This is a genomic window from Salinicola acroporae, assembly GCF_003206615.1.
Classification (GTDB): domain Bacteria; phylum Pseudomonadota; class Gammaproteobacteria; order Pseudomonadales; family Halomonadaceae; genus Salinicola; species Salinicola acroporae.
The window spans coordinates 1-47773 of the sequence record NZ_PZJW01000016.1; the positions used below are offsets into that span (position 1 = coordinate 1).

Here is a 47773-nt window from a genome sequence, read left to right on the forward strand (position 1 = left end):
TCGTTGAACTTGCTCATTGAATCAGCCCGATTTCCTTGGACAGCGCCTGGATATCCTGGATCTGCTGCTTGACGAAGGCCTGGAACTCATCCGCCTTGGGGTGGAACGGCATCAGACCATTGCTCTTCATGACCTTCTTCCACTGGTCGCTGGCGTAGAGCTTGTCGACGGCATCGACCCAGTACTGCTTGGCGTCTTCATCGATGTCGGCCGGCATGTAGAAGCCGCGCCAGTTGGGCCCGACCGCGTCGATACCCTGCTCCTTGGCGGTGGGGATATCGGCCAGGTCGCCCGGCAGGCGTTCGTCGGAGAGTACCGCCAGCACGCGCAGGTCGCCGGACTTCAGGAAGCCTTGAGTCTCGGTGACATCACCGGTGAAGGCGTCGACGTGACCGCCGATGACCTGGGTCATCGCTTCGCCGCCGTTGTTGTAGGAGAGATAGGGAATCCGCGGCAGGTTCTCGACCCCGGCCGCCTTGGCCGCGATCAGCACCTTGAGGTGATCCCAACCGCCATTGGCGCTGCCGCCGGCGAACTTGACCGCCCGCGGGTCCTGCTTCATCGCGTCCATCAACTCGTTGAGGTTGTGGTAAGGCGAATCCTTGGAGACCGCGATAACGCCGTAGTCCGCGCCTACCGCGCCGATCCAGTTGACCATGTCGGCGTTCATGCCCGGAAACTGGTTCTGGGCTAGCCGCGTGGTGGTGGCGGTAGAGGCGGCCACCAGCAGTTGGTCGTCGCCCTTGCGCTTGCTCACGGTGTGCGCGAAGGCGACACCGCCGCCGGCGCCAGCCATGTTGATCGTCTGGACGCTGGCCGGGACCAGCTCGAGCTCCTCGAGCACGTTACCTACGCTACGGCAGGTGAAGTCCCAGCCGCCGCCCGGATCGGAGGGCGCGATACACTCGACCTTGCCGGAAGGCTCGAACGCCATGGCGCTGCTGGCGGTCAAGGCCAGCGTCGCGGCGGCCACCCACTTGATTGTCTTGGTTGCAAACATGCTTGCTTCTCCTCGCTGATGGAGCGGAGTTATTCGTGGCTGACGCCAACCTTACAGTTTCGTAAGGTAGAACCTTGTTCCCGTCAGCGGAAATTAGGGTGAAGCCTTGTAACGGTCAACGGCCAAGCGGTAAAAGCCAACTAAAGTTCAATGCCCGGCGAATCGATTCGTTTACAATCGCCCGACCCGAGTCACGCGCCTCCCCTTCTTCACCGGCTGGAGTTCTCCATGGCACCGAAGTTGATGCTGATAGAGGATGACCCTCTGCTCGCCAGCACGCTCACCGCAACGCTGGCGGTGGACAATCAACGTATCGAACGGATAGGCGATGGCGGCGAAGCCCTTGCCCGGTTGTCGATCGATCACGACTACGATCTCATTCTCCTGGATCTCAACCTGCCGACGCGCAGCGGCCTCGACGTGCTGGCGGCACTGCGCTCGCGCGATCGGCAGACCCCGGTACTGATCCTGACCGCGAGAGCCGCCATCGAGGATCGCGTCAGGGGCCTCGACCTGGGCGCGGACGACTATCTGGCCAAGCCGTTCGCGCTCGATGAGCTGGAAGCGCGGGTCCGCGCCCTGTTGCGCCGCCGCCATCACGACCAGAGCGAATCGATCTCGCTGGGCTCGCTGCGACTCGACCGCCATCGCCAGCACTTCACGCTGGGGGAGGCCGCCCTGCCGCTGCCGCCGCGGGAACATCGCCTGCTGGCTTGCCTGATCCGCTATGCGGGGGAGCCGGTGGACAAGACGCGCCTGCTCGAGGAGGCTTTCGCCGGGGAGCCGGTAGGAGATAACGCCATCGAGGTGTATGTCCACCGTCTGCGTCGGCGTCTCGCCAACTCTGACGTTACCCTGCGCACGGTCCGGGGCATCGGCTATCTGCTGGAGGCCGAGTGACCCTGTTGCGACGCTGGCGGTTGTCACATCTCAGCCTCTATCGGCGGCTGATGATCTGGCTGTTCTGCCCATTGGCCATGCTGGTGGCGATCATGCTGCTTCAAGCCTGGTTCGCGTCTCGCGAGGCCGCCGACCGTGCCTTCGACCGGCTGCTCGACGCCGCCTCGCTCTCCATCGCCGAGCAGGTTCGCTGGCAGCAGAGCCGGTTGTGGATGGACCTGCCGCCTTCGGCACTGGAGATGCTCGCCACCGACGCCGAGGAGCGAGTGTTCTATGCGCTCTACGATGCCCAGGGCCATTTCGTCACCGGCAATCGGTCGCTCCCCTCGCTACCGCCTGCCGGAGTCGGCCAGATGAGCTACGGCGACGTGCTCTCCCGCGGCATGCCACTACGCCTGGGCGTGTTGCGCTCCCGGCTGGAGGGGTGGGATCGCAGCGATCGGTTCGAGGTCAGGGTGGCCCAGAGCCGTGAGGGGCGACAGGCACTGGCCAACCAGCTGTTCCTCGCGAGTCTCGTCAATATCGTGATCATCGCCGTGCTGGCCATGGGGGTCGTGCTGCTGTCGGCACGCTTCGCGCTGGAGCCACTGACCCGGCTGCGACGCGCCATTCGCCAGCGCGATCCTCGTACACTCGCCCCGCTCGAGCTGGCGCTGCCCCGGGAACTGGCGGAGCTGCGCCAAGCATTGAACGAACTATTGGCGCGAATGCGTCGCGTCCGGGCCAATCAGGAGCGCTTCATCGGCGATGCCTCTCACCAGTTGCGCACGCCACTGGCGGGACTTTCCGCGCGCGCGGAGCTGGCCATTCGACAATCGGAGCCGGCGGCGTGGCGGGAAGCGCTCGTCACCATGCATGGTACCGCCACCAAGACGGCGCGACTGGCCGGCCAACTGCTGTCGATGACCCGTCTCAACAACCCCGAGGCGGCGCCGGCCAGGCGTTCGGTCGATCTCGCCGCGCTGGCGCAGCGCTGTGTCAGGGAGTCCTTCGCGCGCCATCACCGTCATGGCATCGATCTCGGGGTCGAAGTGCCCGATCATCCCGTCATGGTGCCGGCGACCGACTGGCAACTGGAAGAAGCGCTGAACAACCTGATCGAGAACGCTGCGCTCTACGGCGCCCGCCAGATCACGGTAAAAGTGACCGACGCCCCGACGCGCCTGATCGTCACCGACGATGGCCCCGGTATCCCCGAGTCCCAGCGCCTACTGGTACTGCGCCCCTTCCACCGTGGCCAGGAAACGGGCGATGGCACCGGCCTGGGCCTGGCGATCGTCGACAGCATCGCGCGCGCCCACGATACTCGCCTGCTCCTGCAAACCGCCAACCCCGATCATCCCGAGCGTCCTGGCTTATGCGTCGTCCTGATTTTTCCCACCGACAACTGAAACTCCCGCGCGGCGTCCAACGCCTCGGCGTCGTATGGCTGGCATTGACGCTTGCGCTGACGGCCCAAGCACAGGCGAGGACCTTGCACTTCGCCGCGGATACCGAGCCGTCTCGCGCCCTGACCATCTACGGGGTGCTCGATGCGCCGCAGGTCCGGCCGCTACTCGCCGACTTCCATCGCCGCCACCCCGATATCACGATCGACTATCACAACCTGGAGACACTGGCGCTGCACGCCCGCGTCCTTCAGGAACGCGACGCTCCGCGCGCCGACGTAATCATGTCGCCCGCGATGCCCTGGCAATACCAGCTCGCCAACGAAGGGCTATCGAGCACGGTCGACTCTCCCGCCGCGGCCGACTGGCCGAGCTGGGCACGCTGGCGCCAGGAACTGTTCGGCTTCACGTTCGAACCGATCGTCATGGTCTACCGGCGGGACCTGGCACGACACATGACGCCACCGGAAAGTCACGCCGATCTGCTGAGCCTGCTACGGCAGCGCCCCCGGATGCTCGACCAGCGCGTGGTTACCTATGATCCGCGGCGAAGCGGCGCGGGCTATACCTACGCCATCGAGGACGCCAGGATCTCCGCCCGCTACTGGGATCTGGTCGAGGCGCTGGGCAACAGCCACAGTGCTCTGGAAACCACCACTGCCGCCATGCTCGAGGGACTCAGCCAGGGACGCTACTGGATCGGCTACAACCTGATCGGCTCCTACGTGCAGGACTATGTGGCCGAACATCCCGAGCTGGTGATGGTCGTGCCCCAGGACTACGCCCTGGTACTGCAGCGTCTGGTCATGATGTCGCGGGATGCGCCTCATCCCGACACCGCTCGGCGCTTCATCGACTATCTGCTGAGCGCATCGGCGCAACGCCTGCTCGCCACCCAGACGACGCTGGGTGCCGTGCACCCGTCCGTCGATGGTGCCGGCACCGCGGCCGACCTGCGCGACCGATTGGGTGAGGCGATCCGACCGGTTCAGATCGGTCCAGGCCTGCTGGCGACACTGGACACGCTCAAGCGCCAGACGCTGCTGGAACAGTGGCAGCAGGCCTTCGACAACCGGCCGACCCACGCCGACGGCCCTCTTGCCGACCCCTCTCCTCTTCCCGACGCTGCAACGGAGTGAGCCGCTCATGACCCGACTCGATCAACTGGTGACCGCCCACGTCCGTTCCCGTACCCGGGCCCAGCGCCTGATTCGCCAGGGTTACGTCAGCGTCAACGACGGCGGCGCATGGCGGGTGGCGCTGAAGCCGGGAGAGAAGCTGCCGGATACCGTGGACCTGCGGATTGCCGAGGCACCGGAGGAGCGCTATGTATCGCGAGCCGGCCTGAAACTGGAGGCTCTGCTGGAAGCGCTGGCGCGCCGCCTCGACGGCCTCACCGTGCTCGACATTGGCCAATCCACCGGTGGGTTCAGCGACTGCGCGCTGCGCTACGGCGCCGAGCGGGTGATCGGGATCGAGGTGGGGCACGACCAATTGGATGCCTCGCTGCGCCAAGACAACAGGATCACCTGCCTGGAGGGCGTCAATGCGCGCCGGCTGCCCTTCACCGAGCTGGAGAGGCTCGCCCCGGACGGCATCGATGTCGTGGTGATGGACGTCTCGTTCATCTCGCAGACCCTGATCCTGCCGGAGATCGCCCAGATGCTCCCCGCCGGCGGGGAGCTCTACTCACTGGTCAAGCCGCAGTTCGAGGTAGGCCCCGGCAAGGTCGACCCCAGGGGCATCATGCGCGACGCCACCCTCTACGCGACGGTGGCCGATACTCTCCAGCAAGCCTGCCAGTCACACGGCCTGGTGGTCGATCATTGGCAGGAGAGCCCAATCCTGGGCGGCGACGGCAACCACGAGTTCCTGCTTCACGCCCTGCGCCGCTGACCGCCTGTCAGCGCCCGCCGTCACCGCCGTCGCTGCCGCCATCCGGGCCGGCACCGCCAACGTCGCCGTCATCCAGATGGCCGTCATCGCCACTGCGGGACTGGCGGGAACGGGGCGCGCCGACAACGGCTCCGGCCGAGGAAGCGCTGCCCCCCAGCGGCGCTCCCTCCCCATCCGTGCTCTGGACCCGTGCGGACTGCCCGTTCTCGTCGTGCAGCCACACGTCCATCTGGTTGAACGCCACGCGAATGCCGTGCTGCTTGAACAGCAGGTCCAGCCGGCGATTGATCTCGTCGCTGGCGTAGAGTCGATCCAGCAGATCGTTGACGAAGATTCGCAGCTCGAAGTTGAACGAGGTCGGCCCGTAGCTGATGCAGAACACCTGCGGCTCGGGATCCCGCAGGACACGGCGGTTCTCGTCCGCCGCCTGGCGCAACAGGCGATGCACCTCGTCGAGGTCCGATCCGTGCGCCACGCCATAGGTCAGCACCACCCGGGTGACGTTGTCCGACAGCGACCAGTTGATCAACTGGTCGGTGACGAAGGTCTTGTTGGGGATGATGATCTCCTTGCGGTCGAAATCGGTCACCGTGGTGGCACGGATACGAATTCGGCTGACGGAGCCGTGGAGCTGGCCTAGCGTGATGGTGTCGCCGATCCGCATCGGACGCTCGAACAGGATGATCAGCCCCGAGATGAAGTTGGCGAAGATCTCCTGGAGACCGAAACCGAGCCCCACACCGAGCGCCGCCACCAGCCACTGCAGCTTGTCCCAGGAGACCCCGAGCGTGCCGAGCGAGATCACCACGCCGGTCCCGACGATGGTGTAGGAGAGCAGCGACGAGATCGCGTAGGCACTTCCCTGCTTCAGCGTCAGCCGGGAGAGCACCATGACCTCCAGCAGCCCAGGCAGGTTGCGTGCCAGCATCATGGTCAACGCCACCACGACCAGCGCGATGATCACATCCGCCACGGTGATCGGATCCAGCGTCACCGCGTCGCCCTGCCCCCGCTCGATCTCCCATACGCTGACCTGGTCGAGATAGGAGAAGACCTCGAGCAGATCCGACCAGATCAGGTAGAAGGCAAAGGTGAAGCCGATGAACAGAATCAGTTTCGAGAGCCGCAGCGACTGCTGGTTGACCTGCTCCATGTCCAGCGGCGGCTCCTCGACCACCTCGAGCCCGCCCTCGGCACCCTCTTGTATCTGCGCTCGCCGCCGGGCGACCGCACGGCGGTAGGCCAGCCGGCGCTGCGCCACCGCCAGCCCCCGCACCACCGTTGCCTCGACCAGGATCCACAGGCCAAAGATATAGAGTGAATTGATGAAGCGACCGATCAGACGCAGGGCGGCATATTCGTAACCCATGACGATCAGGCCACCGAGCACCAGCGGCACCATCGCCAGCGCCAATCCCAGCAGCAGTCGGAACAACTTGAGGCCGAAATAGGGCACGTGGGCCAGGATCAACCGCACCAGAATCCAGCTCATCGCCAGCAAGCCGGCCAACAGCGACAACAGGAACAGCGGGCGGCTGGAGAGTTCGGCCTGGCTGCCGGGGGACGTCCCGCTGATCAGGATGACCGGAATCAGTGAGATCCCGAGCCAGAACAGCAGTCGCCGCAGGCGCGCCACGTAACCCGCCGACCAGTGGAAATGACGTGTCGCCACGCCGTCGGATACCAGCAGCCTGCGCGCCCAGCCCAGCACGCCCCAGGCCAAGGCGAGCTGCAGCAGGGAAGCTCCCAAACGCCCGGCGAAATCATCGCTACCGAGTCTCAACAGGCCACCCACGGCCGCCAGGATCAGAGGCCCGTGGGCGGCCAGCAGCGCGTTGTAGAGGATTGCCCGGGGCGTATGCATCTGGGTATCACGCTTGAGCCGGCCAATCTGCTCATGCAGGTTGAGCAGCCGGACCTTGATGCGACGCCTCAGCATCAGCAGCACCCCCACCAGCAGCAGCAATGGCACCACGGCCAAGGCCCGGACGTCCGGAACCTGCCAGAAGCTCGCCAGCGCCGGCCGCCACTCACCGCCGCGCACCTGTCTCGCCAGAATGCCGGGGGCATCACGCCACCAGCCGAAGGTCAGCGCGCGCGCGCTGGCAACCCAGAACAGCTGCTCCTCGATCACGCCGCGGATCGATGTCGACAGCCCCGCCAGCTGCTCCTGGTTGAGCTGGAGATCGATGGCCACGGTCAACAGGTTGCCGTACTCCCGATCCAGTTGCTCGAGCACTTCGCTGCGTGACTGGAACAGCTTCACCAGCGAGTCGACCAGCGATGGAGTCACCTCGATATCGGTGTCGGCCAGACTTTTTTCGGCCAGTTCGCGGGGGTGACGCAGCGCATCCCGTTGATCGACCAGATCGAACTGGCTCAGGCGAGTCGCGGCGATCTCCTCCTGCAGGCCGCCCAGTGCATCGATGTCAGGCAAGGCTCGACGCTGCTCGTTGAGAATGCGCGACAGCAGTGGGCTGCCGCGAATCGCCTCGATCTGCTCGTTGAGCGTGCGCTTGACCTGACGCACGCGATCGAGCTGGGAACGGGTATCGATGGCCTGCCGAATCAATTCGTTGGTTCGATCGGTCACCTCAAGGAGCCGGTCACTGAGCTCGCGGTTGGTCTTTTGAATCTCGCGAAGCACGGGGTGCGCCGCGATCGCCTTGGCATCCTCCTCGCTGATATCCGCGACCGCCTTCTCCGACTCGGCACGGCGCTGACGATCGAGCGCTGCCTGCAGCGCATCCAGGCGCGCCTCCTCGATGGCGACTTGTCGTCGAAGCAGGTCCCGCCTCTGCACATCGAGTTCGCGAAGCACCGTGTTGTTGGCCAGCTCCTGCCGATGGTATTCGGCTTGCAGATCGGCCAAGGCCAGTTGCAACCGATAGCGTGCCTCGGCGGGATCAAGGACCTGGGCATCCTCGTCATCGGAGGTCTGAAGCTGGGTCCGCGCCTGCTCGGCATCGTTCATCGCGCTGGCGATGGCCGACTGCGCGCGCTCGGGCAGTGTCTCCGCGCTAATCAGCCGGGCGTTGATCGATGCCAACTGGCTCTGCAAAGCCTCGAGTTGATTCAGCGACTCGGTGGTCTTCTGCCCCAGAACCTCCACGGAGAACTGGTCGAGGGCGTCGGCCTCGGGCGCCTTCCGGTCGCTCAGCCCGGCAAGCTGGCGCTCGAGTTCACGGGTGCGCTGAGGGGCCTGTCGGGCCGAGGTCTCGAGCGACGCCAGCTCCTTGCGCAGGGCCTTCAATGACGTCAGTGTCTGCTGGGCCATACGCAGATCGGTCAAGTCCGACTGCTGCGCTTCGCTGGGTGCGTCGATCTTCTCGAGCTTCTGCTGCTGCGCCTGGAGTTCGTCTTCGGTGGGAAGACTGCCCTGCTGTTGGGCGAACGCGACGACGCTTGTCATGAGTATGCACAATACGAGTGCAAGGAACGTGCTACGCTCGACCCCTTTAATCAGGCTGGCACAAATCGGGGCGGCCTTTGCCGACAGCAATGCCGCCGGCCTGAACGGTGCTCGTACAGAAAAGCCTGGTTGCCCAGGATACTTACCCGCGACCGGGTCATCCGACATGCTGACTCCTCGTCAACTCCGTTCATACGGTCACCACCGCTTCACAGCGGTGCGATCCCCTATCGATAGCGGAGTTTACCGTCAGCGCGCGCGGGTTTCGAGGCGTTGCTTGGCGCGCCTCCCGAGTTTGAATTAAGTCGGCGACATGCTAGAAATCGTCACTACCCGAAAAGAAGCCTGATTTTCCTCAGCCGGATCGTGCTTCTACCCCATTGGATCATCTTGACAGGACAGTCTTATGACGCCCACTCGTTCGCTGCGCCATACCGGCATTCTTCTCCTCGGGATGGTGACTTCGTCCTTGGCAGTGGCTCAGGATTCAAGTACCAACAGCGACCCGGTCCAACAAGCGAACGAACAGGCGGAAGTGCGCCGGAGTCTCGAGGCGGAGACGGCCGAGAACCCGTTGGCGGTCACTACCTATCGTCGCAACTACATCCTGCCCTGGACCTACAACAGCAACCCGGACGAATCCGACTTCCGGGAGATCACCTCGGAGGGCAGCGTCGACAAGTCCGAGATCAAGTTCCAGTTGAGCTTCAAGGTAAAACTGCTCGACGACATCTTCGGCGACAACGGCGACCTTTATTTCGCCTATACCCAGCGAAGCTGGTGGCAGGCCTACAACTCCGAGGCCTCCGCGCCCTTCCGCGAGACCAACTACGAACCCGAGGGCTTCGTCAGTTTCGATAACCGCTGGACGGTGCTGGGGTGGACCAACACCATCAATCGTGTCGGCTTCGCGCACCAATCCAATGGGCGCTCGGATCCGTTGTCCCGCAGCTGGAACCGAATCTACGCCGAGTCGATATTCCAACGCGGCGACTGGGCCTTCAGCGTCGCCCCGCACTGGCGTATTCCGGAAAACGCTGAAGACGACGACAACCCAGACCTGGAAAATTACATCGGCTACGGGGACTTGACCCTGGTGCGTGCGTTCGGGGATCAGGAAGTCTCGGTGATGGTTCGTGGCAACCCGGGCAAGGCGCACTATGGGGGGCAGCTCGACTACTCCTTCCCGCTGTTCGGCAAGGTGCGCGGTTATCTGCAGTACTACAAGGGATACGGGGAGAGCCTGATCGACTATAACCACGACGTACAACGCTTCGGCCTTGGCTTCAGCATCAACACCTTTTTGGCCGGGATTCCCGGTACGCGTTGATGCCGACAGATTGCCAATCTATGCTGAAGCCTGTCTGTTTCACCCATGCCACTCGACTGTCAAAGGATGACAACCATGACCATGCAACCTATCGGCGGCAACGGCCCCGAGCGTGAACGCGAAGCCTCTACCGAACAACTCAAGGAAGATCTGCGCAATCTGTCTCACACGGTCGAGGAGCTGATTCACGCGACGGCGGACGACTCCCGCAACAATATCTCCGAACTGCGTGAACGCGCTCAGCAACGTCTGCATGCCACTCGCGAGCGCCTGGAAGCTCGCGGAGAGGCGCTCTACTCCAGCGCCAAGGGGCAGGTCGACGCCACTGACCGCTACGTGCACGAAAATCCCTGGACCAGCATCGGCATCGGCGCTGCAGCGGGCGTGGTTCTGGGACTGCTGCTGGGACGTCGCTGATGGCAGGGCCGGCCGAAAACGTGATTTCCGCCGCCAGGCGACTGATCGCCAACCTCGTCGCCACCGGCCAGACACGACTTCGCCTGGCGGTGGTCGAGTGGGAAGCGGAGCGCGACCGGATGCTGACGCTTCTGCTGCTGGCCGGCGCGGGTCTGATTGTGCTGTCGTTCGCGATCGGGATGCTGCTGCTATTGGTTGTGGTGGTCTACTGGGAAGAGCATCGCCTGCAGGCGATAGGCATCTGCTCGGCGGCGCTATTCATCCTGGCAGGCATCTTGATCTTCTCCGCCAAGCGGGTCGCCAAGCAGCGCAAGTTGATGGCCGCGACGCTGCATCACCTCGATCGCGACCGCCAGGCCCTGGGGCACTCTCATGACTGAACGTTCGCGACAACGGCAACTGGACGAGCTGGAGGACGAGATCCTCCAGCAACGCCTGGACATGACCGCCGCCATGCGGGAGTGGCGCGATGCCACGGCGCCGGTCGACAATGCCTGGGAAAAGCTGGTGAGTTGGCGCGTTCCGTTGATGGCGGCCGGGGGATTGCTGGCGATGCGCAGTGCGCGCAAACCACGGTCGACCGGGCGACTGTTCAGGCGGGCGCTGACCGGATTCATGATGTACAACCGCGGCCGGGCACTTTACCGGGCGACCCGCGGGAGAAACCGCTAGCGACCCATTGCGCGGTTTCTGTCAGCCTAACCGGATGGCCACTGCACTCAGTGGCCATCTTTCGTTCGGGCTCAAACCGCCTGGCCACAGGCCACGCCGGACGACCAGGCCCACTGGAAGTTGAAACCACCCAACTGGCCGGTGACGTCCAGCACTTCACCGATGAAATAGAGCTGGGGGACCATGTCGACGGCAAAGGTCTTCGACGACACCGCCGCCGTGTCGACGCCACCCATGGTGACCTCCGCAGTGCGCCACCCCTCCGTGCCCGCCGGCTTGAACTGCCACGCCCCGAGCCCGCTCGCCACGGCTTCGATATCGGCGTTGGAAAGTTCGGCCAGCGGCCGGTCCTGCCACCCTTGCCATTCGATCAGCGCCTGGGAGAGACGCTTGGGCAGCAGTTCACCCAGCCAGTTGCCCAGCCGCCGCCGAGGCAGGCGTCGACGAAGGTCGGCCAAGGTCTCCGCGACCGCAATCGAAGGCAGCCAGTCGATTGCCACCGGCATGCCGGGCTGCCAGTGGCTCGAGGCCTGGAGCATTGCCGGCCCGGACAGACCCCGATGGGTGAACAGCAACGGTTCACGGTAGGCACCGTCGCCGCAACTGGCCACCACGGGGCAGGAGAGCCCGGAGAGCGAGGCCAGCGACGCCTTCCATTGCGACGTCACCGTGAATGGCACCAGGGCCGCCCGCGTCTCGGTCACGGCCAGCCCGAACTGGCGTGCGAGATCGTAGCCGAAACCGCTGGCGCCGAGGGTCGGGACGGAGAGGCCTCCGGTGGCAACGACCACGGCCCCCGCTGTCGTCCTGCGGCCATCTATCTCCACCTGCATCCCCTCGCCCTGGCGCTCGACCCTGCCTACCTTGGTGGAGAGCGAGACTTCCACGCCCGCCCACTCGCACTCGGTCAGCAGCAGGGAGACGATCTCCTTCGCCGACTGCGCACAGAACAGCTGGCCAGGCGCCTTCTCCACGTACTCGACGCCGTGACGCTCGACCAGTTCGACGAAATGGTGCGGCGTGTAGCGTTTCAGCGCCGAAATCGAGAAGTGCGGGTTGCGCGAGAAGAAATGTGCCGGCGTGGTGGCGAGGTTGGTGAAATTGCAGCGCCCACCGCCGGACATCAGAATCTTCTTTCCCGCCTTGCTGGCATGATCGACGACTCGCACGCGAAGGCCGCGGTAACCCGCGGTCAGCGCACACATCAGCCCCGCCGCGCCAGCGCCGATAACGATCACGTCGTAGGTTTTCATCTCCACACCGCACTTGCCTCGCTGAATGGGCAGGCATTCTAACAGAGGCGTTTTTCGAGATGCCCTTTTCATTCGCCGGGGGTTCAGGTACTAACGAGTGGCGCGTACTCGCCCGCCCAACGCAACGCTGACAAGATATCCGCTAATCATGACAACGAATTCGGCAGCTCGTGAGCGCTTCACGCTCGGACGCGAAACCCGCTTACCGCCCCTGCTGGCACTGGCCCTCTGCGCGCTAGCGACATGGCTGCCGGGCCCGGCCCCCGCGAGCGCCCAGGAGACGCCGCCAGTCGCCGTGATCGGCGCCACGGTCATGGCGTCGACCTGGCAGGACCCCGTGGAGGCGCTGGGGACCTTGAGAGCCGACGAGAGCGTCACCCTCTCTTCCACGCTCACCGGCACCGTCAGCGCGCTCAACTTCGAGGACGGCAACGAGGTGGCGGCCAACCAATGGCTGGTGCAGCTCGATGACGCTCAGGCTCAGGCCGAGCTACGCGCCGCCCAGGCGCTACTCGGGCAGCGCCAGAGTGCGCTCAACCGGGCCCAGCAGCTCCAGGATCGCAACCTGGGAGTACGCGCCACGCTCGAGGACAATGCCGCACTGGTCAAGCAGAGCGAGGCCGAGATCGATGCCATCCGCGCGCGACTCGCCGATCACCGCCTGCAGGCCCCCTTCGCGGGCACGGTGGGGTTGCGCGAGATCAGCGTGGGCGCCCTGGTCACCCCCGGCACCGAGCTAGTCACGCTCGACAAGCTGGACACCATGAAGCTCGATTTCACCGTCCCGGCGACGCTGCTGTCGGTGCTCCATCCCGGCTTGACACTGAGCGCCACGACACCGAGCTATCCGGATCAGGTCTTCCGCGCCGAGGTCGCGACCCTCGGGACGCGCATCGATCCCATTTCGCGCAGTCTGGTGGTCCGCGCCAATCTGCCCAATCCCGACGGCCGGCTGCTGCCGGGCATGCTGATGGAAGTACAGTTGAACCAGCCCGCGCGCGAGGCGTTGACGATCCCGGAAAGCGCGCTGGTTCCGGATGGCGAACGCCAGACGGTCTGGCTGATCGAGCCGGGTCAGCCGCCCCATGTGACACGCAGGGAAGTCGCAACCGGCGAACGCCGACAGGGAGAGGTCGAGATCATCGCGGGGCTCGATGGCGGGCAGCGAATCGTGACCCACGGCACGCTCAAGGTACGCGAGGGGGATCCGGTCGAGCTGGTCGCGGAAAATGTCGGCGAAGGTGACATCAAGGATGTGCTGGAGCGTCAGCGTCGCGCCATCGAATCCCGGGCGAGCGACTGATGCGAATTTCCGACCTATCGATTCGCCGCCCGGTTTTCGCGACGGTTGTCTCGCTACTGCTGATTGCCTTCGGCCTGCTGGCCATGGAGCGCCTGCCGCTGCAGGAGTATCCGGCGATCGACCCGCCCATCGTCAGCATCGAGACCAACTATCCCGGTGCCTCCGCCAGCGTGGTCGAGACCCGGATCACCCAACTGCTGGAGGACCGCATCGCCGGCATCGAGGGCATCGTCTCGATCGAGTCCAGCAGCGCCGACGGCGAATCGGAGATCGACGTCGAATTCTCGCTGGATCGTGACATCGATGGTGCCGCCAACGATATCCGTGACCGCATCTCGTCGGTGGCCGACAACCTGCCCGATCAGGCCGAACCCCCGGAGATCGAGAAGAGCGACAGCAGCGACGACGTCATCATCTGGCTGTCGCTCTCCGGTGAGGGCTATACCATCCCGGAACTCACCGATTACGCCAATCGCTATCTCGTCGACCGCTTCTCGACCCAGAACGGCGTTGCTCGGGTACGCCTGAGCGGCGGCAAGGAGTATGCGATGCGGGTCTGGCTCGATCGCAACGCCCTGGCCGCGCGACAGCTGACGGTCGATGATGTCGCCAATGCGCTCGAGAACGAAAACGTCGAGCTGCCGGCCGGCTTTCTCGAGTCCCGCGACCGCCAGTTCACGCTGCGCATTCCGCGCAGTTTCACTACCGCCGCCGACTTCCAGAACCTGGTGATCGCGCGAGGAGATGACGGTTACCTGGTGCGGCTGGCCGACGTCGCCCGGGTGGAGGTCGGCTCGGTCGAGGAGCGTTCGCTCTATCGCGGCAACGAAGTCCCCATGGTCGGCCTGAGCATGATCAAGCAGTCGACCGCCAGCGTGCTGGAGGTCGCCAACGGCGCCAAGGCGGAAATGGCCCGACTGCAGCCGACGCTGCCGGACGGCATGCAGCTGTCGCTCAACTTCGATTCGTCGGTATTCGTGTCAGGTGCCCTGCACGAGGTCGCAGCCACCTTGTTCATCGCCATGGGGTTGGTGGTGGTGGTGATCTTTCTCTTTCTGGGCAACGTGCGCACGACCCTGGTGCCGGCGGTGACGGTGCCGATATCGCTGATCGGCACCTTCATCTTCCTGGCCCTGTTCGGCTTTACCCTGAATCTGCTGACCTTGCTGGCGCTGGTCCTGGCGATCGGCCTGGTCGTCGACGACGCGATCGTGGTCATCGAGAACGTCCATCGGCGCATGGTGGTCCATCGCGAGACGCCCCTGGTGGCAGCCTATCGCGGTACGCGTCAGATCGGCTTTGCGGTGATCGCCACCACCCTGGTGCTGATCACGGTATTCATTCCATTGAGCCTGCTGCAGGGAGATATCGGACGCCTGTTCTCGGAGTTCGCCCTGACCCTCGCCGCTGCCGTCGGGCTCTCCTGCCTGGTCGCGCTGTCGCTGGCGCCGATGCTGTGCTCGAAGCTGCTCGACCCGCGTATGCACGAAAGCCGCATCAGCCGCGGCGTGCACTGGCTTCTGGACCATTCACAGACGATCTATCGGCGCTGGCTGCGCCGGGCGCTACGTTTTCGCTGGCTCATGGTCGGCCTGTTTGCCCTCGTCCTGGCCCTCACCGCCTGGCTGTTCCAGCAGTTGCCCAACGAGTACACCCCCCGGGAAGACCGTGGCGCCTTTTTCGTGCTGATCGAGGGGCCGCCCGGCGCGACCTTCCATTACATGCAGGATTACTATGACGAGATAGAGACCCGTTTGATGTCCCTGGTCGACGCCGGCGATATCAACCAGGTGTCGATTCGCGGCCCGCGCGGCTTCGGCAATGTCGAGAACTTCAACGACGGCATGGCCATCATCACGCTCAACGACTGGGGCGACCGGCGTTCGGCGTGGGACATCATGGCCGATGTCAGGCAGCGCCTTGACGACCTTCCCGGCGTCACCGCCACGCCGGTCATGCGCCAGGGCTTCGGCGGCAGAGTCGAGAAACCGATCCAGTTCGTGATCGGCGGCAGTACCTACGAGCAGTTGGTCGACTGGCGCGACCGCCTACTCAAGCGTATCCGCGAGGACGGTAACGTCGGGCTTGAGGCGGTGGACAGCGACTACAAGGAGACCCAGCCACAGCTCCGCATCCGGATCGACTACAACCGCGCAGCCGCCCTGGGCGTGACCGTCAGCACCATCGGCAATACCCTCGAGACGTTGTTCGGCGGCCGCAACGTCACCACCTACGTCGACAACGGGGAGGAATACGACGTCATTCTCGAGGGGGAGCGCGAGCGCCAGCGAGCGCCGAATACGCTGGACAACGTGCAGGTCCGTTCAGCGGTCAGCGGCGAGCTGATTCCATTGGCGAGCCTGGTCTCCATCTCCGAGTTCGCGGGTGCCAGCGAACTCAATCGATTCAATCGGATGCGCGCCATCACGCTGGAAGCCAACCTCCAGAGCGGGACCGCCATGGGTGACGCGCTAGCCTACCTCCAGCGGATCGCCGCCGAGGAGCTGCCCAGCGAGGCGGTCATCGACTACAAGGGCCCCTCGCGCGATTACCAGGAGGCCAGTGGCGCCACCTCCTTTCTGCTCCTGCTGGGCATCGTCGTAGTGTTCCTGGTCCTGGCGGCCCAGTTCGAGAGCTTCATCCATCCTCTGGTCATCATGTTCACGGTGCCGCTGGCGATCAGCGGTGCTCTGCTTGGCCTCTGGGCCAGCGGCCAATCCCTCAACATCTATAGCCAGGTCGGGCTGGTCGTACTGGTGGGCTTGGCGGCCAAGAACGGCATTCTGATCGTCGAGTTCGCCAACCAACTGCGCGACGAGGGAACGCCGTTCTCGGATGCGCTGGTCGAGGCAGCCGTGACAAGGCTGCGACCGATACTGATGACCACCGTCACCACCATGGCTGGCGCGATACCGTTGATTCTGGCCTTCGGCCCGGGCGCCGAATCGCGCATCGTCATTGGCACCGTGATTTTCTGTGGGGTCGCTGTCGCCACGCTGTTGACGCTGTTCGTCGTCCCGGTCGCCTATGACATGCTCGCGCGGCGGACCGGCTCACCCGGCGATGTCGGTCAGCGACTGGAGCGAGAGCTGAATCTCGACGCGCCGAGGCAGGAAAGGTCCTAGCGAGTCATGGAAATGCAACTACACTTCTGTAGCGACGCCCATGCCCGACATGATGCTGTCGCGTGAAGCATAGGGAGGCCGTTTCACCGAACCGGAGGATGAACATGAGCCTGTTCCATCGTGACGACAAGGAAGGCGAGGCCAGCCGTATCGATGAAGATATGGCAGCGGCCGCCGAGCGTGCGCCTCGCCTGGGGAACGATCCGATCCGGGAGGAACCCGCACTGGCATCGCGGGGCGACCCTCTCGAGGAGAGCATTGACGAGCCGTCCCCCCACGCTGCCGCCTATTTTCCCCGGCACAGCTGGGCAGATCGCTCGCGCCAGCGTCTGGACGAGCAGATCAACGACACCTGCCAGAGTTGCGACGACTTCGTCCAGCGCAAACCCTGGCAGAGCGTCAGCATCGCGGCGCTGGGTGGCGCCCTGCTGACGCTGATATTGAGCCGGCGTTGACAGCTCGAACCGGCAGGACGAACGTCCTGTCCTGAACCCCCATCATCGACCAACGATTAAGGATGATCCATGAGCCGCAACTATCGGGAAGAGAGCCGGAACTATTACCGGGACGCCAAGCGCCGAGGTCGCCAAGGCCTGGAACGCGCGAGGCATCGGGCAGACGATGTCAGCCACGAGTTGGCAGAGCATGCAGAAGAAGCCTGGCGTGAGACCGACGATTACATTCATCGCAATGCCTGGAGCAGCATTGGCGTCGCCGCGCTGGCCGGGTTTGCCATCGGATTCTTCGTCGGCCGCCGCTGAACGGCAGCGTGATCGTGACGGCCCTGCCAGAGCTGGTGGGGCCGTTTCTCGTTTGGGGCGCTGGATCCGGTCACTCGGCTTGACTGGATAGCGTCTCGCGCAGACGACGCAGCGAGTGTGCATCGCTACTATCGGGCCACAACCACAGGCGTCGGCCGGAAAGATCGACCGCTGACAGCAGCGGCCCGAGGCGCACCAGCCGGCACCGAGCTGGCTGCCACACCCGGGCATCGGCCGAATACTCCCAGACCGGACTCTCCCCGGCCATCATGCACCGCAGATAGCGCCGTCTCGGCATCGAAAGAAACTGCCGGCCGGTGAATGTCAGGGCAATCAGCGACATCAGTACGGCCAGCCGCCAGTCGACCCACCACCCGGCGTAGCCAGACAAGGCCAGTGCCGGCAGCCCCTGGCAAACCAGCGACAGCCTAGAGCGCCTGACGACGACTGTTGTCAGTGGTTTCGGCATGTTCGACGATCATCTTGACGAGACGCCGCAGCTCGGCGTTCTCTGGCCATTCGCGTCGCATCAGCCAAGTGAAGAGATCCTGGTCCTCGTTGGCCAGCAACTCCCGGTACAGCACCTGGTCCGCGGGCGTCAGATGGTCGTAGCACGCTTCGAGAAACGGCATCAGCAGCAGATCCAGTTCCCACATGCCACGTCGTGAATGCCAGTAAAGCCGTCGTCGCGTGACATCTTCGTTGTCTGACATGGACTACCCTCGATCCGGTGGGCTGAGTGACTGTAATACACAGCATTATACCCGAGCGAACTGTCGGTCACTATGAAGTCACCTGGCTTGCCCGGCTAATGCGTTGTTTTCTCGAAAGTTGCGAAGTATGCTGAAGCGACAATAACAGACGTCGGGCGCCCATTGCGCGGTTCTTGGCCGCCAGGCAGAGGCCTCACGGAGAATGTCGATGACAAAGTCTGAATTGATCGAACAGATCGCCACCCGTCGCCCCGAGTTATCGGCGAAGGAAGTCGAAGCGGCGGTGCGCGTCATTCTCGATGATATCACCAACGCCCTGGCGGACGGCGGGCGCGTGGAAATTCGCGGATTCGGCAGCTTCTCGCTGCACTTTCGCGAGCCCAGGACCGGACGCAACCCCAAGACCGGCGACCCCGTCGACCTCGACGGCAAATACGTCCCGCATTTCAAGCCGGGCAAGGAACTACGCGAACAGGTCAATGCCAGCCGCGCGCTGGGCTATTGATCTCTCCAGTCATTGCATCCGTCGCCCGATTCGACGGCTGCCATCGCGACGACTGATCACGACCGGACCGTCGCGGTGCGTTACCAGGAATTACTATGCGCTGGCTCAAAGGCGTCATTCTCGCCATCATCCTGATCGTCGTGCTGCTGCTCGGCATCCTGTTTGCCGTCAACAACCAACAGCCGCTGCCACTGGATCTGATCTGGGTGCAGCTGCCCCCCGCCTCGTTGTCGCTATGGCTCCTGGTTGCCCTGGCTTGTGGCGTGATTCTCGGCATGTTGGCAATGACGGGAATGTACCTTCGTCTGAGAACCCTGTTGACCCGTGCCCAGCGTCACAATCAGCAACAGCGCAAAGAACTCGATCGTCTACGGACGCAGGAGTTCAAGGAAAGTACCTGAATGAGCGATCCTCTGCTGCTGGCGTTGCTGGTGGCAGCCATCGCCATCGGCTGGTTGCTGGGGCGCTGGGAGTCAGGGCGTGGCCGGCACCGGCCACGCCCCGAGATGCCGAGCGGCACCCTGCCGAAAGACTATTTCGTCGGCCTCAACTACCTGCTCAACGAGCAGCCGGATCGTGCCATCGAGACCTTTACCCAGGCGCTGGAAGTCAACAGCGACACGGTCGAGACGCATATCGCCCTGGGCAATCTCTACCGATCACGCGGTGAAGCCGATCGCGCCGTCCGTATCCACCAGAATCTGCTCGCCCGCCCGGCACTGACCAACGCCCAGAGCGGCCAGGTCCAGCTTGAGCTCTCGCGCGACTTCCTCACTCTCGGGTTGCTCGACCGGGCCGAGCGGTTACTGCTGTCACTGCAGAAGAGCCAGGTCGACGACGCGCAGAAGCTCGCCGCCAAACGTCTGCTCGTCGACCTGTTCGAGCGAGAAAAGGAGTGGGCCCAAGCCCTCGACACCGCCCAGCCACAACTGGTGCGCCAGGATCCCGATATCCGACGCGCGGCGGCACACTGGCACTGCGAGCTGGCCAGCAAGCACCGCATCGAAAGCAGTCCGTCACTGGCCCGCAAGGCGTTGAAACAGGCACTGCATACTGATGAACGCTGCGTTCGCGCCAACTGGATGCTGGGCCAGCTCGAGTGGGATATCGGCCACTATCGCGACGCGGCCCGATGCTGGCAACGAATTCCCGATCAGGATCCCAGCTTCACCGCCATCGTGCTGGAACCGCTGCGCAATGCCTATCGCCTGCTCGATGACGAGGACGGCTGGTGGCAATTTCTGGAAAAGCAGTTGCAATACGACCCGCAGACCTCGGTCGTGATGATGGCTGCGGACACGCTAAGACACCGCCAGGGCACGGAGATCGCCTGCGCATTCGTCAGCGATCAGTTGCGCGACCATCCCAGCCTGCGTGGCGTCGACTACCTGATGGACCTCTATCTGGACGATAGCGATCCCGCCGAACGGGATCGACTGGAACTGCTCAAGCAGCACACCCGGCAATTGCTGAGCACGAGGCCGAGGCATCGCTGCCAGCGCTGTGGCTTCGGCGCCGAACAGCTGCATTGGCAGTGTCCACGCTGCCGCAGTTGGGGCACCAGCAAGCCGGTAACGGGCCTGGAAGGGGAATGATCACGAGCTGCCTGCCAGGGCAAGCTCGATGTCGGCCAGCGCCGCCATGGGATCGGCCGCCCGCGTCACCGCCCGACCGATGACCAGGTGCGTGCTGCCGGCCGCCATCGCTGCATCAGGGGTCATCACCCGCCGCTGATCCCCCTGCTCCGCGCTCGGGGGGCGAATCCCCGGCGTCACCTTGAGAAACCCTGCCCCACACAGCTCGCGCAGCCGGGCGCTCTCGTGCGCCGAGCAGACGACCCCATCCAGTCCGCTTTCCTGAGTCAGCCTGGCCAGACGCTCGACCTGAGACAGGGCGCTGTCGGCGACGCCGGTTTCCTGGAGTTCGTCATCCGTCATGCTGGTCAGCACGGTGACCGCGATGAGGTGCGTCTCGAGCCCGCGCTTCACCAGTCGCTCGGCGCTCGCTTCCATCATCCGGCGACCGCCGGCCGCGTGCACGTTGACCATCCACACGCCCAGGTCGGCAGCAGCCTCCACGGCACCGGCGGCGGTATTGGGGATGTCGTGAAACTTCAGGTCCAGGAAGACCTGGAAGCCCCGACTGTGCAACGCCTCGACGGCCGCAGGCCCTGCACGGGTGAACAACTCCTTGCCGACCTTGACCCGGCAACGGGCGGGATCGAGCGCGTCGGCCAGTTGCAGCGCCGCACCCAGGTCGGGGTAGTCGAGCGCAATGATGAGCGGCGATTCCGGGGCGGGCATGGGTCGTCTCCTGCAGTCGAATTCGGGCGGGAGTATACCTGACCCGGCAAGGGATAGGACCTGCCTGGCACATCCACATCAGCTACTTTAGCGAAATCGAGTAGAAATTAGCTGACAAGAATGATCGCTTTTTTCCGATAAAAAATCGTGAAACAGCGTCGATACAAGATAGTGATAGCCGGTCACGAAGCCGGCTTTCATTCCACTTCAACCGAGAGAGATGCTCATGAAGACGCTGCTCCAAGCCGTGCAATTCTCGCTGTTCAGCTTCGCCGCCCTCCCCGCGCTAGCTCAGGAAGCCCCCGTCAACATCAACGAGGCGTCGGTCGAGACATTGACCACGCTACCTGGGATCGGCGCGGTCAAGGCACAAGCGATCGTCGACGACCGGGAAGTCAATGGCAACTACAAGAGCCTGGAGGACCTGACTCGCATCGACGGGATCGGCGACACCACGGTGGCCAACCTCGCCGACAATGCAACACTGTAATTCCGGCTCCGGGGCCAGCTTCTCGTCGGCCCCGGAGTAGCAAATGGTTGCAATTCCCCCGATCGTCTCCACCTTGCCTAGTCAGGCAGCGTCAACGACGGAGACATCATGCCCCTGCTCATCCTCATCGCCCTATTCGCGATAGCGGACTTCGCCGTACTCTTCACGCTGGGCGCCAAAATCGGCCTGCTGGCCAGTCTGCTGTGGATTGTCGCCAGTGGCGCCCTCGGTATTCATCTCATCCGCCGCGAGAGCCTGCTGACGATTCAGCGAGCCCGCGCCCGCATGGCAGCCGGTGAAATTCCCTCGGACGAAATCCTGGCGGGCGCGTCATTCGTATTGGCGGGCATCCTGTTGATAGCACCCGGTTTTCTTTCCGATATCGTGGGTCTAATATGCCTGATCCCCGGCAGCGGCCAGCTGATGCGTCGCTGGTCCACCCGAGGCGGCCGCGGCGCTGGTCCGAAGGGTACCGAGATCCCCGGCGACTGGAATGTCCATCGGCGCGATTCGGAAAGTAGCGCCAGCGACGGCCAAGCCGGCGATGATGCCGATCCCATCGAGGGTGAGTACCTCGGCAAGGAGCGATGAAGCGCCGCTGCCCATCACCGCCGGGCGATAAAATTTTCAGGCCGCCCCTTGAAACCGGCTGGCCAGACCCAATCAAGGCAACAGCGACAGTTTTAGGCCGTCAGGCCCATTAACCGGAAGGTGAAAGCCTTCGCCCCTTGAGCCAGGCTCATGTGGGAACGTGCATTTGTCACATGCAACCATCAGGAGAACGTGAGCAATGAAAATCCGTCCCTTGCACGATCGCGTCATCGTACGTCGCAAAGAAGAAGAGCAGAAAACTGCTGGCGGCATCGTGCTTCCGGGCAGTGCCCAGGAGAAGCCGACGCGCGGTGAAGTCCTGGCAGTGGGCAATGGCCGCATCCTCGAGAGCGGCGAAGTTCGCGCACTGGACGTCAAGGTTGGCGACACCGTGATTTTCAAGGAAGGCTTCGGCGTCGAAAAGCAGAAGGTCGACGGTGAAGAAGTCCTGATCATGAGCGAAAGCGACATTCTGGCCGTCGTCGAAGGCTGATCGGCCGAAGCTCGACGATTCATCAAGATTTCACGCATTACATTAGGAAGATCGAACAATGGCAGCTAAACAAGTCAAGTTCTCTGATGATGCTCGCAAGCGCATGGCACGTGGCGTCAACGTTCTCGCTGATGCAGTCAAGGCGACGCTCGGACCGAAAGGCCGCAACGTCGTGCTGGAGAAATCCTTCGGCTCGCCGACCGTCACCAAGGACGGCGTTTCCGTGGCCAAGGAAATCGAACTGAAGGACAAGTTCGAGAACATGGGTGCCCAGATGGTCAAGGAAGTCGCCTCCAAGACTTCCGACGCAGCGGGTGACGGCACCACCACCGCCACCGTCCTGGCCCAGTCCATCGTCAACGAAGGCCTGAAAGGCGTTGCTGCCGGCATGAACCCGATGGATCTCAAGCGCGGCATCGACAAGGCCGTCGTCGAGGCCGTCAAGCACATCCAGGCGCTTTCCGTACCCTGCACCGATGCCAAGGCGATCGCCCAGGTCGGCACCATCTCCGCCAACGGCGACGCACGCATCGGTGAAATCATCGCCGAAGCGATGGAAAAAGTCGGCAAGGAAGGCGTCATCACCGTCGACGAAGGCCGCGGCTTCGAAGACGAGCTGGAAGTCGTCGAAGGGATGCAGTTCGATCGCGGCTACCTCTCCCCGTACTTCGTGACCAATCAGGATACGATGGCGGTCGAGCTCGAAGATCCGTATCTCCTGCTGGTCGACAAGAAAGTCTCGAACATCCGCGAACTGCTGCCGGTGCTGGAAGCCGTCGCCAAGGCCGGCAAGCCGCTGGCGATCATCGCGGAAGACATCGAAGGCGAAGCGCTGGCGACTCTGGTCGTCAACAACATGCGCGGCATCGTCAAGGTGGCTGCGGCCAAGGCACCCGGTTTCGGCGATCGTCGCAAGGCGATGCTGCAGGACATCGCGATCCTGACAGGCGGCACCGTGATCTCCGAAGAAGTGGGTCTGAGTCTCGAGCAGGCCAACCTCGATCACCTGGGCAGCGCCAAGCGCATCACCATGTCCAAGGAAAACACCACCATCATCGATGGCGCCGGCGTCGAGTCCGATATCGAATCGCGCGTCGCGCAGATTCGTGCGCAGATCGAAGAGACTTCTTCCGATTACGATCGTGAGAAGCTCCAGGAGCGTGTCGCCAAGCTGGCGGGTGGTGTTGCCGTGATCCGCGTCGGTGCGGCTACCGAATTCGAGATGAAGGAGAAGAAGGCGCGCGTCGAGGATGCGCTGCACTCTACCCGCGCCGCGGTCGAGGAAGGTGTCGTGCCTGGTGGCGGTACCGCCATGGTCCGCGTCCTGACCCTGATCCAGGGCCTGACCGGTGACAACGAAGACCAGACTCACGGTATCGCCATCGCGCTTCGCGCCATGGAATCCCCACTGCGTCAGATCGTCACCAACGCAGGCGAAGAGGCTTCCGTCATCGTCAATCGCGTCAAGGAAGGCGAAGGCAACTTCGGCTACAACGCGCAGACCGGTGAGTATGGCGACCTGTTCGAAATGGGCGTTCTCGATCCGGCCAAGGTGACGCGCACCGCGCTGCAGTCCGCGGCTTCCGTTGCTGGTCTGATGATCACCACCGAAGCCATGGTGGCCGAAGATCCGGAAGACGCACCGGCAGGTGGCGGCGCTCCGGACATGGGCGGCATGGGTGGCATGGGCGGCATGATGTAATCACTGCCCCGCCATCGCCTGATCCTTTCAGGTATCATGGAAAGCCCCGCCTTCTGGCGGGGCTTTTTTTGGTCTTGTCGCCGTGTCGGCTTGGTTTTACCCGCCCGAAGGTATTCGCCGACACCCTGAATTCTTGCCCGCAGGAGTTTTTCGCGCATGCTGGATCGCATTCGCATCGTTCTCGTTCAGACGTTCCACCCCGGCAATATCGGTGCCAGCGCGCGCGCGATGAAGACCATGGGCCTCAGCGACCTGGTCCTGGTCGCCCCACGCCAGTTCCCCGATGAGGAGGCGACGCGGCTCGCAGCCGGCGCTGCCGACCTTATCGAGGGTTGCCGTGTCGTCGACTCCCTGCCAGAGGCGATTGGCGACTGCGTACAGGTCATCGGCGCCAGCGCCCGTCTGCGTAGCCTGCCACTGCCCTGCTACCATGAACCGGATCAGATGGCCGCCGAACTCTGGCGCCGTCTACCGGAGGGGCCGGTCGCCATCGTCTTCGGGCGGGAGCGATATGGTTTGACCAACGAGGAGATCGGCCACTGCACGCATCAGTTGAACATCCCTGCCAACCCGGACTATGGCGTGCTCAATCTCTCCCAGGCCGTGCAGATCGTCGCCTACGAGGCGTTCCGGCAATCCCGCGCCCAGCAGGGGGAACCACAACAGATGCCCAAGGCCAGCGGCCCTTATCCGACGATGGAGCAACTGGATCACTTTTACGCCCATCTGCACCGGGCCCTGGACGGTGCCGGGTTCCTGACGCAGCCCCACGCCCGGACCGAGGCTCATCTCCGCGCCCTGTTCACCCGCTCCGAGCCCAGTCGCAAGGAGCTTTCGATCCTGCGGGGCGTGCTCAATGCGTTGGAGAGTTCAAGCCGGGGCGACTAGATCCTCAGGTAAAGTCCTTTGACAGCCGGGTCGGCCGGATAGAGAATGGGAATCGATCTCATCAAATAGCGATGCCGGTGATGACTTCCGAACGCTCCCAGCTTTACTATACCTGCGTCTTTCTACAGGTCTCTTTCCAGGCCATCGAAAGCTCGATCATGGCCCGGCACCAGGAAAGCAGCCGCTGCTGGCTGGACGCCCAGACCCTGCAGATGCTGCTGGGCGAACTGCAGCGCTGCCGTCTCAATGCCTCACCGTTCAAGCCCGTTCACGCCCCACTCGAAGAGGCGATCTACCACTGCGGGCTGCTGATGGCGCAGTGCCCTGGCGCCCTCGACCAGCGTCTCTGCCGACACCATCTCCAGGCCATTGCCGCGCCGCTGGGACAGGCGGTCCGACATCTCTCCGTCAGCGCGAGCCCGCAGCGGCCAGCCACTTCGTCGCCACGCTTCCGGACCTGGTTCGGCCGCTGATCCCGGCGCCGACCACGCCCGCCTCGCTGGCCGGCCGCGCACCACCGGCCACGAGAGTGCGAACGACGTACCAAAAAAAACAGCGCCCGTAGGCGCTGTTTTGTTCGGCAGAGACCGGATTCGCTGAATCAGTCCTGGCCCATCTGCTGCTTGATCAGATCACCGATGGTAGTCGGGCCATTGGGCTCGACGTCCTGATCGCGCAGTTTACCCATGTTGCGGCGCGTATCGACCTGATCCTTGGCTTTGATGGACAGATTGATGACGCGGCTCTTGCGATCCACGTTGACGATCTTGGCTTCGACGCTGTCGCCTTCGTTCAGTACGTTGCGCGCGTCTTCGACACGATCGGCACTGATCTCGGACGCCTTGAGCACGGCCACGACATCAGTCGCCAGCTCGACATGGGCTTCCTTGGCATCGACTTCGATGATGCGGCCAGTGACGACGGCACCCTTGTCGTTGACAGCCAGGAACTCGGAGACCGGATCGGACTCGAGCTGCTTGATGCCCAGCGAGATGCGCTCACGCTCCGGATCGATCGACAGGATGACCGCTTCCGCTTCATCGCCCTTCTTGAACTGACGAACGGCTTCTTCGCCAGTCTCGCTCCAGGAGATGTCGGAGAGGTGAACCAGGCCGTCGATACCGCCTTCCAGGCCGATGAAGATACCGAAATCGGTGATCGACTTGATGGTACCGGCAACGCGGTCGCCCTTGTTGTAGCGGCCGCTGAAGTCTTCCCACGGGTTGGTGGTGCACTGCTTGATACCCAGGGAGATACGACGACGCTCTTCGTCGATGTCGAGAACCATGACTTCGACTTCGTCACCGACCTGAACCACCTTGGACGGATGGATGTTCTTGTTGGTCCAGTCCATTTCGGAGACGTGAACCAGACCTTCGACACCCTCTTCCAGCTCGGCAAAGCAGCCGTAGTCCGTCAGATTGGTGACACGGGCGTTGACCTTCATGCCTTCCGGATAACGATCGACGATGTTGACCCACGGATCTTCGCCCAGCTGCTTCAGGCCCAGCGATACGCGATTGCGCTCGCGATCGAACTTGAGGACCTTGACGTTGATCTCGTCGCCGACAGCCACGATCTCGCTCGGATGCTTGATTCGCTTCCAGGCCATGTCGGTGATGTGCAGCAGGCCGTCGACGCCACCGAGGTCGACGAATGCGCCGTAGTCGGTGAGGTTCTTGACGATACCGTTGATCTGCTGGCCTTCCTGCAGGGTCGCCAGCAGCGCTTCACGCTCGGCACTGTTCTCGGCTTCGAGAACGGCACGGCGAGAAACGACGACGTTGTTGCGTTTCGGGTCGAGCTTGATGACCTTGAAGTCCAGCTCTTTGTGTTCCAGGTGCGCAGTGTCGCGTACCGGACGCACATCGACCAGCGAGCCCGGCAGGAAGGCGCGAATGGAGGAGACGTCGACGGTAAAGCCGCCCTTGACCTTGCCGTTGATCACGCCCTTGACGATCTCGTCCTTCTCGAAGGCCGCTTCCAGTTCCTTCCACGCTTCGGCGCGCTTGGCCTTCTCGCGTGACAGGCGGGTTTCACCGAACCCGTCTTCGACGGCTTCCAGCGCAACCTTGACTTCGTCACCGACCGCAATGGTCATTTCGCCATTGTCGTCGCGGAACTGCGCCGCGGGGATCTGCCCCTCGGACTTCAGACCGGCGTTGACGGTGATCCAGTCGCCTTCGATTTCAACCACGGTCGCCATGACAATGGCACCGGGTTCCATGTTGATGTCCTGGAGAGACTGTTCAAACAACTCAGCAAAGCTTTCGCTCATGTGATTCCTACGTGATCAACGTTGATGACGGTCAAACCGTCTTCCTCCGTACCACCAGCGAGCACGGGCCTTATCGACATATCCCTGGGGATGTTGGCGCTGGTTCGACCTGCAGCGACTTTTCAGTCGGGTCGTTGCACGTCATGACATCTTGCCAGGGGCCCCGGGAGCGGAAGTGCGTCGTCGGCTTCTGCCGGAGAGCGACCCTGAAACCAGTGGGCTTCAGGCCAGCTTTCGTTCGGCGAGCAGCGTTTCGATACGCTCCACGACTTCCGGTATATCCAGCTGCGTGGTGTCCAGCTCGACCGCATCTTCAGCGGGCTTGAGCGGGGCGACCGAGCGCTGCATATCGCGCGCGTCGCGCGCTTGGATTTCTTCCAAAAGGGTCGAGAGTCTAGCATCTTCACCCGCCTGCTGCAATTGCAGCAGGCGTCGCCGCGCCCGCTCCTCGGCGGAGGCGGTGAGATAGATCTTTAGCGGTGCGTCGGGAAAGACCACGGTCCCCATGTCGCGTCCGTCGGCGACCAGCCCCGGCGTCTTGCAGAAGTCACGCTGACGCTGGAGCAGCGCGGCGCGGACCGGCGGCAACGCCGCCACCTGGGAAGCCGCGTTGCCGACGCTTTCACTGCGAATCGCCGTGGTCACGTCATCGCCTTCCAGCAGGATCTGCATCGCCCCATCCTCGACGGCGAACAACACGTCGAGCGCCTGCGCCTGCAAGGAAAGCGCCTCGGCATCATCGACGGCCACGCCATTGCGCATCGCCGACAGCGCGGTCAGGCGATAGAGGGCACCGGAGTCGAGCAGATGCCAGCCCATGTGCTCGGCGATCATTCGACTGATCGTTCCTTTCCCGGCCCCACCCGGGCCGTCGATGGTCAAGACGGGCGCCAGTGTCGTCATGCCGATATCTCCGTCAGTTCAAGCCCCACCTTGTTGGCCAGCGCGACGAAACCGGGGAATGAGGTCGCCACGTTGGCGCAGTCGTCGATCGCTATCGGGCCATCGGCCCGCAAGGCAGCGATGGTGAAGGCCATGGCGATGCGATGGTCGCCGAGACTGTCCACCTGCCCGCCGTGGTAACTCGGCCCATCGCCGACCTTGCCGACCACGTCGATACCGTCATCGTAGACGGTGGTCTCGACCCCCAGGACGTCGAGGCCATCGGCCATCGCCTGGATCCGGTCGGACTCCTTGACCCGGAGCTCCTCGGCGCCGCGCAACCGGGTGGTGCCCTCGGCGTTGGCCGCGGCGACGAACAGCGCCGGAAATTCGTCGATCGCCAACGGCACCTGGTCAACGGGGATGTCGATACCCTTGAGCGGGGCATAACGGATATGCAGGTCGGCCACCGGCTCGCCGCCCACCTCGCGCGGATTTTCCAGGCGCAGATCGGCACCCATTGCCTTGAGAATGTTGATCACGCCGATTCGGGTCGGATTGACGCCGACATGTTCGAGCACCAGGTCGGAGCCCGGCGTGATCGCTGCCGCCACCAGGAAGAAGGTGGCAGAAGAGATATCGGACGGCACGTCGATGGGTGCGCTGGTCAGTTCGCCGCCGCCTTGCAGCGTTGCCAGGTCGCCATCGCGATCGACCTTGTAGCCGAAGCCGTTGAGCATGCGCTCGGTATGGTCCCGGGTGGGGGCCGGCTCGCGGACGCGGGTCTCGCCCTCGGCATAGAGCCCCGCCAGCAGCAGGCAGGACTTGACCTGGGCGCTGGCCATCGGCATGTCGTAGTGGATGCCCTTCAGCGGCTGGCCACCGTGGATCCCAAGCGGCGGACGCCCACCCTCGGCGGTATCGATCCTCGCCCCCATCAGGCGCAGCGGATCGGCCACCCGGGCCATGGGACGCTTGGTCAGCGAGGCATCGCCGGTCAGTTCGGTATCGAAGGCCTGCCCCGCCAACAGGCCGGCGAATAGCCGCATGGCAGTGCCGGAGTTTCCCACGTAGATCGGGCCGGCCGGCTTTTTCAGCCCGTGCAGGCCCACGCCATGGATCGTCACCCGACCCTGGTGCGGCCCTTCGATGGCGACGCCCATGTCGCGAAACGCCTGCAGCGTCGCCAGACTGTCCTCGCCTTCGAGAAAGCCCTTGACCTCGGTAACGCCATTGGCCAGGGCACCAAGCATGATCGAGCGGTGGGAGATGGACTTGTCGCCGGGAACGCGAATCCGGCCATTGACCGAACCGCCGGGCGACACCCGGTACTGAACCTGTCGTGCTTCCATGGTCTGATAACTCGTCTGATTCAACAGCGTTTCAAAATAGTGCCTGGCGTGACTGGCGCGATCGAACGTGCCCAGCATGGCATCGCTGTCGCCCTGCTCGACGGCCGCGCGCAATCGCCCCAGGCCGGTCTCGAAATCATCCAGCGCATCCAGCAGCGCATCGCGGTTGGCGGTGAAGATATCGCGCCACATCACCGGATCGCTACCGGCGATACGGGTAAAATCTCGAAACCCGCCGGCGGCGTAGCGGAAGATCTCCAGCCGTTCGTCCTGGCGAGCCAGCGTGTCGACCAGCGAGAACGCCAGCAGGTGCGGCAGATGGCTGGTTCGCGCCAGCACCTGATCGTGCCGGTCAACCGGCATCTCGAGCACTTCCGCGCCACAGCGCTGCCACAACCCCCGCACCATGGCAACGGCCGTCGGCGTGGTGTCAGCCTCCGGCGTCAGGATGACCTTGTGATGACGGTAGAGCGCCGGGTTGGCTGCGGCCACCCCGCTCTTCTCGGAACCGGCGATGGGGTGGCCCGGAACGAAATTGGCAGGCAGCCGACCGAAAGCCTCCCGAGCCGCCTCGCAGACGCGGCGCTTGGTACTCCCGACATCGGTCAGCACGCGCTCGCCAAGGACCGGCGCCAGCTGTTCGAAGACCCGGCGCATGGCCAGGACCGGCACCGCCACCACGACAAGGCCGCTCTGGGCGACCAACGCAGCGAGATCGCGCCCCCCGTCATCGATCACCCCCATCTCGAGGCCGATGGCAATCTCCTCCTGGTTGGGGTCGCAGGCCAGGATCCGACCGCCATAGCCGCTAGACTTGAGCGCCGCGGCCAGCGAGCCGCCGATCATTCCCAGCCCCACGATCAGCACCGAGGGATCCGCTGGCGGTGTATCGCCCTCCCGCATCTTAAAGCACGCCCACCGGATAGGAACCCAGCACCTTCATATCCTGTGCGCCGCGGCGCACTTCTTCGAGCACACTCGCGATTTCGGGCTCGTCGACATGCCCCTTGAAGTCGATGAAGAACACGTAGTTCCAAGCACCGGTGCGCGACGGGCGCGTCTCTAGGCGGGTCATGTCGACATGGTGGCGATGAAACGGCTCGAGCAGTGCGTGCAACGCGCCGGGCTCGTTGCGCATGGCGACCACTACTGAGGTCTTGTCGGTGCCCGACGGCGGGACCGACTCGTTGCCGATGATCAGGAATCGCGTGGAGTTGTCCGGGCGATCCTCGATCTTCTCCGCGACGTGATCGAGCCCGTAGAGCTGTGCCGCCATGTCGCCGGCGATCGCCGCGCTGTGCCACTCGGTCTTGACCAGTCGCGCCGCCTCGGCGTTGGAAGACACCGCAACGCGCTCGGCGTGGGGGTAATGGGCGTCCAGCCACTTGCGGCATTGGGCGAAGGACTGGGGATGCGAGTAGATCCGGGATATCTTGTCCTGGCGCGTGATGCTCGACATCAGCAGATGGTGGTGGATTCGCAGCACCACCTCCCCGCTGATGTGCAGGCCGGAGTCCATGAACGAGTCCAGGGTGTTGTTGACGACGCCCTCGGTGGAATTTTCCACCGGCACCACGCCGTAGTTGACCGCGCCCGCCTCGACTTCACGGAACACTTCGTCGATGGCCGCCATGGGCAAGCTGATGGCGCTGTGGCCGAAATGCTTGAGCGCCGCCTGCTGGGTGAAGGTACCTTCCGGCCCCAGATAGGCGACCTTGATCGGCTTTTCCAGCGCCAGACAGGCGGACATGATCTCGCGGAAGAGCCTGGCCATCTCCTCGCGGTGAAGCGGCCCAGGATTCTCTTCCATCACCCGGCGCAGCACCTGGGCCTCGCGCTCCGGACGATAGAAGACGGCATCGGGGTCGTCCGCGGTCTTGACGTGGGCCACCTGGGCGGCGCACTCGGCACGCTCGCTGATCAGGCGCATCAGATCGCTGTCGATGGTGTCGATGCGCTGCCGGAGCGCAGCCAGGTCCAGCGGCGAATTCGAGGAGTCACTCATGACCGTATCCTGATGACTGTAGGGTGATGTCGTTGGGTGAAGCTCCGCCCATCAACCACGGCGGCGCTCGAAATCCCGCATGAAAGTGGTCAACGCCTGAACGTCGGCCTCGCTGACGGCGTTGTAGAGACTGGCCCGCATACCGCCGACGCTGCGGTGCCCCTTGAGATTCAGCAGCCCTTCCGACTCCGCCTCCTCGAGGAACGTCGAATTCAGCGCTTCGTCGGCGAGGGTGAATGGCACGTTCATGATCGAGCGGTTGGTCGGATCGATGGGGTTGGCGTAGAAATCGCTGGCGTCGATCGCCGCGTAGAGCGCCTCGCACTTGCGCCGGTTGATCGCCTCCATCTCGGCCAGACCGCCAACGTCCTGCTTGAGCCACTGAAACACCAGGCCAGCCAGATACCAGGCATAGGTCGGTGGCGTATTGATCATGGAGTCGTTGTCGGCGTACACCTTCCAGCCCAGCAATGAGGGCGTCTGCGGCAGGGCGCGCTCCAGCAGATCATCGCGGACGATGACGACGGTGATCCCGGCGGGTCCGATGTTCTTCTGGGCCCCGGCATAGATGACCCCATACCGGCTCACGTCAAGCGGCGCGGAGAGGATCGACGATGACATGTCGCAGACCAGCGGCACGTCCACCTCCGGCACGTAATCGTAGGCCAGGCCACCGATGGTCTCGTTGTGGCAGTAATGCAGGTAGGCGGCATCGGTCGACAGCGCGATCTCGTCCGGGCGAGGGACATGGACATAGCCATTACCCTGCGTCGAGCCCGCGATGTGTGCGCCGGCAAGATGGTTCGCCTCCTTGATCGCCTTGGCAGACCAGATCCCGGTATCCAGATAGTTGGGGGTACCGCCCGGCCCCAGCAGGTTGAGCGGTACGCAGGCGAACTGCAGGGTGGCGCCACCCTGCATGAACAGCACACGGTAGTTGTCGGGAATCGCCAGCAGGTCGCGCAGATCCCGCTCGGCCTGGGCCGCGATCGCCTCGAACGTCGGGCTGCGGTGACTCATCTCCATCACCGAAAGTCCTTGCCCTCGGTAGTCGAGCATCTCCTCGCGAGCGCGCTCCAAAACGGCGGTCGGCATCGCCGCCGGACCCGCACAGAAATTATGCAGACGTGTCATTGCCTGGGTTCCTGGATCTGAATCATTGCCAACCACGGTGACTGCCCTGAACGGCCATCATCGACGGACGATCACCGCGGAGAACGTTGCTGTCGACCGCGCCGACCCGATTGGCCGGCGCGGTCCTTGCTCACTCGTCTTCCGGCCTGACGTCGCCTGCTTCATCGCCGGGAGCGTCATCGGCCTTGCCGTCGACATTCGAATCGGCGTCCTCGGCCTTGCCGCTCTCATCGCCGCCCTCTTCAGCCAGCTCGTCCTCGGCCAGTTCGTCCTCTTGGGGCTCGTCGACACGCACCGTCTTGACCAGGCGCTCGTCGTCACCCGTGCGGATCAGGGTCACGCCCTGGGTGTTGCGCGAGCTGATCGAGACTTCGGCGACCCGGGTACGGACCAGCGTGCCGCGGTCGGTGATCAGCATCATCTCGTCGCTGGACCGCACCTGCATCGCCGCCACCAACGCACCGTTGCGCGCCGTGGTCTGCATCGCGATCACGCCCTGGCCGCCGCGCCCCCGGATCGGGAACTCCTCGAGCCGGGTGCGCTTGCCGTAACCGTTTTCCGATGCCGTCAGAATGTAGATCTGCTCGTCGTTGCCGCCGTCCTCGGCATCGCCCTGCGTGTCGGCCTCGGCATCGGCGTTGGCATCGATGGTCTGACTCTGCGGGATGATCAGGCTGATCACCTCGGCGCCATCGAGCAGGCGCATGCCACGAACGCCACGTGCGGTACGGCCCATCGCACGGACATTGCCTTCCTCGAAGCGGATCGCCTTGCCGTTGGACGACAGCAGCATGACGTGATCCGACCCGGAGGTGATCGCGGCGCCGACGAGGCGATCGCCCTCGTCGATATCGATGGCGATCAATCCCACGCTGCGCGGTCGCGAGAACTGATCCAGCGAGGTGCGCTTTACCGTACCGCTGGCGGTGGCGAAGAAGATGTAGCTGTCGGGGTTATAGTCCCGCACCGGCAGAATGGCGTTGATCGATTCGCCGGCATCGAGTGGCAGCAGGTTGACCAGCGGCTTGCCTCGCGAGCCGCGGCTGGCGTTGGGCATTTCGTAGGTCTTGAGCCAGTAGACCTTGCCGCGGTTGGAGAACAGCAGCATGGTGTCGTGGGTCGAGGCGACCACCAGATGCTCGATGACGTCCTCGTCCTTCATGCTGGTCGCCGACTTGCCACGCCCGCCCCGCTTCTGTGCCTGGTAGTCGGTGATCGGCTGGGTCTTGGCGTAGCCGCCACGGGAAAGCGTGACCACCATATCCTCCTCGGCGATCAGATCCTCCATGGAGAGATCGAGACGACTGGTGTGAATCTCCGTCTTGCGCTCGTTGCCGTACTGTTCGCGGATCGCTTCCAACTCTTCGCGGATGACCTCGAGCAAGCGATCCGGCGAGGCCAGAATATGGTTGAGCTCGGCGATCTTCTCGAGAATGCTCAGGTATTCGTCGAGCAGCTTCTCGGTCTCGAGTCCGGTCAGACGATGCAGGCGCAGCTCGAGGATGGCTTGGGCCTGGGCCGGAGACAGCCGGTACATGGCGCTGTCGTCGGACAGCCCGTAACCCTCTTCGAGATCCTCCGGCTTGCACGAGGTCGCCCCGGCACGCTCGAGCATGCCGGTGACCTGGCCCGGCTGCCAGTCGCGGGCGAGCAGCTTGTCCTTGGCTTCGGCGGCATTGGGCGACGCCTTGATCAGCTCGATCACTTCATCGATGTTGGAGATCGCGACCGTCAGGCCTTCGAGCAGATGGCCACGTTCGCGGGCCTTGCGGAGTTCGTAAAGCGTGCGACGGGTGACGACCTCGCGCCGGTGACGGACGAAAGCCTCGAGCAGTTGCTTGAGGTTGAGCGTCTTGGGCTGGCCGTCGTCCAACGCAACGATGTTGATCCCGAACACGTTCTCAAGCTGGGTGTGCGCGAACAGGTTGTTGACGACGACATCGCCCGATTCGCCACGCTTGATCTCGATGACCACGCGCAACCCTTCCTTGTCGGACTCGTCACGCAGCTCGGCGATGCCCTCGACCCGCTTCTCCTTGACCAGCTCGGCGATCTTCTCGATCAGTCGCGCCTTGTTGACCTGGTAAGGCAGCTCGGTGATGACGATATGGTCGCGACCACTCTTCTTGTCGAACTCGACGGTGTGCTTGGCACGTACGTAGATGCGGCCGCGGCCGGTGCGATATGCCTCGAGAATGCCGGCACGGCCGTTGATGATACCCGCGGTAGGGAAATCGGGGCCGGGGATGTACTCCATCAGGTCGTCGACCGTCAGGGTGTAGTCGTCGATCAGGGCCAGACAGCCGTTGATCACTTCCACCATGTTGTGCGGCGGGATGTTCGTCGCCATGCCGACCGCGATACCGGACGCGCCGTTGATCAGCAGGTTCGGCACCTTGGTCGGCAGCACTTCGGGGATCCGCTCGGTGCCGTCGTAGTTGTCGACCCAGTCGACGGTATCCTTCTCGAGATCCGCCAGCAGCTCGTGGGAGAGGCGCGCCATGCGCACTTCGGTGTAACGCATCGCCGCGGCGTTGTCGCCGTCGATGGAGCCGAAGTTGCCCTGGCCGTCGACCAGCACATGGCGCATCGAGAAATGCTGCGCCATACGCACGATGGTATCGTAGACCGCGCTGTCGCCGTGGGGGTGATATTTACCGATCACGTCGCCGACCACGCGCGCCGACTTCTTGTATGGCTTGTTCCAGTCGTTGCCGAGTTCGTGCATCGCGTAGAGCACGCGACGGTGGACCGGCTTCAAGCCATCGCGGACGTCGGGAAGCGCGCGTCCGATGATGACGCTCATCGCATAGTCCAGGTAGGACTGCTTGAGCTCATCCTCGATGTTGACTGGCAGAATTTCTCTGGCGATATCACCCATGGGTCGTCAAATCCTTTGCACCGCTGCCACGACCGGCGTCCGGCCGTGGCAGCGTTAATAAAGCCCCGGCAAGGCGGCCAAGTCTCTTGGCCGCACAATCACGGGATCATACCATTTCAGGGGCTTTAAAGGCAGGCGTTGACGTGCTTTGACCGGCTTTTCTACTTCTCTTCGGAGACATCGACCACCAACGGTCCCAATCGCTCTGCCCACGCTCCCTCCATCGGAACCACCTGACCGCTCTGCTGGTCGAGCAGCACGAATGTCAGCGTGGCGGCCGCCACCAGCTCACCGCTGCCGATGTGCGTTATCCGATGCCCGACGACACCGCTGCGCCCGCCGATGCGAGTCAGGCAGGTCTCGACCTTGAGGTCGTCGTTCATGACGGCGGCACGGCGGTAGTCGATATTGAGATTGACCGCGACCAGCGCCACGCCCCGGGCCAACCCATCGGCGAATTCCGGATGGGCATCGACGTAGGCCCAGCGCCCCTCCTCGAGGAACTCGAGATAGCGGGCATGATTGACGTGACCGTAGCCATCGAGATGAAAGCCCCGGACGCGAACCTCGGTTATCGTGATACGTGAATCCATGCAAACCTCCATGATGACGGTTGTAGACGCCGCAGCGGCAAGGCGGCGCCCGCGTCTGTCCTTTGCCGCTGGTCTGTCGTCCGCAGCCCAAAACATACGCCCGTTTGAAACAGTCGCGCAAACATCAACGATCAACCTCGGTGGTAACACCTGGGTCGTTTCGACATAATATGCCTCCTTTCAAACGGAGCGGGCGCATGTGGTTCAAGCACTGTCATCTGTATCGCTGCCATGACGTCGAGGTTCTCTCCCTGGAGGATCTGGAAACCGCACTGGCAGAATTCGCGTTTCGCCCCGTCTCCCCGCGCGAAGCGCGCCGGGTTGGCTGGAGCGCCCCGGCGGGCCGTCGCAGTGACCAGCGCGCCCACGAGGTTCAGGGACATCGGCTGCTGTCGATGCTGCGCCAGGAGCGCCTGCTGCCGGCGGCGGTGGTCAATGACGAGGTCAACGAACGCAGCGAGGCGCGCGAGCAGGCCGAAGGCCAACCGCTATCGCGCCGTGAGCGACAGTTGCTCAAGGAACAGGTGATGGAGGAGCTGCTGCCCCAGGCATTCACTCGCACCCAGCGTGTCGAATTGTGGTGGGATACCCGCAAGCGCCTGATCGGCATCAACGCCTCCAGCCGCAAGCGCGCCGAGGAGGTGCTGGACCTGCTGCGTCAGACGCTCGGTTCGCTGAAGGTGACCCCCCTGGCAACCAAGACGCCGCCGTCTCGCGGCATGACCCAGTGGTTGAGCGACCCCGCCAGCCGCCCCGCCAGCCTGATGCTCGGCGACCAGGTGGAGCTGCGCGCGGCAGAGGATGAAGGCGTCCTGCGCGCGCGCCAGGTCGACCTCGACAGCGAGGAGATTCAATCGTTGCTGGAGAACGGTCGTCAGGCCAGCCAGCTCAGCCTCGGTAGCGAGGGTCAGCTTCGTACCATGCTGCACGACGACCTGGCCCTCAAGTCTCTCAAGTTCGACGACGCCCTGCTGGACGAAGCCAGCCAGAGTGACGACGGCGACGACCCGGTCGTCTCCCTGGAAACCGACTTCGCGCTGATGTCGCAAACGCTGGCGACTTTCGTCGACCAACTGATCGAATGGCTGGGCGGCGAAGCCGATCCGGCAGCACCGACGCCATGACGCTTCATCCCGATACCCTCAAGAACACCGAACCCGGCAGTGATGGCATGACCGCCAATCCACACAGCGCCGAGGCGGCGATCGATCTCGACCGGTTCGCCGACATTCGCCCCTATCACGACGAAGAGGTCGAGGCCGTGCTGGCCCGACTCGCCCACGACAGCGAGCTGCTGGACGCGATCACCCGCTACCGCTTGCCGCGGCTGGCACGCTTCGCCCCGCCGCTGGCCCGCAGGCTCGCCAGTTTCCGACTGCAGCGCGAGATGCGTGGCGTGACGGCCGTGCGTGACTTCCAGTTGCGCATTGCCGACTACATGGCACACATGATCAGCCGCACGACCCACGGATTCGAGGTCGAGGGCCTGGAGCGGCTGGATCCGGGGCAGGCCTATCTGTTCATCGGCAACCACCGGGACATCGCCCTCGATCCGGCCTTCGTCAACTACGCGCTCTACCTCGCGGGCCACGACACCGTGCGCATCGCCATCGGCGATAACCTGCTGCAGAAACCCTTCGTCACCGATCTGATGCGGCTCAACAAGAGCTTCATCGTGCCGCGCTCGATCAAGGGCAAGCGAGCAATGCTGGCGGCCTACCAGTCGCTCTCGGGCTATATTCGCCACTCGATCACCGACGACAACCACTCGGTGTGGCTGGCCCAGCGCGAAGGGCGAGCCAAGGACGGCGTCGATCGCACCGATAGCGCCATCGTCAAGATGCTCTGCATGGCACGACGCCTGGAAGAAGGCGATAGCGATATCGGCAGTGCGGTACGCGAACTCAAGATCGTCCCCGTGTCGATCAGCTACGAGTACGACCCCTGCGCGATCAACAAGGCCCGCGAGTTGCAGGCCAAGGAGACCGACGGCACCTACCGGAAGGTGGAGTTCGAGGACATCTTCTCCATCGTCTCCGGCATTACCGGCAACAAGGGCCGGGTCAAGCTGGTGTTCGGGACGCCGCTATCGGCCGATTTTGGCACCGCCGACGAGGTGGCCGACGAGATCGATCGCCAGGTACTGGAGAACTATCCGATCTTTCCCAGCCACCAGCTCGCCTTGTCGGAGACCGGGGCAGCCCCGGAACTGGTGGATTTGACCGGCGTGACGCCCGGCGATCGCGAGTACTTTCGCCACCAGCTTGCAGCCGTCCCCGAACCACTGCAGCGTTGGTGGCTGTTGCAATACGCCAATCCGATCCTGAATCGAGCCGGCAAGGCCCAGCGCCACGACGCCTGAAACGCCGGCGCCAAGATCATCTCGTCCCGGTCTCGGCCGGGACCCTTCCGCCTCTACTGGCTCCCATCTGCCGAGGACGGTGTCTGGACCCAAAGCGGACTCATGGGGGACGCTCTCCCGCTACAGCACTTTCGCCTGACAGGCATCGCCGGCCGGCTGCCTCTGCCCGACCGGTATCGCTGCTGCCAGTCACTGGCGCAAGCACGGAATGTTTCTTAAAATACGCTTAAATTTAGCCAGCTAATTAGCGTATTCACGTTCTGCCCATGAACTCTGCTCCCGATCCCGCCACCGCAACACCGGTCACGGCACCCGACGCCGACGGTTCGTCCACCCCACCGCCTAGGGCATTACCGCTACCAGCGCCGGCCCCCATCAGGCCCACCACCCTGCAGCGGGGCACCGGGTTGCTCAAGGCCGATGTCTACCTCGACATTCATGCGGGAGAACCGGTCATCCGCAAGGATTACAGCCGCTACGCCGGTAGCTGGCAGGCAATCCCGGCGCGCCTGCTGCTGCACCACGAGGCCCGAATACTGGAACGCCTCCGTCATTGGCCCCATGCACCCAAGGTGGTTGGCCAGGTCGGCAAGCTCTCGCTGCTGCTCGAATATGTGCCCGGCGAACTGCTGAGCGATGCGGCCGACCCTGCCAATCCGGCGGTTTTCGTCCAGTTGATGGCCGCCCTGGCCGCACTCCACCGCAGTTCGATCGTCCACAACGACGTGCGCGGCTCCAATATCATCATGAGCCGGGGCCGCGTGGTGCTGATCGATTTCGCCGCGGCGCTCTACCTGCCCGGCGGTCGACTTCTCCGGTTCCTGCTTCGCCCCCTGCAACGCAGCGATATCGCCGGCGGGCTCAAGTTCAAGACCCGCCTGACCGGAGAGGCGCTGACACCGAAGGAGGCTCGGCTGCGGCGCAAGCCGACCTGGATGAAAGGCCTACAGCACATTTGGAAGCGGCGATTGCTGCCACACCTCAAGCGCCGCCTCGCCTCGACCGACCGAGGCAGCCAGTGACATCCCGCCCTGCCGCTACTTGCGCCAGAAGAATGGCGTCATCAGCACCAACACCGTGAGGATCTCGAGGCGCCCCATCAGCATGCCGAGGGAAAGCAGCCATTTGGCGGCGTCCGGCAGCGAGGCGAAATTGCCGGCGGGCCCGATGGTGTTCCCCAGTCCCGGCCCGACATTGGCCAGGGCAGTGGCCGCGCCGGTAATCGCGGTCACCATGTCGAGCCCCAGCGCGGCCAACGCCAGCGCCAGCACCGCCACGGTGAGAAAGAAGAAAAACGAGAAGGCGATGACGGCGCGCACCACCTCGTCGTTGAGCGGTCGGCCGTTGTAGCGCTGGGCGAACACGCCACTGGGATGGACCAGATAGCGCAACTGGTTGGCCAGCAGCAACCCTCCGATCTGGAATCGGAAGATCTTCATGCCGCCACTGGTCGAGCCGCTGCAACCGCCGACGAAGGTAATGAAGAAGAACGTGGTGACGGCCAGCGGCCCCCACTGGGTGTAATCGGCACTGGCGTAGCCGGTGGTCGTCACCACCGAGATCACGTTGAAGGCGACATCCGTCAGCGCCTGAAAAGGCGCATCCGAGAAGGCCAGGACCCGGTAGAGAGTCAGCGTCGCGATCACCACGAACAGCAGCCCGACGAGCCCCCGCACCTGCTGGTCCTGCCACAGCGCGCCGCGACTGTCGCGCAGCAGCCGGATATAGAGCACGAACGGTAACGCCCCGCCCAGCATGAACAGACAGCCCAGCCACAGGATCAGCGGACGATCGTGATAGATGCCGAACGAGGCGTCGTAGTTGGCGAAGCCACCGGTGGAGACCGAACTCATGGCATGGACGATGGCATCCAGCGTACCCATGCCCGCCAGCCGATAGCTCAGGATCGCCGCCAGCGTGAGGCCGAGATAGATGACCGTGGATGCCTTGGCGATACCGCCGGCCCGGGGCAGCACCTTGTCCGACCAGTCGGAGGACTCGGTCTGGAACAGGCGCATGCCGCCGACCTTCAGGAACGGCAGAATCGCGATCGCCATCACGATGATCCCGATCCCGCCCAGCCACTGCATCAATCCGCGCCACAGCTTGAGACCGTCGGAAAGGTTATCGATGCCGGAGAGCACGGTGGAGCCAGTGGTGGTGATGGCGGAGACCGACTCGAACACCGCATCGGTAAACGACAGCTGCGGCGCTCCCAGCACCAGCGGCAGGCTGGCGAAGGCGCTGATCACCGCCCAGCTCGAAGTGGTCAGGATGAACATGTGACGCGTCTTCAACTCGACCGCCGTCCGCCACGTCCATGCCAGCAGCGAACCCGAGACCACCGCGACGACCGCCATCGACTTGAGAAACGCCCACAGATCGGGGTCGTTCTCCAACCCCAGCAGGATCACCGGCGGCAACATGAACAGCGCCAGAACGATCAACAGCAGCGCCAGAATCTTGAAAATCGGCTTGGCGTCTCGCAAGACTTCCTCCCGGTTCCGTCCACTCGAGTCCCGATCCCGCCGCCCGGCGGAAAATCTCCCCGTCGCGGCGAATAAATCGCAGCGATGATAGGCCATCACGAGACGCAAGACACGGCTTTGCCCGCTTTTCTCGTTGCCGGCACGGCTGCGTCCCGCCCGCACCATGACGTGGAGAAACGCCGGCGCAGAGTGCTCGGCCAGGGTGACCGCCGACCCTCCCTGCAGCAAGCCGCGCAATCTCTGGCGATGCGGCGAGATATGCTATGGTGGCGCCATCAGAACGCCTGGGCACGGAGGCTAGGCGATACGCCGCCCCAACACGCCCGCGCCGCCCACCACAGGAGAGTCGTCCATGAGTTCCGCCTCGGAAATGCAGAAAAACCGCGTCATCCAGGAGCTGCGCGCCTTCATCAAGAAGCTGCTGCAGGAGCCCGGCATCCTCGAGAACTCGCTGGCCATCGCCAAGCGTCACTCCGATGGCAGCAACGATCCCAAAGCCTGGGCGACCATCGCCAACGAGATTTCGGACACCACCAGCGTGCACATCCCGGAAGACCCGAGCGAGCACTCGGAGGCGGACCGGCTGTTCCTGGAGGTGTTGCGGGAGGTCGTCGGGGAGGAGAAGGCGCTTTATTAAGCTTTAAGCTGTAAGAGGGAAGCCCTAAGAGAGAAGAAAAGAACAAGGCCGGCAGATGCCGGCCAAGCATCTATTCAGTTGTGACAGTACAACTACTCGCGTACTGTTCCGCGACTGTCGTTCCACACTCCCACACCCCTGTTGCAGGATTGTAGGAATAAGTCACCGTTTTATTACTGATATTAGCGTTCGCTGTCGCATCATCCCCAGAACCAAAGGTATAAATCGCCGTAGCTTTGGCTGTTGCAGTACCATCCCATGAGCCACCTGTAATCGCGCCATAACTTCCTTGTTCACTAATTCCCAGCTCAGTGGCATCGTCACCGCTCAGCGTGTACGACTCCCCTCTATCGACTTGCTGCTGGATACTAATCTTGGCCCCGCCAAGCATGCTATGGGCTTCGGAGAACTGGGATCTCGCGACATAGTTCTGATACTGCGGGATCGCGATGGCGGCGAGGATGCCGATGATCGCGACGACGATCATGAGTTCGATCAGGGTGAAGCCACCCTGCCGGCGAATTGGTGTTTTCGGGTTCTGCTGCATCATGGTTCCCTGCTCTTGCCAATGTTGAGCCGGTGGGATTGGCGCCATCTGCGCCACCCACCGGACGTCCCCTTGCCTTGCGTGCCGCTCGCTTGACGATCTCCAGCCCCGGCCAGTGATGACCGCTCGCGGCTGCCCGCAACCATGCACACGACGACACGAAAGGTTACCTTTCGTGACACTTCAATCGCCTTATCGGCAGGTCGCGAAGAATACTTAAAGAAAAATGACTTTAAGCCGATATCACGGTCATCTCGGCCGTGATTCCTGCTCTTCGTGGCCTTGCGTTGCCGGTCGTCGTCGCCCGTTCGACGCTCCCGTTGAGCGGGCGATGCCGCTGCTCATATCGTCATTCAAGGGGCCCCTTTTCATGCCGGAAGCCATGCCATCCCGCGCGCAAAGCGGGCTCGCCCAGCGCTTCATCGAGCAGGGACTGATCAGCGCCGAGGCCTGCGAGCAGGCGTTCCGCGAGGCCGCCGAGCGGCAACTGACGTTGCTGGAGTTTCTGGTGAGAGAGGGCAAGGTCGATGCCCGCCAGGCCAGCGTGCTGGCGGCTCGCGAGTACGGCTTGCCGTTTCTGGATCTGAAGCAGATCGACTGGGATCAGCTACCGGTCATCGAACCGGTAGCGGACAAGGTCATTCGCCGCTTCCAGGTGCTGCCGCTGGCCCGAGACCACCGGCGGCTGACCGTGGCGATCGCGTTTCCCGCCACCCTGGCCAGCCTGGACGAGCTGCAGTTCACCACCGGGCTTGCGATCGAGGGCGTGCTGGTGCCGTTCGATCAGTTGGAACGGGCGCTGGCCAAACGCTACCAGAACCACGAGACCTCCGGCATGCTGGAGGCGCTCGGGGAAGCCAGTGAAGCCTTGACGCTGGATACCAGCGAAGCGGATCTGGAAAACGAGGCCGCCGCCTTCGACAAGGGCGGCGACGACGAGCCGGTGGTCCGTTTCGTCAACAAGATCCTGCGCGACGCCATCCATCGCGGCGCGTCCGACATTCACTTCGAGCCCTACGAGTCTAGCTACCGGATCCGCTTTCGGGTCGATGGCATGCTGGTCGAGATCGCGCGCCCTCCGCTCAACCTGCGCACCCGCCTGGCCGCGAGGCTCAAGGTGATGGCACGCCTGGACATCTCCGAACGCCGCCTGCCCCAGGATGGCGCGATGAAGATCCGGCTCGATGCCAAGCGCGCCATGGACTTCCGCGTCAATACGCTGCCCACCGTTTTCGGCGAGAAGATCGTGCTGCGCTTGCTGGATGCCGAGACCGCCAGCTTCGGCATCGACGCGTTGGGCTTCGCCCCCGATCAGCGTCGGCTGTTCGAGGCCGCACTCGCCGAGCCCCAGGGCATGATCCTGGTCACCGGCCCCACCGGTAGCGGCAAGACGGTAACGCTTTACACCGGTATCAATCTGCTCAATACCGAGGAGCGCAACATCTCGACCGCGGAAGACCCGGTGGAGCTCAAGGTGGCCGGCATCAATCAGGTCAACGTGCAGCCGCGTATCGGTCTCGACTTCGCCAGCGCCCTGCGTGCCTTCCTGCGCCAGGACCCGGACGTGGTGATGGTCGGCGAGATCCGCGACCTGGAGACCGCCGAGATCGCGGTCAAGGCCGCCCAGACCGGCCACCTGGTGCTCTCGACCCTGCATACCAACTCGGCCGCCGAAACGCTGACCCGCCTGCGCAACATGGGCGTCGCCAGCTTCAATATCGCCAGTTCGGTATCGCTGATCATCGCCCAGCGCCTGGCGCGACTGCTGTGCCCGCGCTGCAAGACACCGGCGGAGATCCCCGCCGAAGTGTTGCACCGGGAAGGTGTCCCAGCCGAGCGGCTGGCAGGCGCCACCCTCTTCCGCGCGGTGGGATGCGACCACTGCACGCTGGGCTACAAGGGTCGAATCGGTATCTACGAGGTCGTGCCGGTCAGCGAGGCGATGAGCCAGATGATCATGGCGGACAGCCATGCCCTCGAACTGGCCCGCGCAGCACGGGATGCCGGTCATGCGGGGCTGCGCCAGAGCGGGCTCGACAAGGTCCTACAGGGACTGACCAGCCTCGAGGAGATCAACCGAGTGACGACTGACTGACGCCCGATTTACCAGACAGGAAGCGATCATGGCGACGACCCTCAAGTCAGCCAAACCAGTGAAAGCCCCCAAGGCGCCCCGACGCATGGTGATGCACCGCTGGCAGTGGCGTGGCAAGAACCTGCGCGGGGAGACCGTCGCCGGTGAACTCATTGCCTCCGATATCGACGAGGTCCGCAAGGAGCTGACGCGCCAGAGGATCATCGTCAAGCGCATCACCCGCAAGACGGGAATGTTCGGGTTGGGGCGAATCAAGGCTCGCGACATCACGCTTTTTTCCCGTCAATTGGCGACCATGATCCGGGCCGGCGTGCCGCTGCTTCAGGGCTGCAAGGTCGTCGCCGAGACGCTCAAGAATCCTGCGATGCGAAACCTGGTGGAGACGCTGGCCAACGACATCAGCGCCGGCTCCAGTTTCTCGGAGGCCCTGGCCAAGCACCCCTCCCGCTTTGATCGCATGTTCGTCAACATGGTCGCCGCCGGCGAGCAGTCGGGAGCCCTGGACAAGATGCTCGAGCGCGTGGCCAGTTATCGCGAGAAGACCGAGGCACTCAAGGGCCGGGTCAAGAAGGCGCTCTACTACCCGACCGCGGTGGTCCTGGTCGGCATCGGCGTCACCGCGCTGCTGCTGGTGAAGGTCGTACCGCAATTCGAGAGCCTGTTCCAGGGCTTCGGCGCCGAGCTCCCGGCGTTCACCCAATTCACCGTACACCTCTCTCAATTGACCCAGGCCTACTGGTGGCAGGCCATTCTCGCCGCGACGGCGATCATCCTCGGCCTGCGCCAGGCCATGAAGCGCTCCCCCACCTTCGCCTATCGCGCCCATCAACTGGTGCTCAAGCTGCCGGTGCTCGGCAATATCGTCGACAAGGGGTCGATCGCCCGCTTCTCGCGGACCCTGGCGACCACGTTCAATGCCGGCATTCCACTGGTGGAAGCGCTGGAGACCGCCGCCGGGGCCACCGGGAATCACGTTCACCAGCGCGCCATCGCCAGCATTCGCGAGGACGTGGGGACGGGGCAGCAGCTCAACTTCGCCATGCGTCGTACCCAGATCTTCCCCATTATGGCAGTCCAGATGGTGAGCATCGGCGAGGAAGCCGGCGAGCTGGACACCATGCTCGACAAGGTAGCGGAGTTCTACGAGGAAGAGGTCGACAACCAGGTCGACGCGCTGACGTCGCTGCTGGAGCCCTTCATCCTGGTGGTACTGGGGACGATGGTGGGTGGGCTGGTCGTCTCCATGTATCTGCCCATTTTCCAGATGGGCTCGGCTATCTGATCATTCAGGGCTACGCGCTTCTGCCGCGTTGTTGCCCGTCACCTCGCAATCCTCACGGACAACCACGTCCGCTCCGGTTCCTCGGCGGCGAGCGCCTAACGGCAAAAGCGCTCGCCGATGAATCGCAAAGTTAGGGCGGCAGTAAGCTGACCTCCATTTGCGTTACCCTAGAGCCGTTTGTTTTTCGATACCCGTGGAGTTTCCATTGTCAGATCTTCCTCCTTTGCTTACCTGGCCGTTGGCGTTCGTGTTCGGCGCGGTGCTGGGCAGCTTCCTGAACGTGGTCATCGTGCGCCTGCCGGTCATGCTGATGCGGCGCTGGCGTGCGGAAGCGCTGGAGGCACTGGAGCAACCCGCGGAGACCAGCCCGCGCTACAATCTGGCGACGCCAAGATCGCACTGCCCCGGCTGCGGACGTTTCATTGCCTGGCACGACAATCTGCCGCTGATCGGCTGGCTCAAGCGCCGGGGGCGCTGCGCGGCGTGCGGCACGTCGATCAGCGCGCAGTATCCGCTGGTCGAACTGGCCTCGGCGATGCTGGCGATGACGGCCATCGGGATACACGGGATCAGTTGGCAGAGCCTGTGGCTGGTCGGCGCCTGTCTGACGCTGCTGGCCGGAGCGGTCATCGACTGGCGCACTCAACTGCTGCCGGATGCGCTGACCCTGCCGCTGCTCTGGGCTGGCCTGCTCTATCAATGGCTGTTCGCGCCATGGATGCTGGAGAGCGCCGTGCTGGGCGCCATTGCCGGCTATCTCTCGCTGTGGTCGGTCTACTGGCTGTTCAAGCTGACCACCGGCAAGGAGGGCATGGGCCATGGCGACTTCAAGCTGATGGCCGCCCTCGGTGCCTGGCTCGGCTGGCAAAGCCTGCCGCTGCTGCTGCTGCTCTCGGCTGGAGTCGGCGCGGTCACCGGCACGATATTGATCGCCACGCAGCGACAAGAGCGGAACCAGGCAATGCCCTTCGGCCCCTATATCGCGCTCGCCGGGTGGATCGTGTTGCTGGTCGGCGAGCCGCTGCTGGCGGCCTACCGCAACCTGTTGCTGGGAAGCTGGGGGTGACCATGACAGTCAACGCGCAGAAGACCATGGTGGTGGGGCTCACCGGCGGAATCGGCTCCGGCAAGAGTGCCGTCGCCGACGCCTTCGGCGCCCTGGGCATCGGCTGGATAGACGCTGACCACGTCGCCCGCGAGGTCGTGATGCCAGGCGAGCCCGCGCTGGCGGCCATCATCGAGCGCTACGGCGACACCATCCTTCAGCCGGATGGAACCCTCGACCGCCGCGCGCTGCGAACCCGCATCTTCGACGATGCGGCCGAACGCCGCTGGTTGGAGGGAGAGACTCACCCGCGTATCCGTCAACGGCTGCTGACCCACCTGGCGCGGTTGCGCGCGGTCGGCGCGCCCTACTGCCTGCTGGTGTCGCCGCTATTGATCGAATCGAGCCAGCACGAACTGGTCGACCGGATTCTGGTCGTGGACGTTCCCAGGGAGATTCAGATCGAACGCACCTTGGCGAGGGATGGCGTCGACCGGCGCCAGGTGGAGTCCATTCTGTCCGCACAGAGCTCCCGGGAGCACCGCCTTGCAGCGGCCGACGACGTCATCGACAATGGCAGTACTCGACGACATTTGCTCGATCAGGTCGCTCGACTGGATGCCAGGTACCGTCAGTTGCACGCTCCAGCCGGATGATGGTGCCTCGGCACCCAGGCCTTCGACACGTTAGCCACCGACACGATATCTCCCCATGACTCGATCCAACGATCCAAGCAACGACAACGTCGCCGGCAAGGGGCTGACCGTCCCCTGCCCCCAATGCCAGCAACCGGTGGCCTGGACGACCGACAACGCCTATCGACCATTCTGTTCCAAGCGCTGCAAGCTGATCGACCTGGGCGCCTGGGCGGACGGCTCCCACCGTATTCCGGGCGAACCCCACATGGATGAAACCGAACTCGACGAGCTCATCGATCGGCTCGAACGTGGCGAGTAGCCCGCGCGCGCGTTAGGCGCCGACGCTGGCCACAGGGTCATTCCAGTGGCCGAAAACGAGGACGCCGCACCCAGTGGGTGCGGCGTCCTCGT

At 63.7% G+C, this 47773-nt stretch carries 44 protein-coding genes and 2 pseudogenes; 30 read left to right on the forward strand and 16 right to left on the reverse strand.

Features of this window, described 5'->3' with window-relative positions; genetic code table 11:
- Positions 1-13 precede the first annotated feature (13 nt).
- Complete coding sequence (locus DOM54_RS18650; protein WP_110717770.1) at positions 14-1000, reverse strand: Bug family tripartite tricarboxylate transporter substrate binding protein; 987 nt, start codon at positions 998-1000, stop codon at positions 14-16.
- A 228-nt stretch (positions 1001-1228) separates the two neighbouring features.
- Between DOM54_RS18650 and DOM54_RS18655 the strand changes: the two genes are divergently transcribed.
- The 4 genes from DOM54_RS18655 to DOM54_RS18670 are packed head-to-tail and all read left to right on the forward strand — an operon-like array spanning position 1229 to position 5184.
- Entirely contained in the window at positions 1229-1900 is a 672-nt protein-coding gene (locus DOM54_RS18655) for a response regulator (protein WP_110717771.1), read from the forward strand.
- Positions 1897-3291 (forward strand): sensor histidine kinase, encoded by a 1395-nt coding sequence (locus DOM54_RS18660; protein ID WP_240613966.1) that lies wholly within the window; start codon positions 1897-1899, stop codon positions 3289-3291. Before DOM54_RS18655 ends, DOM54_RS18660 begins: the two co-directional genes overlap by 4 nt.
- A complete protein-coding gene (locus tag DOM54_RS18665) occupies positions 3258-4427 on the forward strand; it encodes an ABC transporter substrate-binding protein (RefSeq protein ID WP_110717801.1) in 1170 nt (389 codons plus the stop codon). Before DOM54_RS18660 ends, DOM54_RS18665 begins: the two co-directional genes overlap by 34 nt.
- A gap of 7 nt (positions 4428-4434) precedes the next feature.
- Positions 4435-5184: a TlyA family RNA methyltransferase gene (locus tag DOM54_RS18670; RefSeq protein ID WP_110717772.1), complete on the forward strand. Its 750-nt coding sequence runs from the start codon at positions 4435-4437 to the stop codon at positions 5182-5184.
- Positions 5185-5191: 7 nt separating this feature from the next.
- Here the strand turns inward: DOM54_RS18670 and mscK are convergent, their stop codons facing one another.
- The gene (gene mscK, locus DOM54_RS18675; protein ID WP_425517794.1) at positions 5192-8662 is read right to left on the reverse strand and encodes a mechanosensitive channel MscK; all 3471 of its coding nucleotides are present in this window, start codon (positions 8660-8662) and stop codon (positions 5192-5194) included.
- A gap of 340 nt (positions 8663-9002) precedes the next feature.
- Here mscK and DOM54_RS18680 point away from each other — a divergent pair, with 340 nt between their 5' ends.
- From DOM54_RS18680 to DOM54_RS18695, 4 genes are all read left to right on the forward strand, one after another.
- Positions 9003-9926 (forward strand): phospholipase A, encoded by a 924-nt coding sequence (locus tag DOM54_RS18680; protein ID WP_110717774.1) that lies wholly within the window; start codon positions 9003-9005, stop codon positions 9924-9926.
- A 75-nt stretch (positions 9927-10001) separates the two neighbouring features.
- Positions 10002-10343 (forward strand): ElaB/YgaM/YqjD family protein, encoded by a 342-nt coding sequence (locus DOM54_RS18685; protein ID WP_110717775.1) that lies wholly within the window; start codon positions 10002-10004, stop codon positions 10341-10343.
- On the forward strand, positions 10343-10723 hold the full coding sequence (locus DOM54_RS18690) for a phage holin family protein (protein ID WP_110717776.1): 381 nt from the start codon (positions 10343-10345) through the stop codon (positions 10721-10723). Before DOM54_RS18685 ends, DOM54_RS18690 begins: the two co-directional genes overlap by 1 nt.
- Positions 10716-11015 (forward strand): YqjK-like family protein, encoded by a 300-nt coding sequence (locus tag DOM54_RS18695; protein WP_110717777.1) that lies wholly within the window; start codon positions 10716-10718, stop codon positions 11013-11015. Before DOM54_RS18690 ends, DOM54_RS18695 begins: the two co-directional genes overlap by 8 nt.
- A 71-nt stretch (positions 11016-11086) precedes the next feature.
- Here the strand turns inward: DOM54_RS18695 and DOM54_RS18700 are convergent, their stop codons facing one another.
- Complete coding sequence (locus tag DOM54_RS18700; RefSeq protein ID WP_110717778.1) at positions 11087-12268, reverse strand: BaiN/RdsA family NAD(P)/FAD-dependent oxidoreductase; 1182 nt, start codon at positions 12266-12268, stop codon at positions 11087-11089.
- A 148-nt stretch (positions 12269-12416) separates the two neighbouring features.
- Here DOM54_RS18700 and DOM54_RS18705 point away from each other — a divergent pair, with 148 nt between their 5' ends.
- From DOM54_RS18705 to DOM54_RS18720, 4 genes are all read left to right on the forward strand, one after another.
- Positions 12417-13571, forward strand: a complete 1155-nt coding sequence (locus DOM54_RS18705; RefSeq protein ID WP_110717779.1) for an efflux RND transporter periplasmic adaptor subunit — start codon at positions 12417-12419, stop codon at positions 13569-13571.
- Entirely contained in the window at positions 13571-16696 is a 3126-nt protein-coding gene (locus tag DOM54_RS18710) for an efflux RND transporter permease subunit (protein ID WP_110717780.1), read from the forward strand. The genes DOM54_RS18705 and DOM54_RS18710 overlap by 1 nt, the downstream gene beginning before the upstream one ends.
- A gap of 104 nt (positions 16697-16800) precedes the next feature.
- On the forward strand, positions 16801-17151 hold the full coding sequence (locus DOM54_RS18715; protein WP_162619930.1) for a glycine zipper domain-containing protein: 351 nt from the start codon (positions 16801-16803) through the stop codon (positions 17149-17151).
- A gap of 69 nt (positions 17152-17220) precedes the next feature.
- On the forward strand, positions 17221-17457 hold the full coding sequence (locus DOM54_RS18720; RefSeq protein WP_110602827.1) for an ElaB/YgaM/YqjD family protein: 237 nt from the start codon (positions 17221-17223) through the stop codon (positions 17455-17457).
- Between the two features lie 70 nt (positions 17458-17527).
- Here the strand turns inward: DOM54_RS18720 and DOM54_RS18725 are convergent, their stop codons facing one another.
- Positions 17528-17926 carry a hypothetical protein gene (locus tag DOM54_RS18725; protein ID WP_162619931.1) on the reverse strand — a complete coding sequence of 133 codons (399 nt, stop codon included), beginning with the start codon at positions 17924-17926 and terminating at the stop codon, positions 17528-17530.
- Positions 17886-18170, reverse strand: coding sequence for an FAD assembly factor SdhE (locus DOM54_RS18730; protein WP_110717783.1), 285 nt, complete (start codon positions 18168-18170; stop codon positions 17886-17888). The genes DOM54_RS18725 and DOM54_RS18730 overlap by 41 nt, the downstream gene beginning before the upstream one ends.
- Before the next feature lie 196 nt (positions 18171-18366).
- Between DOM54_RS18730 and DOM54_RS18735 the strand changes: the two are divergent.
- The 3 genes and pseudogenes from DOM54_RS18735 to lapB form a co-directional block, all read left to right on the forward strand.
- Positions 18367-18675, forward strand: a pseudogene (locus DOM54_RS18735) (integration host factor subunit beta); the annotation flags it as partial.
- Positions 18676-18770: 95 nt separating this feature from the next.
- The gene (locus tag DOM54_RS18740) at positions 18771-19076 is read left to right on the forward strand and encodes a LapA family protein (RefSeq protein ID WP_110602835.1); all 306 of its coding nucleotides are present in this window, start codon (positions 18771-18773) and stop codon (positions 19074-19076) included.
- Positions 19077-20270, forward strand: coding sequence for a lipopolysaccharide assembly protein LapB (gene lapB / locus DOM54_RS18745; RefSeq protein ID WP_110717784.1), 1194 nt, complete (start codon positions 19077-19079; stop codon positions 20268-20270).
- Here lapB and pyrF read toward each other — a convergent pair whose 3' ends face one another.
- Positions 20271-20978 (reverse strand): orotidine-5'-phosphate decarboxylase, encoded by a 708-nt coding sequence (gene pyrF / locus DOM54_RS18750; RefSeq protein WP_110717785.1) that lies wholly within the window; start codon positions 20976-20978, stop codon positions 20271-20273.
- Positions 20979-21204: 226 nt separating this feature from the next.
- Between pyrF and DOM54_RS18755 the strand changes: the two genes are divergently transcribed.
- The 6 genes from DOM54_RS18755 to DOM54_RS18780 all read left to right on the forward strand — a co-directional run bounded on the left by DOM54_RS18755 (position 21205) and on the right by DOM54_RS18780 (position 25615).
- A complete protein-coding gene (locus DOM54_RS18755) occupies positions 21205-21468 on the forward strand; it encodes a ComEA family DNA-binding protein (RefSeq protein WP_110717802.1) in 264 nt (87 codons plus the stop codon).
- A gap of 108 nt (positions 21469-21576) precedes the next feature.
- Positions 21577-22059, forward strand: a complete 483-nt coding sequence (locus DOM54_RS18760; RefSeq protein ID WP_110717786.1) for an FxsA family protein — start codon at positions 21577-21579, stop codon at positions 22057-22059.
- 199 nt (positions 22060-22258) lie between these two features.
- A complete protein-coding gene (locus tag DOM54_RS18765) occupies positions 22259-22552 on the forward strand; it encodes a co-chaperone GroES (RefSeq protein ID WP_071232843.1) in 294 nt (97 codons plus the stop codon).
- 58 nt (positions 22553-22610) lie between these two features.
- Positions 22611-24254 carry a chaperonin GroEL gene (groL, locus tag DOM54_RS18770; protein WP_110717787.1) on the forward strand — a complete coding sequence of 548 codons (1644 nt, stop codon included), beginning with the start codon at positions 22611-22613 and terminating at the stop codon, positions 24252-24254.
- Positions 24255-24410: 156 nt separating this feature from the next.
- The gene (locus DOM54_RS18775) at positions 24411-25142 is read left to right on the forward strand and encodes an RNA methyltransferase (RefSeq protein WP_110717788.1); all 732 of its coding nucleotides are present in this window, start codon (positions 24411-24413) and stop codon (positions 25140-25142) included.
- 80 nt (positions 25143-25222) lie between these two features.
- A complete protein-coding gene (locus DOM54_RS18780) occupies positions 25223-25615 on the forward strand; it encodes a hypothetical protein (RefSeq protein ID WP_110717803.1) in 393 nt (130 codons plus the stop codon).
- Between the two features lie 128 nt (positions 25616-25743).
- Here the strand turns inward: DOM54_RS18780 and rpsA are convergent, their stop codons facing one another.
- The 7 genes from rpsA to DOM54_RS18815 form a co-directional block, all read right to left on the reverse strand.
- A complete protein-coding gene (gene rpsA / locus DOM54_RS18785) occupies positions 25744-27420 on the reverse strand; it encodes a 30S ribosomal protein S1 (protein WP_110717789.1) in 1677 nt (558 codons plus the stop codon).
- Positions 27421-27642: 222 nt separating this feature from the next.
- Positions 27643-28323 carry a (d)CMP kinase gene (cmk, locus tag DOM54_RS18790; RefSeq protein WP_110717790.1) on the reverse strand — a complete coding sequence of 227 codons (681 nt, stop codon included), beginning with the start codon at positions 28321-28323 and terminating at the stop codon, positions 27643-27645.
- Entirely contained in the window at positions 28320-30557 is a 2238-nt protein-coding gene (locus DOM54_RS18795; RefSeq protein ID WP_110717791.1) for a bifunctional prephenate dehydrogenase/3-phosphoshikimate 1-carboxyvinyltransferase, read from the reverse strand. The genes cmk and DOM54_RS18795 overlap by 4 nt, the downstream gene beginning before the upstream one ends.
- A 1-nt stretch (position 30558) precedes the next feature.
- Entirely contained in the window at positions 30559-31659 is a 1101-nt protein-coding gene (gene pheA / locus DOM54_RS18800; protein WP_110717792.1) for a prephenate dehydratase, read from the reverse strand.
- Between the two features lie 51 nt (positions 31660-31710).
- Positions 31711-32793 carry a 3-phosphoserine/phosphohydroxythreonine transaminase gene (gene serC, locus DOM54_RS18805; protein ID WP_110717793.1) on the reverse strand — a complete coding sequence of 361 codons (1083 nt, stop codon included), beginning with the start codon at positions 32791-32793 and terminating at the stop codon, positions 31711-31713.
- 130 nt (positions 32794-32923) lie between these two features.
- Positions 32924-35674 (reverse strand): DNA gyrase subunit A, encoded by a 2751-nt coding sequence (gene gyrA / locus DOM54_RS18810; RefSeq protein ID WP_110717794.1) that lies wholly within the window; start codon positions 35672-35674, stop codon positions 32924-32926.
- A gap of 161 nt (positions 35675-35835) precedes the next feature.
- Positions 35836-36267: an acyl-CoA thioesterase gene (locus DOM54_RS18815; RefSeq protein WP_110717795.1), complete on the reverse strand. Its 432-nt coding sequence runs from the start codon at positions 36265-36267 to the stop codon at positions 35836-35838.
- Positions 36268-36464: 197 nt separating this feature from the next.
- On the opposite strand from DOM54_RS18815, the gene DOM54_RS18820 reads away from it, so the two are divergent.
- From DOM54_RS18820 to DOM54_RS18830, 3 genes are all read left to right on the forward strand, one after another.
- Positions 36465-37391: a recombination-associated protein RdgC gene (locus DOM54_RS18820; protein ID WP_110717796.1), complete on the forward strand. Its 927-nt coding sequence runs from the start codon at positions 36465-36467 to the stop codon at positions 37389-37391.
- Positions 37392-37438: 47 nt separating this feature from the next.
- Positions 37439-38629, forward strand: coding sequence for a 1-acyl-sn-glycerol-3-phosphate acyltransferase (locus DOM54_RS18825; protein WP_110717804.1), 1191 nt, complete (start codon positions 37439-37441; stop codon positions 38627-38629).
- A 266-nt stretch (positions 38630-38895) separates the two neighbouring features.
- Positions 38896-39651: an RIO1 family regulatory kinase/ATPase domain-containing protein gene (locus DOM54_RS18830; RefSeq protein ID WP_110717797.1), complete on the forward strand. Its 756-nt coding sequence runs from the start codon at positions 38896-38898 to the stop codon at positions 39649-39651.
- A 15-nt stretch (positions 39652-39666) separates the two neighbouring features.
- Here DOM54_RS18830 and DOM54_RS18835 read toward each other — a convergent pair whose 3' ends face one another.
- On the reverse strand, positions 39667-41118 hold the full coding sequence (locus DOM54_RS18835; RefSeq protein WP_240613968.1) for a TrkH family potassium uptake protein: 1452 nt from the start codon (positions 41116-41118) through the stop codon (positions 39667-39669).
- A 352-nt stretch (positions 41119-41470) separates the two neighbouring features.
- On the opposite strand from DOM54_RS18835, the gene DOM54_RS18840 reads away from it, so the two are divergent.
- A complete protein-coding gene (locus tag DOM54_RS18840; RefSeq protein WP_110602865.1) occupies positions 41471-41755 on the forward strand; it encodes a hypothetical protein in 285 nt (94 codons plus the stop codon).
- 70 nt (positions 41756-41825) lie between these two features.
- Here DOM54_RS18840 and DOM54_RS18845 read toward each other — a convergent pair whose 3' ends face one another.
- Positions 41826-42146, reverse strand: a complete 321-nt coding sequence (locus tag DOM54_RS18845; RefSeq protein ID WP_240613970.1) for a pilin — start codon at positions 42144-42146, stop codon at positions 41826-41828.
- Between the two features lie 14 nt (positions 42147-42160).
- Positions 42161-42278 (reverse strand): annotated as a pseudogene (locus tag DOM54_RS20635) (prepilin-type N-terminal cleavage/methylation domain-containing protein); the annotation flags it as partial.
- Positions 42279-42672: 394 nt separating this feature from the next.
- Between DOM54_RS20635 and pilB the strand changes: the two are divergent.
- From pilB to yacG, 5 genes are all read left to right on the forward strand, one after another.
- Positions 42673-44397 (forward strand): type IV-A pilus assembly ATPase PilB, encoded by a 1725-nt coding sequence (pilB, locus tag DOM54_RS18850; protein ID WP_110717807.1) that lies wholly within the window; start codon positions 42673-42675, stop codon positions 44395-44397.
- 28 nt (positions 44398-44425) lie between these two features.
- Positions 44426-45679, forward strand: a complete 1254-nt coding sequence (locus tag DOM54_RS18855; protein WP_110717798.1) for a type II secretion system F family protein — start codon at positions 44426-44428, stop codon at positions 45677-45679.
- Positions 45680-45884: 205 nt separating this feature from the next.
- The gene (locus DOM54_RS18860) at positions 45885-46745 is read left to right on the forward strand and encodes a prepilin peptidase (protein ID WP_240613969.1); all 861 of its coding nucleotides are present in this window, start codon (positions 45885-45887) and stop codon (positions 46743-46745) included.
- 26 nt (positions 46746-46771) lie between these two features.
- Entirely contained in the window at positions 46772-47380 is a 609-nt protein-coding gene (gene coaE, locus DOM54_RS18865) for a dephospho-CoA kinase (RefSeq protein WP_110717808.1), read from the forward strand.
- A gap of 55 nt (positions 47381-47435) precedes the next feature.
- A complete protein-coding gene (gene yacG / locus DOM54_RS18870; RefSeq protein WP_110602871.1) occupies positions 47436-47681 on the forward strand; it encodes a DNA gyrase inhibitor YacG in 246 nt (81 codons plus the stop codon).
- The last annotated feature ends 92 nt before the right edge of the window (positions 47682-47773 follow it).

Coding starts and splice junctions, on each gene's coding strand:
- DOM54_RS18760 (WP_110717786.1), top strand. CDS start 21,577: ATGCCCCTGCTCATCCTCATCGCCCTATTCGCGATAGCGGACTTCGCC.
- DOM54_RS18715 (WP_162619930.1), top strand. CDS start 16,801: ATGAGCCTGTTCCATCGTGACGACAAGGAAGGCGAGGCCAGCCGTATC.
- DOM54_RS18855 (WP_110717798.1), top strand. CDS start 44,426: ATGGCGACGACCCTCAAGTCAGCCAAACCAGTGAAAGCCCCCAAGGCG.
- DOM54_RS18845 (WP_240613970.1), bottom strand. CDS start 42,146: ATGCTTGGCGGGGCCAAGATTAGTATCCAGCAGCAAGTCGATAGAGGG.
- lapB (WP_110717784.1), top strand. CDS start 19,077: ATGAGCGATCCTCTGCTGCTGGCGTTGCTGGTGGCAGCCATCGCCATC.
- DOM54_RS18730 (WP_110717783.1), bottom strand. CDS start 18,170: ATGTCAGACAACGAAGATGTCACGCGACGACGGCTTTACTGGCATTCA.
- DOM54_RS18650 (WP_110717770.1), bottom strand. CDS start 1,000: ATGTTTGCAACCAAGACAATCAAGTGGGTGGCCGCCGCGACGCTGGCC.
- DOM54_RS18725 (WP_162619931.1), bottom strand. CDS start 17,926: ATGCCGAAACCACTGACAACAGTCGTCGTCAGGCGCTCTAGGCTGTCG.
- DOM54_RS18710 (WP_110717780.1), top strand. CDS start 13,571: ATGCGAATTTCCGACCTATCGATTCGCCGCCCGGTTTTCGCGACGGTT.
- DOM54_RS18690 (WP_110717776.1), top strand. CDS start 10,343: ATGGCAGGGCCGGCCGAAAACGTGATTTCCGCCGCCAGGCGACTGATC.
- rpsA (WP_110717789.1), bottom strand. CDS start 27,420: ATGAGCGAAAGCTTTGCTGAGTTGTTTGAACAGTCTCTCCAGGACATC.
- DOM54_RS18795 (WP_110717791.1), bottom strand. CDS start 30,557: ATGCGGGAGGGCGATACACCGCCAGCGGATCCCTCGGTGCTGATCGTG.
- DOM54_RS18665 (WP_110717801.1), top strand. CDS start 3,258: ATGCGTCGTCCTGATTTTTCCCACCGACAACTGAAACTCCCGCGCGGC.
- DOM54_RS18740 (WP_110602835.1), top strand. CDS start 18,771: ATGCGCTGGCTCAAAGGCGTCATTCTCGCCATCATCCTGATCGTCGTG.
- pyrF (WP_110717785.1), bottom strand. CDS start 20,978: ATGCCCGCCCCGGAATCGCCGCTCATCATTGCGCTCGACTACCCCGAC.
- DOM54_RS18765 (WP_071232843.1), top strand. CDS start 22,259: ATGAAAATCCGTCCCTTGCACGATCGCGTCATCGTACGTCGCAAAGAA.
- DOM54_RS18830 (WP_110717797.1), top strand. CDS start 38,896: ATGAACTCTGCTCCCGATCCCGCCACCGCAACACCGGTCACGGCACCC.
- DOM54_RS18720 (WP_110602827.1), top strand. CDS start 17,221: ATGAGCCGCAACTATCGGGAAGAGAGCCGGAACTATTACCGGGACGCC.
- DOM54_RS18825 (WP_110717804.1), top strand. CDS start 37,439: ATGACCGCCAATCCACACAGCGCCGAGGCGGCGATCGATCTCGACCGG.
- pheA (WP_110717792.1), bottom strand. CDS start 31,659: ATGAGTGACTCCTCGAATTCGCCGCTGGACCTGGCTGCGCTCCGGCAG.
- DOM54_RS18680 (WP_110717774.1), top strand. CDS start 9,003: ATGACGCCCACTCGTTCGCTGCGCCATACCGGCATTCTTCTCCTCGGG.
- DOM54_RS18775 (WP_110717788.1), top strand. CDS start 24,411: ATGCTGGATCGCATTCGCATCGTTCTCGTTCAGACGTTCCACCCCGGC.
- pilB (WP_110717807.1), top strand. CDS start 42,673: ATGCCGGAAGCCATGCCATCCCGCGCGCAAAGCGGGCTCGCCCAGCGC.
- DOM54_RS18670 (WP_110717772.1), top strand. CDS start 4,435: ATGACCCGACTCGATCAACTGGTGACCGCCCACGTCCGTTCCCGTACC.
- DOM54_RS18820 (WP_110717796.1), top strand. CDS start 36,465: ATGTGGTTCAAGCACTGTCATCTGTATCGCTGCCATGACGTCGAGGTT.
- cmk (WP_110717790.1), bottom strand. CDS start 28,323: ATGACGACACTGGCGCCCGTCTTGACCATCGACGGCCCGGGTGGGGCC.
- yacG (WP_110602871.1), top strand. CDS start 47,436: ATGACTCGATCCAACGATCCAAGCAACGACAACGTCGCCGGCAAGGGG.
- DOM54_RS18655 (WP_110717771.1), top strand. CDS start 1,229: ATGGCACCGAAGTTGATGCTGATAGAGGATGACCCTCTGCTCGCCAGC.
- DOM54_RS18815 (WP_110717795.1), bottom strand. CDS start 36,267: ATGGATTCACGTATCACGATAACCGAGGTTCGCGTCCGGGGCTTTCAT.
- DOM54_RS18695 (WP_110717777.1), top strand. CDS start 10,716: ATGACTGAACGTTCGCGACAACGGCAACTGGACGAGCTGGAGGACGAG.
- DOM54_RS18705 (WP_110717779.1), top strand. CDS start 12,417: ATGACAACGAATTCGGCAGCTCGTGAGCGCTTCACGCTCGGACGCGAA.
- DOM54_RS18700 (WP_110717778.1), bottom strand. CDS start 12,268: ATGAAAACCTACGACGTGATCGTTATCGGCGCTGGCGCGGCGGGGCTG.
- DOM54_RS18840 (WP_110602865.1), top strand. CDS start 41,471: ATGAGTTCCGCCTCGGAAATGCAGAAAAACCGCGTCATCCAGGAGCTG.
- gyrA (WP_110717794.1), bottom strand. CDS start 35,674: ATGGGTGATATCGCCAGAGAAATTCTGCCAGTCAACATCGAGGATGAG.
- serC (WP_110717793.1), bottom strand. CDS start 32,793: ATGACACGTCTGCATAATTTCTGTGCGGGTCCGGCGGCGATGCCGACC.
- coaE (WP_110717808.1), top strand. CDS start 46,772: ATGGTGGTGGGGCTCACCGGCGGAATCGGCTCCGGCAAGAGTGCCGTC.
- groL (WP_110717787.1), top strand. CDS start 22,611: ATGGCAGCTAAACAAGTCAAGTTCTCTGATGATGCTCGCAAGCGCATG.
- DOM54_RS18755 (WP_110717802.1), top strand. CDS start 21,205: ATGAAGACGCTGCTCCAAGCCGTGCAATTCTCGCTGTTCAGCTTCGCC.
- DOM54_RS18780 (WP_110717803.1), top strand. CDS start 25,223: ATGACTTCCGAACGCTCCCAGCTTTACTATACCTGCGTCTTTCTACAG.
- DOM54_RS18685 (WP_110717775.1), top strand. CDS start 10,002: ATGACCATGCAACCTATCGGCGGCAACGGCCCCGAGCGTGAACGCGAA.